54 protein-coding genes and 1 riboswitch (1 of these 55 running past the window's edge) are annotated in these 57,671 nt (G+C 44.7%); of the genes, 26 read left to right on the top strand and 28 right to left on the bottom strand.

Annotated features, from left to right (window positions below):
* Positions 1-1,202, top strand: partial view of a cytosine deaminase gene (locus tag ACVA53_RS17155; RefSeq protein WP_446505748.1) — the 3' portion only. 85 nt of this gene lie to the left of the window's left edge; the window shows 1,202 of its 1,287 coding nt (coding positions 86-1,287); the start codon falls outside the window, past its left edge; it ends in the stop codon at positions 1,200-1,202.
* A 76-nt stretch (positions 1,203-1,278) separates the two neighbouring features.
* Here the strand turns inward: ACVA53_RS17155 and ACVA53_RS17150 are convergent, their stop codons facing one another.
* Together ACVA53_RS17150 and ACVA53_RS17145 are read right to left on the bottom strand one after the other, a co-directional pair.
* A complete protein-coding gene (locus tag ACVA53_RS17150; protein ID WP_255043186.1) occupies positions 1,279-2,490 on the bottom strand; it encodes a S1 family peptidase in 1,212 nt (403 codons plus the stop codon).
* A 213-nt stretch (positions 2,491-2,703) separates the two neighbouring features.
* Entirely contained in the window at positions 2,704-3,192 is a 489-nt protein-coding gene (locus ACVA53_RS17145) for a hypothetical protein (protein ID WP_446505747.1), read from the bottom strand.
* Between the two features lie 252 nt (positions 3,193-3,444).
* On the opposite strand from ACVA53_RS17145, the gene ACVA53_RS17140 reads away from it, so the two are divergent.
* The 6 genes from ACVA53_RS17140 (at position 3,445) to tenA (ending at position 8,528) form a co-directional block, all read left to right on the top strand.
* Positions 3,445-4,017 carry a PhnA domain-containing protein gene (locus tag ACVA53_RS17140; protein WP_255043184.1) on the top strand — a complete coding sequence of 191 codons (573 nt, stop codon included), beginning with the start codon at positions 3,445-3,447 and terminating at the stop codon, positions 4,015-4,017.
* Positions 4,018-4,212: 195 nt separating this feature from the next.
* Positions 4,213-4,311: riboswitch (TPP riboswitch) on the top strand.
* A gap of 60 nt (positions 4,312-4,371) precedes the next feature.
* The gene (gene thiD, locus ACVA53_RS17135; protein ID WP_255043183.1) at positions 4,372-5,199 is read left to right on the top strand and encodes a bifunctional hydroxymethylpyrimidine kinase/phosphomethylpyrimidine kinase; all 828 of its coding nucleotides are present in this window, start codon (positions 4,372-4,374) and stop codon (positions 5,197-5,199) included.
* Positions 5,200-5,255: 56 nt separating this feature from the next.
* Positions 5,256-5,990, top strand: a complete 735-nt coding sequence (locus tag ACVA53_RS17130; protein ID WP_373689565.1) for an ABC transporter ATP-binding protein — start codon at positions 5,256-5,258, stop codon at positions 5,988-5,990.
* Positions 5,983-6,819 carry an ABC transporter permease gene (locus ACVA53_RS17125; protein ID WP_446505746.1) on the top strand — a complete coding sequence of 279 codons (837 nt, stop codon included), beginning with the start codon at positions 5,983-5,985 and terminating at the stop codon, positions 6,817-6,819. The genes ACVA53_RS17130 and ACVA53_RS17125 overlap by 8 nt, the downstream gene beginning before the upstream one ends.
* A 52-nt stretch (positions 6,820-6,871) precedes the next feature.
* A complete protein-coding gene (locus tag ACVA53_RS17120) occupies positions 6,872-7,831 on the top strand; it encodes an ABC transporter substrate-binding protein (RefSeq protein WP_255043180.1) in 960 nt (319 codons plus the stop codon).
* A gap of 31 nt (positions 7,832-7,862) precedes the next feature.
* Positions 7,863-8,528, top strand: a complete 666-nt coding sequence (tenA, locus tag ACVA53_RS17115) for a thiaminase II (protein ID WP_255043179.1) — start codon at positions 7,863-7,865, stop codon at positions 8,526-8,528.
* A gap of 68 nt (positions 8,529-8,596) precedes the next feature.
* Here tenA and ACVA53_RS17110 read toward each other — a convergent pair whose 3' ends face one another.
* From ACVA53_RS17110 to ACVA53_RS17090, 5 genes are all read right to left on the bottom strand, one after another.
* A complete protein-coding gene (locus tag ACVA53_RS17110; RefSeq protein WP_255043178.1) occupies positions 8,597-9,241 on the bottom strand; it encodes a YdcF family protein in 645 nt (214 codons plus the stop codon).
* A 118-nt stretch (positions 9,242-9,359) separates the two neighbouring features.
* On the bottom strand, positions 9,360-9,899 hold the full coding sequence (locus tag ACVA53_RS17105) for a YaeQ family protein (RefSeq protein WP_446505745.1): 540 nt from the start codon (positions 9,897-9,899) through the stop codon (positions 9,360-9,362).
* Between the two features lie 176 nt (positions 9,900-10,075).
* The gene (locus tag ACVA53_RS17100) at positions 10,076-10,408 is read right to left on the bottom strand and encodes a GIY-YIG nuclease family protein (protein ID WP_255043176.1); all 333 of its coding nucleotides are present in this window, start codon (positions 10,406-10,408) and stop codon (positions 10,076-10,078) included.
* Between the two features lie 69 nt (positions 10,409-10,477).
* A complete protein-coding gene (locus tag ACVA53_RS17095) occupies positions 10,478-11,149 on the bottom strand; it encodes a YceH family protein (protein ID WP_255043175.1) in 672 nt (223 codons plus the stop codon).
* A 249-nt stretch (positions 11,150-11,398) separates the two neighbouring features.
* A complete protein-coding gene (locus ACVA53_RS17090; protein WP_255043174.1) occupies positions 11,399-12,346 on the bottom strand; it encodes a GGDEF domain-containing response regulator in 948 nt (315 codons plus the stop codon).
* Positions 12,347-12,683: 337 nt separating this feature from the next.
* Between ACVA53_RS17090 and ACVA53_RS17085 the strand changes: the two genes are divergently transcribed.
* The 4 genes from ACVA53_RS17085 (at position 12,684) to ACVA53_RS17070 (ending at position 18,269) form a co-directional block, all read left to right on the top strand.
* A complete protein-coding gene (locus ACVA53_RS17085; protein WP_255043173.1) occupies positions 12,684-13,136 on the top strand; it encodes a DUF3069 domain-containing protein in 453 nt (150 codons plus the stop codon).
* A gap of 248 nt (positions 13,137-13,384) precedes the next feature.
* Positions 13,385-14,662: a winged helix-turn-helix domain-containing protein gene (locus tag ACVA53_RS17080; protein ID WP_446505744.1), complete on the top strand. Its 1,278-nt coding sequence runs from the start codon at positions 13,385-13,387 to the stop codon at positions 14,660-14,662.
* A 377-nt stretch (positions 14,663-15,039) separates the two neighbouring features.
* Entirely contained in the window at positions 15,040-17,418 is a 2,379-nt protein-coding gene (locus tag ACVA53_RS17075) for a fatty acid cis/trans isomerase (RefSeq protein WP_255043171.1), read from the top strand.
* Positions 17,419-17,585: 167 nt separating this feature from the next.
* Positions 17,586-18,269 (top strand): cytochrome b/b6 domain-containing protein, encoded by a 684-nt coding sequence (locus ACVA53_RS17070; RefSeq protein ID WP_255043170.1) that lies wholly within the window; start codon positions 17,586-17,588, stop codon positions 18,267-18,269.
* A gap of 54 nt (positions 18,270-18,323) precedes the next feature.
* Here the strand turns inward: ACVA53_RS17070 and ACVA53_RS17065 are convergent, their stop codons facing one another.
* Both ACVA53_RS17065 and ACVA53_RS17060 read right to left on the bottom strand, forming a co-directional pair.
* Positions 18,324-18,770: a c-type cytochrome gene (locus ACVA53_RS17065; RefSeq protein ID WP_255043168.1), complete on the bottom strand. Its 447-nt coding sequence runs from the start codon at positions 18,768-18,770 to the stop codon at positions 18,324-18,326.
* 133 nt (positions 18,771-18,903) lie between these two features.
* Positions 18,904-19,407 carry a GNAT family N-acetyltransferase gene (locus ACVA53_RS17060; protein WP_255043167.1) on the bottom strand — a complete coding sequence of 168 codons (504 nt, stop codon included), beginning with the start codon at positions 19,405-19,407 and terminating at the stop codon, positions 18,904-18,906.
* Between the two features lie 81 nt (positions 19,408-19,488).
* On the opposite strand from ACVA53_RS17060, the gene ACVA53_RS17055 reads away from it, so the two are divergent.
* Positions 19,489-20,310, top strand: coding sequence for a DUF2797 domain-containing protein (locus tag ACVA53_RS17055; RefSeq protein ID WP_255043165.1), 822 nt, complete (start codon positions 19,489-19,491; stop codon positions 20,308-20,310).
* A gap of 94 nt (positions 20,311-20,404) precedes the next feature.
* Here ACVA53_RS17055 and ACVA53_RS17050 read toward each other — a convergent pair whose 3' ends face one another.
* The 4 genes from ACVA53_RS17050 to ACVA53_RS17035 form a co-directional block, all read right to left on the bottom strand.
* Positions 20,405-21,040: a putative ATP-dependent zinc protease gene (locus tag ACVA53_RS17050; RefSeq protein ID WP_446505743.1), complete on the bottom strand. Its 636-nt coding sequence runs from the start codon at positions 21,038-21,040 to the stop codon at positions 20,405-20,407.
* Between the two features lie 129 nt (positions 21,041-21,169).
* A complete protein-coding gene (locus ACVA53_RS17045; RefSeq protein WP_446505742.1) occupies positions 21,170-22,078 on the bottom strand; it encodes a phosphotransferase in 909 nt (302 codons plus the stop codon).
* Between the two features lie 271 nt (positions 22,079-22,349).
* Positions 22,350-22,583 carry a DUF3389 family protein gene (locus ACVA53_RS17040; protein WP_255043162.1) on the bottom strand — a complete coding sequence of 78 codons (234 nt, stop codon included), beginning with the start codon at positions 22,581-22,583 and terminating at the stop codon, positions 22,350-22,352.
* The gene (locus ACVA53_RS17035; RefSeq protein ID WP_255043161.1) at positions 22,583-23,017 is read right to left on the bottom strand and encodes a hotdog fold thioesterase; all 435 of its coding nucleotides are present in this window, start codon (positions 23,015-23,017) and stop codon (positions 22,583-22,585) included. Before ACVA53_RS17035 ends, ACVA53_RS17040 begins: the two co-directional genes overlap by 1 nt.
* A gap of 92 nt (positions 23,018-23,109) precedes the next feature.
* On the opposite strand from ACVA53_RS17035, the gene ACVA53_RS17030 reads away from it, so the two are divergent.
* Positions 23,110-23,901: a M48 family metallopeptidase gene (locus ACVA53_RS17030; RefSeq protein ID WP_255043160.1), complete on the top strand. Its 792-nt coding sequence runs from the start codon at positions 23,110-23,112 to the stop codon at positions 23,899-23,901.
* Between the two features lie 190 nt (positions 23,902-24,091).
* On the opposite strand, the gene ACVA53_RS17025 is transcribed toward ACVA53_RS17030, so the two are convergent.
* Positions 24,092-24,283, bottom strand: a complete 192-nt coding sequence (locus ACVA53_RS17025; RefSeq protein WP_255043159.1) for a YtxH domain-containing protein — start codon at positions 24,281-24,283, stop codon at positions 24,092-24,094.
* Positions 24,284-24,396: 113 nt separating this feature from the next.
* Positions 24,397-24,858, bottom strand: a complete 462-nt coding sequence (locus ACVA53_RS17020) for a TetR/AcrR family transcriptional regulator (protein ID WP_446505741.1) — start codon at positions 24,856-24,858, stop codon at positions 24,397-24,399.
* Between the two features lie 665 nt (positions 24,859-25,523).
* Between ACVA53_RS17020 and ACVA53_RS17015 the strand changes: the two genes are divergently transcribed.
* Positions 25,524-27,152, top strand: a complete 1,629-nt coding sequence (locus ACVA53_RS17015) for an AMP-binding protein (protein ID WP_255043193.1) — start codon at positions 25,524-25,526, stop codon at positions 27,150-27,152.
* A gap of 79 nt (positions 27,153-27,231) precedes the next feature.
* Here the strand turns inward: ACVA53_RS17015 and ACVA53_RS17010 are convergent, their stop codons facing one another.
* Positions 27,232-29,118 (bottom strand): methyl-accepting chemotaxis protein, encoded by a 1,887-nt coding sequence (locus ACVA53_RS17010; RefSeq protein ID WP_446505740.1) that lies wholly within the window; start codon positions 29,116-29,118, stop codon positions 27,232-27,234.
* Positions 29,119-29,409: 291 nt separating this feature from the next.
* On the opposite strand from ACVA53_RS17010, the gene ACVA53_RS17005 reads away from it, so the two are divergent.
* The 3 genes from ACVA53_RS17005 to ACVA53_RS16995 are packed head-to-tail and all read left to right on the top strand — an operon-like array spanning position 29,410 to position 31,734.
* Positions 29,410-29,751 (top strand): PepSY domain-containing protein, encoded by a 342-nt coding sequence (locus ACVA53_RS17005; protein WP_255043156.1) that lies wholly within the window; start codon positions 29,410-29,412, stop codon positions 29,749-29,751.
* On the top strand, positions 29,748-30,407 hold the full coding sequence (locus tag ACVA53_RS17000; RefSeq protein WP_255043155.1) for a response regulator transcription factor: 660 nt from the start codon (positions 29,748-29,750) through the stop codon (positions 30,405-30,407). The genes ACVA53_RS17005 and ACVA53_RS17000 overlap by 4 nt, the downstream gene beginning before the upstream one ends.
* On the top strand, positions 30,397-31,734 hold the full coding sequence (locus tag ACVA53_RS16995; protein WP_255043154.1) for an ATP-binding protein: 1,338 nt from the start codon (positions 30,397-30,399) through the stop codon (positions 31,732-31,734). Before ACVA53_RS17000 ends, ACVA53_RS16995 begins: the two co-directional genes overlap by 11 nt.
* Before the next feature lie 57 nt (positions 31,735-31,791).
* Here the strand turns inward: ACVA53_RS16995 and ACVA53_RS16990 are convergent, their stop codons facing one another.
* The gene (locus ACVA53_RS16990; protein ID WP_255043153.1) at positions 31,792-32,031 is read right to left on the bottom strand and encodes a hypothetical protein; all 240 of its coding nucleotides are present in this window, start codon (positions 32,029-32,031) and stop codon (positions 31,792-31,794) included.
* 203 nt (positions 32,032-32,234) lie between these two features.
* Here ACVA53_RS16990 and ACVA53_RS16985 point away from each other — a divergent pair, with 203 nt between their 5' ends.
* Complete coding sequence (locus tag ACVA53_RS16985; RefSeq protein ID WP_255043152.1) at positions 32,235-33,884, top strand: ABC-ATPase domain-containing protein; 1,650 nt, start codon at positions 32,235-32,237, stop codon at positions 33,882-33,884.
* A 74-nt stretch (positions 33,885-33,958) separates the two neighbouring features.
* Here the strand turns inward: ACVA53_RS16985 and ACVA53_RS16980 are convergent, their stop codons facing one another.
* The gene (locus tag ACVA53_RS16980) at positions 33,959-34,894 is read right to left on the bottom strand and encodes a hypothetical protein (RefSeq protein WP_255043151.1); all 936 of its coding nucleotides are present in this window, start codon (positions 34,892-34,894) and stop codon (positions 33,959-33,961) included.
* Between the two features lie 381 nt (positions 34,895-35,275).
* Between ACVA53_RS16980 and ACVA53_RS16975 the strand changes: the two genes are divergently transcribed.
* Both ACVA53_RS16975 and ACVA53_RS16970 read left to right on the top strand, forming a co-directional pair.
* Positions 35,276-36,436 carry a glycosyltransferase gene (locus ACVA53_RS16975; RefSeq protein ID WP_446505739.1) on the top strand — a complete coding sequence of 387 codons (1,161 nt, stop codon included), beginning with the start codon at positions 35,276-35,278 and terminating at the stop codon, positions 36,434-36,436.
* On the top strand, positions 36,436-37,095 hold the full coding sequence (locus ACVA53_RS16970) for an START domain-containing protein (RefSeq protein ID WP_446505738.1): 660 nt from the start codon (positions 36,436-36,438) through the stop codon (positions 37,093-37,095). Before ACVA53_RS16975 ends, ACVA53_RS16970 begins: the two co-directional genes overlap by 1 nt.
* Before the next feature lie 136 nt (positions 37,096-37,231).
* On the opposite strand, the gene glgB is transcribed toward ACVA53_RS16970, so the two are convergent.
* The 3 genes from glgB to ACVA53_RS16955 all read right to left on the bottom strand — a co-directional run bounded on the left by glgB (position 37,232) and on the right by ACVA53_RS16955 (position 44,157).
* Complete coding sequence (gene glgB, locus ACVA53_RS16965; RefSeq protein WP_446505737.1) at positions 37,232-39,412, bottom strand: 1,4-alpha-glucan branching protein GlgB; 2,181 nt, start codon at positions 39,410-39,412, stop codon at positions 37,232-37,234.
* 23 nt (positions 39,413-39,435) lie between these two features.
* A complete protein-coding gene (gene malQ, locus ACVA53_RS16960; RefSeq protein ID WP_446505736.1) occupies positions 39,436-41,613 on the bottom strand; it encodes a 4-alpha-glucanotransferase in 2,178 nt (725 codons plus the stop codon).
* 84 nt (positions 41,614-41,697) lie between these two features.
* Positions 41,698-44,157, bottom strand: coding sequence for a glycogen/starch/alpha-glucan phosphorylase (locus ACVA53_RS16955; protein WP_255043146.1), 2,460 nt, complete (start codon positions 44,155-44,157; stop codon positions 41,698-41,700).
* A gap of 480 nt (positions 44,158-44,637) precedes the next feature.
* Here ACVA53_RS16955 and malT point away from each other — a divergent pair, with 480 nt between their 5' ends.
* From malT to ACVA53_RS16925, 6 genes are all read left to right on the top strand, one after another.
* Positions 44,638-47,346, top strand: coding sequence for an HTH-type transcriptional regulator MalT (gene malT, locus ACVA53_RS16950; RefSeq protein ID WP_446505735.1), 2,709 nt, complete (start codon positions 44,638-44,640; stop codon positions 47,344-47,346).
* A 29-nt stretch (positions 47,347-47,375) separates the two neighbouring features.
* Complete coding sequence (locus ACVA53_RS16945; protein WP_446505734.1) at positions 47,376-48,053, top strand: DUF4336 domain-containing protein; 678 nt, start codon at positions 47,376-47,378, stop codon at positions 48,051-48,053.
* Positions 48,054-48,278: 225 nt separating this feature from the next.
* Entirely contained in the window at positions 48,279-48,560 is a 282-nt protein-coding gene (locus tag ACVA53_RS16940; protein WP_446505733.1) for a D-fructose-6-phosphate amidotransferase, read from the top strand.
* A gap of 288 nt (positions 48,561-48,848) precedes the next feature.
* A complete protein-coding gene (locus tag ACVA53_RS16935; protein ID WP_446505732.1) occupies positions 48,849-49,907 on the top strand; it encodes a DUF2817 domain-containing protein in 1,059 nt (352 codons plus the stop codon).
* Positions 49,908-49,928: 21 nt separating this feature from the next.
* Positions 49,929-50,726 (top strand): alpha/beta fold hydrolase, encoded by a 798-nt coding sequence (locus ACVA53_RS16930; RefSeq protein ID WP_446505731.1) that lies wholly within the window; start codon positions 49,929-49,931, stop codon positions 50,724-50,726.
* Between the two features lie 101 nt (positions 50,727-50,827).
* The gene (locus ACVA53_RS16925; protein WP_446505730.1) at positions 50,828-51,559 is read left to right on the top strand and encodes a glycosyltransferase; all 732 of its coding nucleotides are present in this window, start codon (positions 50,828-50,830) and stop codon (positions 51,557-51,559) included.
* Positions 51,560-51,652: 93 nt separating this feature from the next.
* On the opposite strand, the gene ACVA53_RS16920 is transcribed toward ACVA53_RS16925, so the two are convergent.
* The 7 genes from ACVA53_RS16920 to ACVA53_RS16890 form a co-directional block, all read right to left on the bottom strand.
* Entirely contained in the window at positions 51,653-52,264 is a 612-nt protein-coding gene (locus ACVA53_RS16920) for a CAP domain-containing protein (protein ID WP_255043138.1), read from the bottom strand.
* 496 nt (positions 52,265-52,760) lie between these two features.
* On the bottom strand, positions 52,761-53,846 hold the full coding sequence (gene modC / locus ACVA53_RS16915) for a molybdenum ABC transporter ATP-binding protein ModC (protein WP_446505729.1): 1,086 nt from the start codon (positions 53,844-53,846) through the stop codon (positions 52,761-52,763).
* Complete coding sequence (gene modB, locus ACVA53_RS16910; RefSeq protein WP_255043136.1) at positions 53,843-54,532, bottom strand: molybdate ABC transporter permease subunit; 690 nt, start codon at positions 54,530-54,532, stop codon at positions 53,843-53,845. The genes modC and modB overlap by 4 nt, the downstream gene beginning before the upstream one ends.
* Positions 54,532-55,314: a molybdate ABC transporter substrate-binding protein gene (modA, locus tag ACVA53_RS16905; protein ID WP_255043135.1), complete on the bottom strand. Its 783-nt coding sequence runs from the start codon at positions 55,312-55,314 to the stop codon at positions 54,532-54,534. The genes modB and modA overlap by 1 nt, the downstream gene beginning before the upstream one ends.
* Positions 55,315-55,811: 497 nt before the next feature.
* Complete coding sequence (locus tag ACVA53_RS16900) at positions 55,812-56,219, bottom strand: nuclear transport factor 2 family protein (protein ID WP_446505728.1); 408 nt, start codon at positions 56,217-56,219, stop codon at positions 55,812-55,814.
* Positions 56,219-57,064, bottom strand: a complete 846-nt coding sequence (locus tag ACVA53_RS16895; protein ID WP_446505727.1) for an enoyl-CoA hydratase/isomerase family protein — start codon at positions 57,062-57,064, stop codon at positions 56,219-56,221. Before ACVA53_RS16895 ends, ACVA53_RS16900 begins: the two co-directional genes overlap by 1 nt.
* Before the next feature lie 297 nt (positions 57,065-57,361).
* A complete protein-coding gene (locus ACVA53_RS16890) occupies positions 57,362-57,514 on the bottom strand; it encodes a hypothetical protein (protein ID WP_446505726.1) in 153 nt (50 codons plus the stop codon).
* Positions 57,515-57,671: the final 157 nt, after the last annotated feature.

Below are 57,671 nucleotides of genomic sequence, written 5' to 3'. Positions count from 1 at the left end.
TCCACTCAATCAAGCCAATGGATGAGCAGATTGACTTTACTGGCCCAGTCCTTGACGGTGAAGGTGGTATGGCTATTGCGCCGTTCTGTGAGCCTCATATCCATCTAGATACAACCCAAACAGCGGGTGAACCTAGCTGGAACATCTCAGGTACCTTGTTCGAGGGTATTGAGCGCTGGGCTGAACGTAAGTCTATGCTTTCTATCCAGGATGTAAAAACGCGTGCCAAACAGACACTAAAATGGCAAATTGCCAATGGTGTACAGCATGTACGTACTCATGTTGATGTATCAGATCCAACGCTTATCGCACTTAAAGCCATGTTGGAAGTGCGTGAAGAAATGAAAGAATGGGTTGATATTCAAATCGTAGCTTTTCCACAAGAAGGCATTTTGTCCTACCCAAACGGTAAGGAACTATTGGAAGAAGCGGTCAAACTGGGTGCCGATGTTATCGGCGCAATACCGCACTTCGAATTTACCCGTGAGTACGGCGTAGAGTCGCTACATTATGTGTTTGAGCTGGCACGTAAGTACGACCGTCTGATTGATGTTCACTGTGATGAAATCGATGATGAACAATCACGCTTTGTGGAAACCCTTGCCGCATTGGCCCATAAATTCAAAATGGGTGAGAAGGTAACTGCTAGCCACACCACGGCTATGCACTCTTACAACGGTGCTTATGCGTCACGACTGTTCCGCCTGTTGAAAATGTCAGGTATCAACTTTGTCGCAAACCCACTGGTAAACATTCACTTGCAGGGCCGCTTTGATAACTACCCGAAACGTCGCGGTGTGACCCGAGTAAAAGAAATGCTGGCATCAGATATTAACGTCTGCTTTGGTCATGATGATGTTTTTGACCCATGGTATCCACTGGGTACAGCTAACATGATGCAGGTCCTCCATATGGGGCTACACGTTTGCCAAGTCATGGGTTACGACCAAATAAACCAATCTCTGGATTTGATTAGCGCCAACTCTGCCACAACGCTGAATATCCAAAAACGCTACGGTATCGAATTGGGCAATCCGGGGAACTTACTTATCCTTCCTGCCGAAAATGGCTTTGATGCCGTGCGCCGTCAGGTACCTGTTCGTTACTCAGTCAGAGCAGGTAAAGTGATTGCTGAAACACAGCCAGCTATTACCCATATCGAATTAGCTGAAGGTAAAGAGTCTGTCTCATTCCGTCGCTAAGTTTCTAAGCCGCTAAAAGATTTCAGCCACCCTACTGGGTGGCTGATTTGTTTTAGGGTAAATGACTTGTTTTCACCTACTGATAACGTCGTCTAAAATACACAAGCCCTAGCAAGCAGGCTAACCCCAAAATATGTACCGTTCCCCCACCACCCGACGATTCCAGTGCACAGTTATTGGGGCTGATCCCTTCAACATTCGGATTGCAGTCTTTATTAACCTCGTCGTCTTTGCTAGAGCCGTCGGAGTCGGCATCGCCAATAAAGTCGGGGGTTGATACCGGCGTATCAGGTATGGTACCGACAGTTTGTGCTATCCAATCATAATATGTACCGACCCGCGCATAAAAACCCGGCCTTAGGTATGCCCCGCACAGCGGGCTGCCCAGAGGCCCTCCGCTCACCACACCAATTTGCACCCAACGGCCATCGGCACCTTTTGCCAATAACGGGCCTCCGCTATCTCCTTTACACGCGTCCGGTCCGTAACCTTGGGAATTACCATCTTGGTCAAATACAAGATCAGGCGGCAAAGCACAAACCTTAGTCTGGTTGGCAGGGCTGTCTAAGATATAATGAGTGTCGTTGCCTAGCTCTAATCGGTTAAAGCACTCTGTTGTTGGTAAAAAAGAAAGCTTAGCGGCCATCAACGTCTCAGCAATATCAGTTCCGTCTTTATTAGTCGAGCCCCAACCTGATACCAGTACATTTTCAGGTCTTATCGTATCATCCCATTGCTCATCAAGTAGATTCTGAATTTCGCTGGCCGTATCACTCGTTGCCAGCGTTACCGGTGAAATTGCATCACTTGGAAAACGCCCTTTTATCCGAAGCAATGCGATATCATTATCCAGCGCGAGACTAAGCACTTCTATCGAGGTTGAACCATCGCTTTCGATGGTGACTTTCACCTCTGGATCTGGCGAATATTTCGGGTAGACAACAACATGAGTTACCGGATAAAGATGAGCGAGTTCGGTGACCTCGGTGGTGAGACTGCCGACCATTACGGCCAACTGATTAGGAGGCACGACACCGTATTTGCCACTAGCCTGTGGCTGCACGACACAGTGTGCAGCGGTTAATACCCAATTTTCGTTAACAACGCTGCCACCGCAAAAATGAGAAGTATCCTGGGTCGTATTTCTCACCGAAGCCATCCATGAGTAATCCTCACTTGGCTTAACCGGTTTTCCACCGACAACATAACTTGATATATCAGATGCAAAACATCCCCCTGCGACAAACAAAGGAAGCAAAGCTAGTCCTTTAAACCATTGCTTTTTCATTTCAATCAACTCGTGATGTAATTTTATGCTTCTGATAACGCTAACAAAACTAATTCCACAACGTTGATATCAATCATCTCTTTTGCGATGCGTGTAAAGAAACTAATCCGTAATAATGCAACAGCAACATAATAATTTAACGATGTTAAAATATTAAAAGCGAGACCGGCTCGCTTTTAATATCACCACTAATAACACAGTAACGTATTCGGCCTACAGACCAATGCTTGAGCAATTTACGCGTTCTATATCAAAATCAGCATAAGTATCACCTAACAGCTCAGCTGCTAGTTTTGGATAAAAACCATTGTCATATGCTGCTTTGACTTCAGCTATATCAATGGTATATAGCTTGATCCCTAGCTTACTGACTTCATCAGGCACACAAGCCGTATCACTTCCAGCCCCAAAGCAGACATCACCGCTTGTATCAATGACACCACAACCCGTATCTTCAATATTGATACCAAGTGAACCCAATTTATTGTCCAGATCATCTTCTGAACCCGCCGGAAACTCGTCTGGCAATGTAATCGGGTATTCGTTTTCAATACTATCAATACTGGTGTAACCTTCCGCTCCCCCAACGTCAGCACCTGTAACCGCAAAAACTTCCGCATTTCCCGACACGGTATTGACCACATCGTCGTCATCACACCCAATAAGTGCAAAAGCTGAAAGTAAAAAAAGTACCTTCTTCATATATATTCCTATTTTTTCTCAATAACTGCTTGTTTAGGCACTTTAATATTAGTCACAAGCCAATATCACCTATACATTTTCGTTTCATTTTTTTTACATGAATTTTGAATAAGGCTGTTTTTTGAACGTAAGTAAATGAGAGTATTGTGATCTTGATCTTGATTCCTTTCCTTCTCAGAATTAGATGGCATAATAAACAGAATAGTTACCTGTATGGTAGCTAACACCATTACACTTCCTTGGAATATTCCTATGAGCATTGAATCGATCGTTAAAGAGCGCTCTGGCGCTAAATGTGAACTGTGTAGTTCAGAAGACAACCTGAGCGTTTATGAAGTACCTGCGTCTCCTGATCAAACAGCGGGTAGCTGTGTGATGGTATGTGGCACTTGCCGTACAGAAATCGAAGACGCTGAAACCCTGGACCAAAACCACTGGCGTTGTTTAAACGACAGCATGTGGAGCCAAGAGCCCGCTGTTCAGGTAATGGCTTACCGTTTACTGAAGCGCCTTTCTTCAGAGACTTGGGCACAGGATTTGCTCGATATGCTGTACATGGAAGAAGACATGATCGAATGGGCAGAGAAAGGTATCGCACTTGCTGAGCTTGATGCGATTAAAACTGTTGACGTGAACGGTACCGCTCTACAGGCCGGTGACAATGTAACAATCATCAAAGACCTGCCAGTAAAAGGCTCAAACCTTGTGATCAAGCAAGGTACAGCTGTACGTGGTATCCGCCTGACTGACAACCCTTTACATGTTTCAGGTAAAGCGGCGGGCACCAATATGGTTATTATTGCTGCATATTGTAAAAAAATGTAATTAAACTGGCAGCCACGCTGTGGCTGCCAGTTCATTCCTCTGCTGTATTTTCTTCATCCATCACCTCATTTTATTCCTAACATGTTTGCCCTATAGGAAAAAACATGTTTAGATTAGCCACATATTCAGGCATATAAGCCGAAAAGCAGTTTTTTAAAGGCCAATATTTCTCTTTAGGCCAACAAGTAAAATTTTGTTCGTTAGTCGGGGAGCGCCGAGCGCTGAGACCACGTAGTGGGACCCGTTGAACCTGATCCATTTAATAATGGCGTAGGGAACTAGCTGCACTGCCCCTTTTCGCACCCTTTCAGGTACGATGGCATTAGCTACCTTACGTCTTTGATAGAGGTAACTATGTCAATTCCATCAAATACCCCAATTACTCTTACCATTGCTGGTTCAGATAGCGGCGGCGGTGCTGGCATCCAAGCCGACATTAAAGCTATCTCTGCAACTGGCGGCTATGCCTGTTCGGTAATCACAGCCTTAACGGCACAAAATACCCAAGGTGTCACTGGCATTCTTGGTATTGATCCTAGTTTTGTCGAACAACAACTGGATACTGTATTTTCAGATCTTGACGTTAAAGCCGTTAAAATTGGTATGCTGAGCGATGCCAATATCATCCGCATGGTGGCAAAAAAGCTGCGTCAATACCAACCTAAGTTTTTGGTTATTGACCCAGTAATGGTGGCGACTAGTGGTGACCTGCTGCTTGAGCAAGACGCCATCTCAACACTCAAATCAGAGCTACTTCCCCTTGCAGAAGTGATTACACCAAACCTCCCTGAAGCAGCAGCTCTTATTGGCTCTGCGCTTCCGGAAACCGAGCAGCAAATGTCTGACATGATTTCAGCACTGCGAGCTATCGGTGCCCGCTCAACCCTTCTCAAAGGTGGCCACCTAGAAAAAGATGACTTCAGTACCGATTTACTCATCCTCGAAAATGACGTTATTCGCATGAGCACACCACGAATAGCAACCCGAAATACCCACGGTACTGGGTGTACACTCTCGGCGGCTACGGCTTCCTTCCTTGCCCAAAAATACCCGCTAGAAGACGCAGTTCGACATGCCAAGAGCTATATCACTAAGGCTATCAAGCATGCAGATGAGCTACAAATTGGTTCAGGACACGGACCGGTAAACCATTTCTTTGCAGGCCATTTCAAACCTGAATAAGCATGGAAGCTAAACAAATAATGAATAACACTCTCGCCACTGACAAAGCAGTAGGGATGACAGTCAATGTTGAGCGGCTAACGCTTCGCTATAACGATGCAGAGCACCCACTGTTCAAACAGCTCGATGTTACGCTACCAGCAGGAAAATGGACCTGCCTGCTTGGTAAAAGTGGCTGTGGTAAAACCACCCTGCTTCGCCACCTTGCTGGTTTACTAGAAGATAATGTGACTTGGAATGGCAGTATCACTACCAGCAATACATTGCCACTTGATGGTAATCTTGCCTACATGGCACAGCAAGACCTGCTCTTGCCTTGGCTAAATGTCATCGACAATGTGTGCTTAAGTACACGCTTTGGTTCGTCAAAAAAAACCGATAAACAAAAGGCGGCGACACTACTCGAGGCAGTCGGCCTCGCGGATAAGTTAGATGCTATGCCTAACCAACTGTCCGGGGGTATGCGTCAGCGTGTGGCTCTTGCTCGTACATTGATGCAAGACAAACCCTTGGTGCTAATGGATGAGCCTTTCTCAGCATTAGACGCAGTTACGCGCCATAAATTACAGTCATTATCTGCAACCCTGCTTGCAGATAAGACAGTCTTATTAATCACCCATGATCCCCAAGAGGCGCTTCGTCTTGGTCATCACATTTATATGATGACAGGTATTCCAGCATCAATTAAACCATTACCCGTTCCACTGAATACTCCACCTCGGCAATTCGATGGTGAGCTCGCAGCTCTCCAGCAAGGGATCATCAATGAACTGGAGAGTGATTATGTCTGATCAATCCATCTCGTCCAAGTTGCAGAACCCCTTACTGGAGCAACAAGCCGCGAGTCAAAAAGCGAGTAAAGGCATTCAGTCTCTTGTCGCGCAGCAAATATCACGCTTCATTATTAGCGTTGCGATCATCATGGGGTTATGGCAAACCAGCGTCGTCATTTTTGAGCTTCCCACTTTTATCCTGCCGGGCCCTGTTGCCGTCTTCACCAAGCTCATCGAGCGTGCTGATGTTCTTTGGCACCATACGTTAGTTACAGGGACCGAAGTACTTTTTGGTCTTCTTTTGGGTCTAGCGATGGGATTATTTTTCGCCCTACAAATGCTTGTCTTCGAGCCTTTAAGACGCTGGCTATTACCGATATTGATCACCAGCCAAGCAATACCCGTTTTTGCCATTGCTCCTATTTTGATGCTTTGGCTAGGTTATGGCATAGCATCCAAAATTGTCATGGCCGCCCTGATCATCTTTTTTCCCGTCACCACATGTTGTTATGACGGCCTTCGTCACACACCTAAGGGCTACCTTGACTTGGCTACCACCATGGGGGCAACGCCTTGGCAACAGCTATGGCATGTTCGCCTGCCTGCCGCCTTACCCGCTTTAGCATCGGGAATACGCGTTGCTGTCGTTGTCGCACCTATCGGTGCGGTAATAGGTGAGTGGGTAGGATCTAGTGAAGGACTGGGATATTTGATGCTACAAGCCAATGCTCGAATGTTTGTTGATGAGATGTTCGCGGCTTTGTTTATCTTGGCATTTTTCTCAATCAGCCTGTACTTCATGACCGACCTTTTATTAAAAAAAGCCATTCCATGGCAAAACCAATAGTTAGCACCTACAAAAACGGAATGCTTTCTTCGTTCACCAACAAGGAAATAGAATGAAATCCAATTTGTTTAAAGCGGGTAAACCGCAACTTATTGCTGCTGCAGCGTTAATGATCGCATCTTTTAGCGCTTCTGCTGAAGAGAAAGTGACTCTAATGCTGGACTGGTTCGTTAACCCAAATCATGGCCCGATTATTCTTGCAAAAGAGAAAGGCTGGTTTGCTGAGCAAGGGCTGGAAGTGCAAATTCAAGAGCCCGCGGACCCAAGCGTCCCGGACAAGTTAGTTGCAGCTGGTCGTATCGATCTTGCTGTTTCATACCAAAGTACACTGATTTCCAGTATTGCGGCTGATCTACCTCTCGTCCGTTCAGCAACCTTAATTTCAGGTCCATTGAACTCATTGATTGTTCTAGATAAGTCAGGCATTAAATCAATGGCTGATCTGAAAGGAAAGAATATAGGAGTTGCTATTGGCGGGAATGAAGACGCGACTATCGGTACGATGCTGCGCTCTGAAGGCGTTGATATGAACAGCGTAAAGATTATCAACGTCGGCTGGGCGCTATCTTCTTCGCTGGCCTCTGGAAAAGTGGACGCCATTTGGGGTGGACTACGTAACTTTGAACTTAACCAACTGGCTATCGAAGGCTATGACGCAACAGCTTTCTACCCAGAAGAACATGGCGTGCCTCCTTATGATGAGCTTATTTTTGTTGCCAACAAGCATAATTACAACCCAGAAACCATTAACAAGTTCAACACTGCAATCGAAAAAGCCACGGTCTACCTAATCAACCACCCAGAGCGAGCGTGGGAAGAGTTCGCTGCCTACTCACCAGATACGTTAAATAACGAACTAAACCGCCGAGCTTGGGAAGATACATTAACCCGCTTTGCCCTACGCCCTGGTGCCGTAGAGCTAAAACGCTATGACGAATATGCTGAGTTTATGAAGCAGTATGACATCATTAAAACGCTGCCAAAAGCCCAAGACTACGTGCTGACATTTTAAGCATTACCTATTTAAGCTTTAAGGACACATCATGAACTATCAAGATCTGATCAGCTACTGCCAGCAAGACTGGAATGATTATACCGAGCATGATTTCGTTAACCAATTGGCGATGTCATCGCTAAACAAGCATGCTTATTTGCACTACCTCAAGCAAGATTTTCTGTTCCTAAAACACTATGCCCGCGCTTATGCTTTAGCTATTTTTAAATCTACAACCCTTGAAGAAATGCGCGAGCCCTTGCCAAGCCTTACCGCACTTCTAGAAACTGAGATGTCACACCATGTTGAGTATTGCTCTACATGGGGGTTGACCGAAGCGGATATGGAGGGAGAGCCTGAGGATTTCGGTACTGTCAGCTATACACGCTATGTATTGGATACAGGGATGGCCGGTGACCGTACCGACTTATTCGTTGCACTGGCACCTTGTGCGATAGGTTATGCCGTAATAGGCAAGCGTCTTGCGAACTGGCAACAAACAGTCCTAGAAGGCAACCCATACCGAAGCTGGGTTGAGTTGTATAGTGGTGAGGATTACCAAAACAGCGTTGACGAAACTATTCGTCGGTTAAACAAGATGCTTAAAGAAGTCCCACTTCACAGCCAACGTGGGCAACGTTTGTGTGAAATATTCAAAACGGCTACTCGTATGGAGGTTGCCTTCTGGCAGCAAGGCATGAATGCCGCAAAATAAATAATATAATGATAAGCCCTGCTGTAGGCAGGGCTTGCACACCATTATTCAACGGTTATATTAAAAGCTTAAGCCAACAAATGGTCCTTAAAGCCTAGTTCGATTAACTGTTCAAAGGCTTGCCAGACCTCATCTGGGATTTCCTGCTCTACAGAATATCCATAGCTCGGGTAAACTTTTATCCGCTGTAAATCACCCAACATGACATTAATTATATCGCTGTACGACAATGCCTCGTTTGGGTATTCATCAAAATCAATATTCGGAGAAGATACTGCTACCTTTTTGCCCGGCCAGTTCTGCTGAAAAGTTGCATAGGCGCGTCTTTCCATAAATGGCTTTTGGACAAGAATCAGACTTTCTGGGTTTAAGCCCTTCATTTCAAGCAATTCACGAGTAAACTGAATATTCTCACCGGTATTTGTCGATTGAGGCTCAAGCAAGATCGCTTGCTCTGGTACACCCATATCCAACGCCAATTCAGCAAATGCTTCGGCTTCAGAACCTTTATACATGCCTCGCGTTAACTCACCTTCGCCGCCAGAAAATACGATGTATGGAGCGAAACCATCAAGAAACAATCTTGCCGCATGTTCTGCCACTCGAATATCGTTACTACACAACACAAAGATACAATCACTAGGGACGAGAGTGTGGTTTAAGTGATGATAGTTCCACACTGTTGTTGCTAAAGCATGCACACTTGATGGCATTCCAATACTCCTTATTGCTAAAAGGCGAAAAGCTGCCTGATAAACAAGCAGCAAGTAAGGATATCATGAAGAGGTTGGATGACTATTGAGTGACAATCAACGTTGCGAATCCATTGAGTTAGCGTAGCCACCACTCAGGAGTAAGGGTACAGCTCTTATCACCCAGCATCAGCCATCCTTGATCAGCTTCGATCGTTAATTGAAGGTTCATTGAACGTTCAACCATAGACTCGAGTTCTGCGAGGGTCTCATCATTGAAGAAAACCACTGAGATATTGCCGTATTGGCTAATTTTTGCTTGATGCTGTTTCCACCACACAGGAGCAGCGTTATCACCGTATGCAACAATGATAACTTTATCCGACTTATGAGCGGCTTTCTTCAGTCGCTTCTCGTCGGGCAACCCCAGGTCAATCCAAAGCTCGATATCATCAGTCAGGCTTTTCTTCCATAATGCTGGCTCGTCCGCCTCACAGAGTCCTTTCGTATACTGCAAATCCTCATCAGCATTGAAGCCCCATGCAACCAGGCGAAGCATCAGGCGTTGCAGCGTTTCTGATGGATGGCACGCCAGTGTATGTTGTTTATCGATGTACACATGACGGTCAAGATCCGCAACGTTAAACTGAGCTTTGTAGATAGTGGCTTTAAGTGCCATAAGAATATCCTGGGAAAATATAAAAATAATACAAAATGATATGCGCAGTGTAGATTGAACAAAGAGAAGGTTCAATTTCAATTAACTAGCAAGCGCTAAAAAAACAATTTATAGGTAATTAAAAGATAAAATATAACAATTAATGAACATTTTTACGTTCTTTTAACTGCCTTGGTTCATTTTTCAACCAAATTAAATACACTAAAACAGCCTGCAACAATTTGTTCCTTGGTACGCTTAGGCAACCGTTTGATGCGATATTCAAGCTGCATTGCTAACCGTTTATCACCCACACATTCAGACCAAGATAATTGTAATGGTCCCTTCCCTTTTAAGAATTTGGCCCCCCGCTTGGAAGACTGGTGCTCATTAAACCGCCTTTCGACATCTGTTGTGACACCACAATACAATTGATTTGCTGCCGTCCTAATCAAATAGACCGACCATTTCCCAACTTTATTCGATTCAGTCTCGATCTCTTTTGGCTGATCGTGCTGAGTGCCAGTCATGTTTTTGTTTACCCTTACAAAAAAGCCCAGCGATTGCTGGGCTGAAGTTAAGCCGTTGCTATTGAACACTCATGATGTCAAAGATTCAAGCAGCTCTTTCAATTCTTGTAGTTCTTTTTTAAGCTCTACCACCTCACCTTCCAATGCCGCCAAACGCTCTGAGGTTGGCGAAGAAGGGGCTCCTGAAGCAAATGCCTGGCTTTGCTGCTGCAGAGCTTCGATATCGACCTCACCACTAAGCAAGTGCATATAACGAAAGTCGCGTTTCCCCGGCTCTTTCGGCAACTTCACAACAAATGGCCCTTTAGGGTGTTCTGACAGTTTATCGAGTACTGACTCAACTTCCTTCACATCAGAAAAGCTGCAAAGTCGATTAGTACGTGTACGTAGTTCGCCCGGCGACTGAGCACCGCGCAGCAACATTACACAAATAATCGCTTTTTCTTGTTGGCTAAACTGGAAAGTACTGAACTCTGTGTTACAGAAACGATGCTGGTATTTTGCAACCCGACTCCCCGTTCCTGCGGTAACTTCTTGAATAAATCGCTTGGCTTTTAATGCTTCTATCGTATCTTGCACCGTGGCGTCATCTAGCGACATCACTGGTTCACGGTTACTCTTTTGATTACAAGCTGTCGTCAATGCATTCAGTGTTAATGGGTACTGATCAGGTGTGGTCACCTCTTTTTCAAGCATGCAACCTAACACGCGTGCTTCTGTCTGCGAAAAGCAAATATCCATGATCTTCCCTCACCTTTTTCTTCTTTACAATACAAATTCCATTGAGCATAGACGATATCAAAGCGGTATCTGCACAAAGGATTCACTGCTACCCAAGAGAATATATACTGCTTAACAGCAGATTATCATTGCGGTTAGTTACAGCAAGCAGTGAAAAGGGTATTTGGCTGTAAAACAGCCAAATACCCCATGATAAAGTGCAAAGTGTTAAGTAGCTCAAAGAATAAGGGTGGACGAGGGTATAAAGCCCTAAGTAAATTCAGCAGCAACAAATCGGTTACGTCCTTGCTCCTTGGCTTTGTAAAGCACACGGTCAACTATTTGGTACATGTTCTCCACTGTCTCTAAACCAGTTGGTACCCAAGACACCATCCCTTGGCTGACGGTAACAATTTCAGCCGTAGTCGATTTGGAATGGGGAATTTCAAGTTTCTGTATACACTCTTTAAGTCGCTCGCACTCACGAACCGCACGTGTTTTGTCACAGTTACTTATGGCGATCACGAATTCTTCACCGCCGTAACGGGCCGCAAGTTCGCCGGCTCGACTGAAGTTCTTCTTAAGCTCAGATGAAACAGCTTGCAAGCATCGGTCACCTTCAAGGTGCCCATAATGATCATTAAATAGTTTAAAGTGATCGACATCCAACATGATTAGGGTAAACGGGAAGTTATTACGGCCATGCCAAGAGATAAACTCAGCAAGTTTTGTATCGAGGTAGCGACGGTTCGCCAGTTTTGTCAGGCCATCTTCATTCACCTGTTGTGAGAGCCTTTCATTGGCTTGCTCTAGGCTTTTTGTTGTATCTTTTAGTTGATGACGCATATGAGCAATTCGCTGCATCGCTTTTAGTTTTGCAGCCAGTACAATTTTATTTACCGGTTTCACAATGTAATCATCACCGCCCATGTCAATGGCCTTGGCAATCATCTCCGGCTCGTCGTGACCGCTAAGGAAGATAATCGGCACCCATTCAGGGTGCTGGATTCTTATTTGCTCAGCAACCTCAGTACCACTCATATCCGGCATACTGACATCGAGCAAAAGCAAATCAGGATCAAACAGCGGATATTTTTCGATGGCCTCATGACCGGAGGCGACGGCTTCGACTACGTGCCCCAATCGCTGTAGCCGCATAGCCAGTTGCATTCTTTCTAGATGCACATCATCAACCAGTAATATCCGCATCGCTTCCATTTAAGCATCCTATTGATATTTTGACTATTCCTTAAACTATTTATAGCACAGATTAACTCGCCTTTTCCCTATCTTCGATAACTTTGTACAACATGTTAGACAATCATCAGCGCCCTACAAGTTCAAACAAGCGCATATATCCTTTTATCCCTCAATAAGGCTGTTAGCAATAAACAGCCCAAAAAGGTTTAAACGTGAGCAATCTAACGTGACTACCGCGGTTATTGCGCTATCTTATACCCATGTTACTGCAAGTAGCTTAGGTATATATGTTGACTTTTAGATAGAGGGCTTTAGGATTCCCTCCCTTAAACAATTCATGCTTTAGGAATTAGCTATGTCTGACATCGAGAAAAAAGAAGATCAAACCATTGAAGAAGTGAAGTTCACTCTTGACGATTGCTCTCCAGAACTACGTCAAGTTGTTGAGTTTGAAGAAGTACCAGAAGAGCTTCTTGACATGCTAATTAACGTTTACAAAGCGTCTGAACCAAGTTCACGTGAAGCTTGGGATCAACTACCAGCAAGTGCACAAAATGTACTGGATAATTTCGAGCAGTTCCACGCGTTGGTAGCTCTTAGCCAAAGTTACTCAGGTGTAGACTTCCTTGGTGAAATGCAAGAAACAGAAAAGCCTTCAGATATGACTGAAGAAGAGTACACCGACTATAAAGCTGTAACGCTTGATAGAGTCCTTCACAACTGTGTGAAAGATATGGGTAAGCAACTGAAAAAAGCCCGTCGAAACCCGCCAATGAAGCGTGAGTTTCTGGAAATTTTCAAGAAATAAGTATTATACAATTACGTATTGTTTAATTATCGGGAGGGCCTTAGGCCCTCCCTGTTTTTATTGGGAGCAATCATACCAACCGACATAAATATTTGATCAACGACTTATCCAGATTGGTAGCATTCCCGTACCATTTGTTTTTTTTCATGATAAAATAAATGCCTTGAATTAATCAGGCGTCCCCCGAGTAACCTTAAACGCCAATCAACCACTACAATACCCTATAAGAGATGGTTTCTGAGGTACGAATGCCTGGTCAAAAGCAGTTCAAATTTACCAATGGGCTTAATTTCATTCCTGCGTTAGGAGTAATAAAATCTAATAGTACCAGTCAAAAACTCAACCTCTCTGAACAACACATCTTGCTCTATCTTATTGAGCATGAGACCCATCCGGTGACGAAAGACGATTTGCTCAAGGCTGGCTGGCCTGATCGTGTTGTATCTGAAGCATCGCTATTTCAAGCTATCCGTAGCCTGCGCGTAAAACTCCAGGAAAAGACTAAAGGCGAGATCATCGAAACCCTGCCCCGTGTTGGTTATCAAATTACCCAAGTCAGCACCGAAAAGTATTCGGACTTATCGACTTCAACGGTCATAAAGAAGACAGCCCCTTTTCTCCCCTACCTCTCAATCGGTTTACTTTGCGCTATTTTATTGATGGTTGGGGGTTACCTATGGCAAACAGGATACAAATATCCGGATAAAACCCAGTACATCATCCGTACTACCATGTTGCAAAATGGCACTGTAACATTGGTATCAACCAGTGAAGAAGGTGTTGTTGAGCTGCAAACGAAACTTAATGAAATGCATCAAGATTATCTCCAACTAGAGAACGCTCCGGACTTGAACAACATAAAGTTTTACGCCTATAAAGGCCCTGACTCCTATTCCCTTGCATGGTGTCGCATTGACGAAAACAAACTCTGTTTGCCCCAAACTGATTTTTCATATCAGATCAGCAAAGATGATTGGAAAATATTCTCCCGTGAAATGTTTAAGGAATTACCTCTTTCCCGGCCTTACCCAGTAATTCAAACAGATCTTGCCCGTAAACCGACATCGCAAGTCTACATGAACTATATTGACAGTTCAGGTATCGACTCAAAAGTGATATATCACTACATCACCAGAGATGAAGTAAACACATTTAATTTTTCCTACCTAAACTTTATTTCTGAAGAAAAAACCGGCTATCACCACGCGTTGTCTATCAGCTCAGCGACATTAACCGTGATAGAGAATGAGTCACCGTTTATTTCTACCATAGAGCTCAAGCCGATGATGTATCATTGGGCATACCAAGCAAGTGAATCCCTCACTGAACGCTTGTCGACGGCACTCGCATCTGAGCATAAACTCAAAGAGCACTTTCTCCGTAAAAAAGTTAGCTATAACTATCTAATTTATCATCAGGCTCATCTTGATTTGATTTTAAATGATCAGGTGGGTATTTTTTGGGTCCATAATAGTGAAAAAGATGCCAAAACCTTTAACTACAAACGACAAGCGGCGAGACAATGAGTTCGCCGCTCAAAAATCGACATACAGAAGCTTGTATACTCAAGTAACTTGGGTATACAAGCTAACTTAAAAAACCAATGTTCATTTTCTTTATTTGTGATATTTTCGACATAAGATAAGGCACCCTGTTTGAGCGCAGTATCATTCCAACGTAGGGATAGGTATTAAGGTACAAATATAACTGAAACAGAGCACGCCAATAACGAAATAAATGAAACGAATCTCGCTACCTAGCACTTTAGTTAGCCTAATTAACGGTGAGTGGTAAGATGCCAGTATAGCTTTTCCACGTTCTGCCAGTATTTTGATAGACTTAACTTAAACATTAGCGATAAGCGCACTGCAAATTGCCTGCGTAAATAATAAGATAGAATAATATGATATTTAAAAACAAACACTTTAAGCGAGCATGTTATTTTTTCCTGCTATTTTTCTTCTCCGGTTGCGCCGTCTATGCAGGGCTAAACTTAGATCAACTGTTTGGCAAACCTCAGCCTCAGGAAAGAATTGCCGCAGCATCGTCACCCATCGCAAACCACTATATTGATACCGTCAAACCAATCATCGAAAACCGATGTGTTGTTTGTCATGCTTGTTATGATGCGCCTTGTCAGTTAAAGATGTCATCATCCGAAGGCATCGATCGTGGTGCCAGCAAGGAGAAAGTCTATCAGGGTACTCGCCTGCTCGCGGCCAATACCACGCGTATGTTTATTGATGCCCAGTCAACCAGAGAATGGCGTGACAAAGGCTTCGCCCCCGTATTGAACGAGCGAGTCCAGACTGAAGAAGCCAATACCCAGGCCGGTGTCATGGCGCGCATGCTTAAGCTTAAACAGTCACATCCTCTTCCGGGGCAAGAAGTGCTTAATCCAGATGAATGGGACTTTTCACTGGACCGCGATCAGCAGTGCCCTACCATCGAAGAAATGACCAGCTATGAGCAAAACTACCCTGAGTGGGGGATGCCCTATGGTCTACCGCAAATAAGCGACAAAGAAAATCAGGTACTGATGAACTGGCTCGCCAATGGTGCCTTTATGGCAACCGCACCGCCGCCAAACGCGAAGACCTTGAAAAAGGTCGCTGACTGGGAAGCTTTTCTAAATGGAAGCAGCCTGAAACAGCAACTAACCAGTCGCTATATCTATGAGCACCTGTTTGTTTCTCATCTCTATTTTTCTGATGATTCGCAACCAATTTTTTTCAATCTAGTCCGCTCTCGAACTGCACCAGGGAAACCAATTGACCTTATTGCTACTCGACGTCCTTATGATGACCCCGGCGTTGATCGTGTCTACTATCGCTTCCAACCCGTTAGGGAAACTATTGTCGATAAAACCCATATGCCTTACGCGCTTAGCAGCGCCAAATTGGCTCGCTTCAATACATTGTTTATCCAGCCGAAGTATGAGGTAGCATCACTACCAAGCTATCATCCGGATGTCGCAGCCAACCCTCTGATCTCATTTAAACAGATACCGGTTGATAGCCGCTACCGCTTTATGATCGACAATGCCCAAAACACCATAATGGGCTTCATTAAGGGGCCGGTTTGCCGCGGGCAACTTGCACTTAATGTCATCAACGATCACTTTTGGGTATTCTTTGTCGACCCTGCCATGGCCAATACACCTTCTGTCGATGAGTTTTATGAATCACAGGCAGGGAATCTAAGGTTACCAGCGGAAAATGAAAGTAACACCCTACCGGTGGCCAATTGGATTTCTTATTCCAAACAACAAGGGCGCTTCCTTAAAGCAAAGAATGCGTTTCTTAATACTGCTTTTAAAAATGGCGAGCACCTAACCACTGAATTAATTTGGGATGGTGACAACTACAACGATAATGCCAGTCTCACAGTCTTTCGCCACTTTGACAGTGCGACGGTCACTAAAGGCCTGGTTGGCAGTCAACCGAAAACGGTTTGGGTTATTGATTATTCACTCTTGGAACGTATCCACTACCTGTTAGTCGCTGGCTTTGATGTTTATGGTAATTTTGGCCACCAACTTGTCACACGTATGTACATGGACTTTTTACGTATGGAAGGCGAATCGAATTTCCTCTCTTTACTGCCAACAGATGTACGTCACCAGCAACTCGCTTATTGGTATCAAGGGGCTAATAAACACCTGACAGAATACCTTCAAGGGAATATCAATGAATTTGATCAGCCGACAGGTATCAAATACCACACATCACACCCTAAAAATGAGCTTTTAGGTATGCTGCAGAAGAAGCTAAACGTTGTTTTGCCCGACCGATACGATTTCACTCAATCCAAATTAAACCAAAATGGCTCATTGGCTCTCTATAAATTAAACCGTATTAGTGGAAAGCAAGCTAGCTTGCTACCAGAAATTACTTTTATCATGGTCGAGCCCACTCAACCGGAGCAACAAACAGAGTTATTTACCCTGATCCGTAATAGCGCCCATAAAAATATATCCAGCCTGTTCGATGAGGAATCTAACCGGCTCCATGCGCAAGATAATGTCACTTTGGTTCGAGGTCTGCTAGGAAGCTACCCTCGGGCATTCTGGCATGTGAAAGAAGCGGATTTAGCATCAGCGGCAAATCAAATTAGTACGATTCAAACAGAAGAAGACTATCGCGCTTTCCTTGATAAATATGGCGTTCGCCGGACCGCCCCAGACTTTTGGTCGTTCAGTGATAAATTAAATGAGATAAACCAGCAAATGTTTCCGATTGAAGCAGGGCTGCTTGACTATAACCGGATAGAGAACCGGTAATCTAAAATCGATACTTAAATCGCGTTATAGCAATCTGGGTAAGAAATTGATCAAGTATTTATGTAGGCTGGTATAAATAAATGAAAATAAACAACACACAATGTAGCGAGTATGTATAAACCGGGTAAAATAGGTAAATTTAAATCACGACAAGGAAGGAGCCTGCCATGACCCAACCCCAGCAGTATGCTGTGTGGGATAGTTATATCCGCGGTTATCACTGGTTACAAGCTTTCACTATTGGCGGTTTATGGTACACCGGCACAGAAGGCCTAATGGACTGGCACTTTAGCCTAGCGTACTTATTACTGACTCTGTTAACCACTCGATTGATTTGGGGGGTAATTGGTAGTGAAACGGCGCAGTTCCGCCACTTCATCCGCTCTCCTAAAATAGCGATTCAATATTTAATCGCTACAGTGCGTGGCAACCACAATGATAAAAGCACATCATCACCAGGCCATAACCCAGCAGGTGCTTATATGGTTGTAGCTTTCATGCTTCTGCTTGTTACTCAGCTTTCTACCGGCTTATTTGCCAACGATGATATTATTTCAGAAGGGCCTTTTGCCCATCTGGTCAGTGGTGAAACCAGCAGCTTCCTGACTGATATTCATGCCCTAAACTTCAATGTGATCCTCGGAGCTATCTGTATACATTTAGCGGCGATCACTCTCTACTTTTTGCGTAAAGACAACCTCATTACCCCAATGTTGACCGGAAAGAAAGTTCTGGACGGCGATACCCTCCCGAAAGTGGTCAGTGGTATTTTAGCTTGGGTGATATTCCTTATTATTGGCACTATCGTCTATTTTACCCTCGCGCAAGACGTTGTAGCATATCTATTTTAATCAAAAATGCCAGGCTAACGTCTGGCATTTTTAGCTTTTCGAGTACTTTAAAAGCTAACGATATTTATAGTCACTATGGCAAGACTTACAGTTCTTAGCCGCCTCTCCAAATGCACGTTTGGTTGAACGCTCGTCACCCTCCAGCGATACTTTAGCCAAGTTAGCCATGTCACCTTGAAACTTATCTAACTTAGCACTGAAACCTTCCCAGTCTGACCAAATTTCAGGCTTCGCTTTTGTCTCGCCTTTATCAGTACCGGTTACTTTGAAGGCTTCTTCAGGCATATAAGTCAGCTGTGAAATAAATTGAGCACGCTGGCTGAATGTTTGCTGATCCCAATCTTTGCGGCCTTTTACCATTTCTGCCAAATCACCAAAATTAGTTGCGATCATTGTAAACGCGGCTTGACGATATTCTATTGCATCTTCAGGCTTCTCAAACGGCGACGCTGAAACACCGGCAGCAAACATTATACACCCAGCGATCATTACTTTTTTCATGACTTTCTTTCCCTTTGTTATTATTCCGTTTTTGGTAACACTGGTCATTAACCCCACCGTAAGGTAATGTGCTTAGTGTCATATGGAAATGATACAGAGGGATAAAAACATGTAAATACTTTGATTGTAAATGTTACAAAGATTTACAATCAAAGTATTTGACCATTTCTCCTCTGGTCTCATCTATTGCAAATACAAAATCATGGTGTTTTTGATAAAACTCAATTAGCTGTGGCATTCTATACAATTGGATACTGAGCCCTCTCAATTTTCGGCGTTTTGCCTCTTGTTCCAAGATATGGATCAATTGTGAAGCTAGCCCCATATTACGGTATTTAATTGAGACCCAAAGCGTTCCAAAATACAGCGTTTCAGACTGCTCTGTCGGTTCCCGGTAACAAGCGCCTGCAAGGTATTCATCTTCATTTTTAATAAAAAGATAATGGTTACCCAGATCTGTCAGGCTCTGAATAAATTGCTCATATGAGTCAAATCTAACATAGGGTTTGCCAACAAACGCTTCATATTCAGCGAAAGCATCATTTATTGTTTCCCATATTTGTTTACGCTCACAATCAGATAACGAAACAACATCTGGCTGGATTACCCCTGGCGACATTCTTTGTACATTAGCCATAGCTTCACCTAGCAATACTCAAACAAGCACTTGTAACTAACAAATGTTATCATGGCCGAAAACATAACAAAGAGCAAAGTCATGCTAGGAACACTCAGTAAAATGAAATCTCAACTCGGTGACGTCGTTGAATATCAACTTCCCGTTGGCGATGAGTTACTACCTCTAAACCCACTAATTGGGAAACATCTTAAGCTGACTCACACGGGTAATATTTATTGTGATGCCTGTGGTAAAAAAACCAAAAAAAGCTATTCGCAAGGCCACTGCTTTCCATGTATGAAAAAGCTAGCCCGCTGTGACATGTGCATCATGAAACCGGAAAACTGCCACTATGCAAAAGGTACCTGCCGTGAACCAGAATGGGGTGAGGCCAACTGCATGGTTCCTCATTATGTATACCTTTCTAATACATCAGGACTAAAGGTGGGTATTACCCGCCATACCCAATTACCAACCCGCTGGATTGACCAAGGTGCTACCCAGGCATTGTCAATTCTGAAAGTAAAAACACGCCAAATTTCCGGATTGGCAGAAATCGCACTAGCTGAATTAGTGGCTGATAAAACGAATTGGCGTGCCATGTTAAAAGGCGATAATGTTGATATGCCTCTTCAAGACGAAGCACAGCGCCTGCTGCCTGAGATAGAACAACGTATTAACGAGTTGCTTGAGTTATACGGGGAAGGCGCTGTCGAGAAACTCGAAGAGGATATCGTTACTATCCACTATCCAGTTAATGTACACCCGAAAAAAATCACGTCGCACAACTTTGATAAAGAACCTGTTGTGGAAGGTACGCTAATGGGGATTAAAGGCCAGTATCTGATTTTCGATACCGGTGTGATCAACATTCGAAAGTTCACCAGTTATGAGGTCACGGTAGAAACAGCTGTAGACTAAAAGCTTAATACAATGCATCCAAAACGGCTGTTGTCACCTACATGTAGTGACAACAGCCGTTTATCTGTATGGCTAAATGGCTTGGCTAGAATGTCTATTTTGCTTTAGGTTGAACAAACTTCCTGTTGCTATCTACCACAGCAACATCCCGAATAAAATTCACACCCAATACGATTCCTTGCCCTGCGCCAAGAGCAAATTCGGTCAACTCATTGAGCTCACCTAGTTTTGCTCTAAGCTTAACAACCGCCTGTGGGTTTTCACTTTTTTTCGATTTGAGCCAACGCTCGACCGGTAACTCAACGTCTTTGCCACCAGCATTGAATTTCACCCAGTCTTTACCATCGCGCTCAAAAGCCTGTAAATTACTCACGCCAATAGATGAAAGCGTTTTTCCATCATCAACCTTGGCCCGAATATGCTGCTGAGCTTGGGCTATCCACAACCATTCTTCATTACCTAAAATCAACTTGCCATCGTCAGTTTTGGTCACCACCGGTTGAGGCTTAGGTTCTGGTTTCACTTCCGGTTCAGGTAACGGTTTAACTTCCGGCTCAGGTATAGGTTCTGGAGTAACAGGCGTCCCTGTATCGACAACCGGTGGGGTGACAGGCTGCTCGATGCCCCCTCCCCCAATATCCGGTTCAGGGGTTGTTTCTGTCTGCCGCCCAGATTGCTGAGCACAACCTGCAAGCAACAATAGCGCAACATATGTAACCACTCTTCTCATTAATCTCATCCCTACAACATCAAGGTTCGTAATATGATCAAACATTTTTTTATTTAGTTATATATACCATAGTACGCTCAACTAATGGCATCATCAAAATATCAGCGTCAAGCGTTCCCCAAGATCACATTATAAAACATAGCCATACTCAACACTTAATGTTTGATCGAACTGAGACAGCTTGTTTTGAATCCAAGCCTCATCATACCACCCTATATTCCGACTATGCTTAGCATCGTCCCACAAACTAAAATACCAACGCCGCAACTCAAAACCCGGTGCTAATGGCATCTCTTGCTTATAGCGCTCAGCAAGCTGCATTTCTGGCCTCACATCCAATAAATGGAAGAGATCCATTTCACGGTGTTTAAAACCAACATCGCACGGGTCCAGGATAGCAGTAACTTCAAATGACTTTGGATCAACCAGAATATTACCAACGTGGCAATCATCATGGATCAGCGAAGATTCCGGTAACGCTTCAGATAAAATATGGTCTCTCTTCTGCCATAAAGAGTGATACTTTTGCTTTTGCACTGGCGTGAAAGGAGAAGCAGCACTGGCAACATAGCGATAAACAGGCTCCATCCAGTGAGAGAAAGCCTTGCTTAAGCTTGGATCAAACCTTCCACTCTCCAATTCGAAGCCATTGGGTTCCGAGATACTGTGTAACGTATGTAGTAACTCAAGGTAGCTCTCTGCAAAACGCTGGACCGCATCCTTTTCATTGGGAATTTGATGTGCTGAAATCCCTTCTAACCACTCAAGCATAATAAAATCGTAGCCTTCTTCCCGGCCAAAAAATAATACTTCAGGAACTGGGCATGGTAATGCTTGACGCAAACGTTCCAGACCTTCAATTTCTTTTCTTAACCGCCCTATTTCGTGCGAAAACTTAACAACAACCTTACTATTGCCTGATGCCAAGAAAACAACACAACCATAAAATGTTTCTTGTATTTCAAACACTTGGGGAGTTTCACGAAACATTGTTTTAAAGCTAAGCTCTGCAATCCTTTTTAGTTGCAATCTATTCAATCTGACTTCCTTTTCACTCGTTAACTTTACTCGGTTAAAGCAATGATTTTATATGGATAATTTTAGCTTCACCTTGTAATACCATAACCTGTTAGAAGTCGTTTTGGATTCACCATGGTCAATAATGAGTTCAAGCTCTCACAAATAGTGCTTTTGACTGAAAGAAAACAACAGAAGGTTTACCAAAGTAGCTGTAAACGGTTTGATTTGGCAAGAATTGATGGGCGATAGCAACGCTCTGGCTTGCAGTATTACGACCAGAGCGATCATATTATTGAATGGCAATGCCAAGTACATCAGCTAACTCTTCAAGTTGCTGTGCGGAATCGAGTCGGAAGGACCAATTAACCCCCGACCCCATAGCCGTGATCACATTCGCTCCGTTACCAAGAAGAGTAATGTCATCGGCAGCAGCCTGTAATGATACGCGTGCAGTGCCGTCTAATCGAACGACAACTTCATGTTGGTTGGCAATGATCCGCCCTGCCGAGAAAACAATTGTCATTATTCCACCGTTTTTTTATGTTTCATAACTGCAATTGTTAGGCGGCTGGTACACACCATACGGCCCCGAGGATCTGTAATATCTATTTGCCATACTTGGGTTGTCGCCCCCAGATGTACTGGCGAAGCTTTACCAATAACATGGCCACTTCTCATTGCACGCAAGTGGTTGGCATTGATATCAAGACCGACACAATATTTTCCTTCATCAACACACATATTAGCGGCCAACGACCCCAAGGTTTCTGCCAATACGACAGAAGCACCACCGTGTAGCATCCCCAACGGCTGATGGGTCCTTGGTTCAACGGGCATCACCGCAGACAAGCTGTTGTCATCAAATGTCGAGTACTCAATACCGAGATGCTCAACTAGCGTATTTACCGATGTCTCATTTAAACTATCAAGAGTGAAGGATTTTTTCCAAATACTCATCACGTTATCCGAACAATCTTATTTGGAGAGAATGATACAGCAACTGTATAATTCCGCTATTGCGGTTTATATAAAAATGAAAGGAGTCTTGGATGAATCGCTTTCAACCTCTTGCTATTGCAGGCTTAATCACCGCTGCTCTAGCATTAACAGCTTGCAGCAGCTCGCCGACGGGTAGGCAGCAGGTATTGCTGTATTCTGAACAGGATATGTCCCAGTTAGGGGCACAGTCTTTTGACGCCTTAAAAGAGCAAGAAAAGATCTACACCGATACAAAAACCAATCAGTATGTTCAATGTGTTACGGATGCACTGACGACCCGTTTAGGAGGCCCTCAAACAACAGGGCAATGGGAGGTCGTCGTCTTTGACAGTGATCAGGTCAATGCCTTTGCTCTACCTGGAGGTAAGATCGGCGTCTATACAGGACTACTTAAGGTGGCAACAAATCAAGATCAGTTAGCTACAGTGATCGGTCACGAAATTGGCCATGTGCTTGCCCAGCACAGTAACGAAAGGCTTTCCCGCTCCCAGCTCGCTAACATGGGGATGCAAATTTCCAGTGCAGCCATCGGGGGAGCAGATTACCACGATGCGGCCATGGCGGGCTTGGGGCTTGGCGTCCAATATGGCGTGTTAATGCCTTATGGCCGTGCGCAAGAATCAGAGTCGGATATTATTGGCTTGAGGATGATGGCAGAAGCGGGGTTTGATCCTTTTGAGAGCATCAACCTATGGAAGAATATGGCGGAAGCATCTGGTGGTAGCCAGCCTCCTGAGCTGCTATCGACCCACCCTTCCCACTCAACCCGGATCGATGACTTACGCGCAGAAATCGCCAAGCTGCCGAATTTCAATACACCAAAGCCTCAATGTAAGATATAACTAGGAGCCCTCTTTTAGGGGGCTTTATACACAATCAGATTAGCCACTACAATAATGCAGCGTAAATGAACCTAGATAGTGACTACTCATCGGGCGATGGTTACGCCGATTTTGCTAAATGGCTCGAAGTGCAACTAGAAGACCAGTTTTTACGCTGGTATTTTTTATGTCAAAGGAAGCTTAAGAGTTGTTATTTTTTTAGCTCTTCGAACTTATCGCTTAGGTCACTAGCGGTATCCGATGCTTTACTAGACACATCTTCAAAAACATCCTGCACATCTTCAAATGAGCGAGAATCGGTAAGATCTTCAATTTGATCTTTGTAGGTCACACCGATGTAAATTCCAAAACCAACTAAAGCCAGTACGATATATTTCAACATCTCAACCTTCTCTTTTCAAACTGAGCATATGAGGCACTTCCCGCCTCTTTAAAAATAGTCTCTTTTATAACGAAAAACAGCTTCCGAAGAAGCTGTTTCAATCCTGAGCTTAATTAGCGAACCAGGCTAATTAGGGACTTACCCAGCAACCATTCAAGCTCTTTCTGGCTTTCTTCGCCAAAACGCTCAAGGCATAGAGTATAAAGTCTATCAATACCGCGCTTGGCAAACTCGCTAGTCGTTTCTGAGGAGGCGATATGATGAAATAACAAACGTAACGTAGCCTTAAACTCCTCATCATCCAATGCCGCAACCCAACTACTCGTAAACCCAGCCAGGCCATTATCGAGATCAAGTTTTTCAACAAATATCCGGAAAATACGACCATCCAGAGCAGTAGCGAAATCGTGCTTCTTGGGGAAGTGATGACTAATACCCGTACGAGAGATCCCTGTCTGCTTGCTCAAGGTGGTATACGACATCTTGTCGTATCCCAACGTCAAAATTTGATCCACTACGGCATCCATAATCGTTTGGATGGTAATTTCAGTATCTTCTTTACTACGCTTCGGCATAATACTTTGACTCTATGATTCTATTTGATCACCCAAAGACCCGCCTAATTCCCAAACGGGTTACGTAACCATATAAGCAAATGTGTTGAAATCCGATTGATGCCACTTTGTCATACTAATAACGAGTCGCACAATACAGGATGTCATTCCGTTAATTGATAATATTACCGTTTAACCGTCAGTTTCAAGTCAAAAAATGTCATGAAATGAAAATTTAATTCAGTGTTCACTTACAGTAACCAACTGACGGGTGAAACCACCACGCTAAGCTCCATATATGGCTTATTTATACTTAAAGCTCAATTCTTGCAGTGCTTTGAACTAGCCGTAACTGATTTATCATCATGAACATCTTTATTCACTCCACGAAATTGGCACTATTGTAATAGAAACAGGAATTTATGAATAGGCCAGCAACATTAAAAAAATTGTACACCTGTTTGAATTTTGTTCTATTTTAATCTTTGAAAACTAATTATTTTTTATTGTTTTATGCGAGTAAGACGCTTTTAAATAATCTGAAGATAGTAAATAACTGCTTGACCAAACAGTGAAAATAGCATTAATTTAACAAAACAATAACACGGAAGGATCGAAGTATGACTCTACCTCTGCAATCGGATCGCTTAAGGGATACTCTGATGACTCAACCACTGCCAACTGAAATGATTCTAAAATGGGCAGAAGAACGCGCAGATGATGTGTACCTTCGCCAGATCATCAACCGACAATTTGTCGATTTCACCTATGCAGAGGTAGCTGACAAAGCGCTCAGGCTTGTCAGCGCCCTTCGTGCCCAAGGTTTCAAGCCTGGTGATCGTATAGCGTTGATGTCAAAGAACTGTGCCGAATGGTTCATCACCGACCTCGCGCTAATGCTGGGTAGCTATATCAGTGTCCCTGTTTTCCCAACGGCGGGTTTTGAAACTATTGAACACTGCTTAACACACAGTGAATCGAAAGCTGTCCTCATCGGTAAGTTGGACGACAGCAAAGCAGCACTTGCTGTAATGGAAAAATACCCAGATATTCTTTCTATTGCTTTTGATTATCCGTCTGCACCAAAATGCGATCACGACTTTAATACCTTACTTTCCCAATATGAGCCATCACAGGAACGTCCAAACCACCAGCAAGATGATTTGATGTCGATTGTCTATACCTCTGGTACATCCGGTCTCCCTAAAGGTGCGATGCTAAGCTATGGTTCATTTGCATGGTCTGCGCAACGTCTTGTGGATCATATTGGAATGCAAGAAGGTGAACGTCTGTTCTCCTACCTACCTCTAGCGCACATTACCGAGCGAGTCTATATCTTTGGCTCTTCAGTGATGTCTGGAATGCAAGTTGCTTTTCCTGAGTCTCTGGATACGTTTATCGACGATGTAAAAATGCATCGTCCAACGTTGTTTATTTCGGTTCCTCGACTATGGACTCTTTTCCAACAACGAATCTTGGAAAAACTTCCGCAAGGTAAGCTCAACTTATTACTGAAAATTCCATTCATTTCTGGTGTCATCAAGCGCAAACTTGCCGATGGCCTTGGTCTAAATAAAGCACGAGTACTCGGGTGCGGCTCTGCCCCTGTCTCACCAGCCCTACTTCGCTGGTACGAGAATATTGGTTTGAACATTACCGAAGCTTGGGGGATGACCGAAAGCTTTGCCTACAGTACCCTTAACCACCCATTCCGCAGTGACAAAATTGGTACAGTCGGTAACTCTGGCCCAGGGGTTGAAATCAAAGTTTCAGCCGATGAAGAAATCTTGGTACGCGGCATGGGGTTGTTTTCTGGTTACTACAAAAATGAAGATGCGACCAAAGAGATGTTCGACGAAGATGGTTGGCTCCATACCGGTGATATTGGTTTCATGGATGAAGAAGGTTACTTAACGATTCAAGGCCGCAAGAACGACACCTTCAAAACGGCCAAAGGGAAGTTTGTGTCACCAGTCCCTATTGAAAAACGTATCTTTGAAATTGCCAATATTGAAATGATGTGTGTGATTGGTTCTGGTATGCCAGCACCAATTTTGCTAGCCGTTCCGCATGACTTCCCTAACTTCGACCGTGAACGCTATGCCCGCACAGCCCAGCGTGTTATTGATACCATCAACCAAGAGCTAGAATCTCATGCCAAGATCAGAGGTGTGCTGATGATTAAAGACCCTTGGAGTGTAGAAAACAATATCTTGACGCCAACACTTAAGATAAAGCGTCACCTGCTTGAGAAGAAATACCATGATGTCGGTGCTAACTGGCCAAAAGATCAATTAGTGCAGTGGGAAGAATAACTCAGTCCTCTCCCCCCTTATACAACAAGCCCTCGCATTTGCGAGGGCTTTTATTTTCGCCTATATTTCAGAGCTTAAATCATAGCTTATAGCGCTGTACTTCCGTCTCGAGTTGTCCGGCTAGTTCCTTCAAAGAGCCCGCTTGACGGGCCGCTTCCATAGCTTCTTGAGCCATTTGGTTTGCCACTTCCTGAACACCTTCGGTATTACGACTAATTTCCGCCGTTACACTCGACTGTTCCTCGGCCGCCGACGCTATCTGAGTCGCCATATCACTGATCACATGTATCTCGCTCGCGATACTATTGATACTCTCACCCGCAGCATCGACATCTTGAACGCTGGTATCAGCTAGCTGGTGGCTATCATTCATCACAGTCACTGCATTATGAGTCGTCGACTGAAGTGTCTCGATCATATTTTGAATTTCTTCTGTCGAAGTATGTGTACGCTGAGAAAGCACCCTTACTTCATCGGCAACGACCGCAAAGCCACGGCCTTGCTCTCCTGCACGCGCTGCTTCAATGGCCGCATTGAGTGCCAATAAATTAGTTTGCTCGGCAATCTCTCGGATAGTTGAAAGAATGGAACTAATTTTCAAGGCATGCTCATTAAGATCTTCAATAATGGCTGCGGCATTGGTGACTTCACTGGCTAGGTTGCCAATTGATTGCTGACTTTGGCCGACTTGGCGATGACCATCACCGGCCAACGATACCGCCTGCTCTGCCGTCTTCGCTGTGTTCTCAGCATTACCGGCGATTTCCTGCGTCGCACTCGCCATTTCGGTCACAGCGGTTGCTACCATGGTAATTTCATCTTGCTGCTGGCGAATACTGTGGCTGCGCTGAGTTGAAGCCGTAGCAGAGTCGGCAGCATTGCGATTTAGCTCGATGGCAATATCACGCAGCTTAGTCGCCATTACATGTTGATGTGACACAAACTGGTTGAAATTTTCGGCTAACTGACCAACTTCATCCTGGCTGTTGACGGGAATACGAGCGGTTAAGTCTCCTTCACCATGGGCAATATCAGCTAAGGCTGCAGATACTTTTTTCAATTCACTCAGTTGCTTTGTCAATAACAAGCTGCTCAAACCGCAAACCACGACAAGGATCACAAGCCCGATAAGCAACTCATCAAATAGCATATCCCGAATCGGCGCTTCAAGTACCGACTTATCCATCACCATCACTAGCGCCCAACCAGAATTTGGCACATCGTGAATAGCAACCGCTCGCTCACGCCCGTCAAAGTCACTCAGAAAAAAGCCGCTGCCATTCATCTCGTTGCGAAGAGAATGTACATTTAAACCCAACTCTGAAATCGGCTTCAGCTGCATATCCGAATTCGGGTGAGCAACAACGACCTGATTTCCCATATCCAGCAACATAGCATAACCGTCACCCAGCACCGGAATATTCAGTACATCACGCATCAGATCGCCAAGAGCTAGATCTGCTCCAGCAACGCCCAGTAGCTGCCCACTTTGCATCACCGGCTCGGCTAAAGTCACCACCAATGTTTGCATGGTGTGGCTCATGTACGGTGCTGTTACAACCGGCATCCTCGCGGCAGCAGCTTCTTGGTACCACCCTCTTTCACGAGGATCATAACCGGCGCGGTTTAACGATGGATCCTGACGGTGCATGTCCCCTTGCTGGTTACCGTAAAAGCTCAGACCGAAATCACCCGATACATGCATCTGCTTAAGGTGCTCAACAATATCAGGCGCATCATTTGTTGCCATGGTTTTAACCACGGCATTTACTGCTGCTTGCTTACTTTCAAGCCAGTCACCAATACCCTTGGTCACCGCAACAGATGTATTTCGGCTTGCGCTTTCAATAGACTGCCACGCTTGATTTTTCATTGACAGGTAGGAAAAACCGCCAAGGACTATAGCGGTAATAGAAACGGCAACAAAACTCGATAACAACAGCTTTGCTTTTAAGGATAACTGCATAACTTCCCTTTATCTCGAAACAAAATGGGGGGGATTATAATGTGTGGCACGAATAAAATTCATGATCTATCGCCAAAAAAATCATTTTCATACCAATATAATCAACGACATATGCACTAAAACCCTTAAGGGGAATTTATGTTTATTAAACAATTTACATCGTCCGTTATTCACCTAGCACTTATCATTCTGCTGATAACTCTTGATATGGTGTAAAATCAATTAGCTATAAATTCAAGTGACTGGATATATTCATTTTCGGTTCACGTACAATCGTTTACAATTTAATGTATGAATAGAAAAAACAAATACATCCTGTCGCTGCTCTTTTTAACCTCTTCTGCACTGGCAAGCGTTGAATTGGAGATTGATGAAGACCATGACGATGTCATGCGAGCTGTTCAACAAGGACTGGTACAGCCGTTCTCATCTTTACAATCTAAGGTAAACGAACAACTCCATGGCCGCATTATTCGCGTCGAGTTGGAAGAAGATGACGACATTTGGATCTATGAGTTAAAACTTATCGGCCCCAACAATAATATTGTCAGGGTGGAATATGACGCTCAAACCCTGACAATTCTTGAAATAAAAGGCAGGGGTCTTGAAAACATAATCAAGGTAGACCAATGAAAATACTTGTCGTTGAAGATGAACAGGCCTTGGGTGAACAGATTGTTGAAGGTTTAGAGCAAAGTGGTTGGGTAGCCGAACTCGCCTCTGATGGTATTGATGCCTTGTACCGTGCCACTTCAGAACCTTGGGACGGAATTATCCTCGATTTGGGCTTACCCAAATTGGATGGCCTGACCGTGCTAAGAGGTATCCGAGATGAAAACGTCACTTGTCCGGTAATTATCCTTAGTGCTCGTAATGAACTCACACAGCGTGTTGACGGCCTCAATGCTGGCGCTGACGACTACCTAACAAAGCCATTCCAGATGATTGAGCTTGTTGCCCGTTTGCGAGCACAAGTACGCCGCTCAACTGGTAATGCCTCGCCGATCATTCAAATTGGAGGGCTAAGTCTCGATACCCGTACCTCTAAAGTCATGCACAACAGTGAGAGTATCGACCTTACCGCTCTCGAATTTAAAGTGCTTTCCTACATGATGCACAATGCCGATAAAGTCATTTCACGCACAGAGCTTGTTGAACACATATATAAGCAAGATTTTGACCGCGACTCTAACACCATAGAAGTGTTCATTGGTCGCATTCGCCGAAAAATCGGCGGTGATGTGATAAAAACGGTCAGAGGGCTTGGATATCGTATCAATGCCGATTAGAGCCCCACAAACACCTCTACCCAGCCTTCGCAGCCGCTTACTCATTGCCGCGGCTGTTTGGCTATTGGCTATAACCCTTGCGGCGGGTTATTTGATGCCATCATTCATCAAGACCTATTTGGTCGACCAGGAGAAACATCAACTATATATCTACCTGGATGAACTAACGGCCCAAATTGATGTAGACAATAATGGCAATTTACTTCCTCCCAACACATTATCCAACCCACGATTCCAGCAGCCATATAGCGGGTTATATTGGAGTGTTAATATTGATAACAAAGAGCTGCGTTCTCGTTCTTTATGGGATACTCGAATTTCAGGCAATAGAGAGTCAGGATATGTCGGCCCAGATAAGCAATCGCTACTGGTACTCAACCGGAATATCCTATTGCCCGAACTTGATGATCCTGTCACGCTCACTGTGGCGATCAACCAAGAGCGGTTACTGAAAACGCTGACCCAACTTACCAACGGTCTGTGGTTAATATTACTGATTATGGCTGGTGGTATCCTCTTTTTAATCTGGCTACAGGTTAGCTGGTCACTCTGGCCGCTACGCCACTTACAACAAAATTTAAAAGATGTACGTGAAGGGCAAACATCAGAACTTAGCGGGGTCTATCCCGCCGAAATCCGCCCTGTTGTTGACGACCTCAATGCCCTGCTGTTCCACTATCAGGAGCTCCTTGACCGGGCACGTAACCATGCCGGTAACCTATCGCACGCTCTCAAGACGCCGATTGCCGTACTCAATAATGAAATCGCCCACCTCAATGAACAGGAACAATCGCGGCTACAGCCCTCTTTGCAACAACTTCAACAGCATATTGACTATCACTTAGGACGAGCGAGAATGGCTGGTACGAGCAATATCTTGTCAGCCAAAACGGCTCCCTCCACTCGAGTTGATGCGATATCCATGGCGATGGACAAAGTCTATGCTGACCGTGGTGTTGTGCTTGTGAACGAATTAGACAGTGATTTGTTGGTGGCGATTGAAAAGCGGGATCTCGATGAAATCTTAGGGAATGTAATAGAGAACAGCTACAAATGGGCAAATAGCTTAATACGTGTCCACCAACCGGAACAAACAACTGAGAATGTTTTACTGGTAATAGAGGATGATGGGCCCGGTATTGACGATGATGCCTACCAGAATGCTGTAAAGCGAGGCGTTAGGCTTGATGAGACAACACCTGGCACAGGTCTCGGATTAAACATTGTCAGCGAGTTGGCTCATAGCTATCGCGGTGAATTGATACTAAGCCGAAGCCCGTTGGGAGGATTAAGGGCTTCAATTACCCTGCCTAAACCTAGAAAATGATATCAACCAGCCACAGCACTTATATAGCGGGCGTTTGTTCGCCAGTTTCCAACAACCCTAGGCTGGCCAAAGCGTGAGATTTACGATCCTAACAATCACGCCAAGTACCAAGGAAGCAACACCCAATCGGTACCATTTGAATTCTTCGACTGACAAACCAATACGGCTGTAAAACATCTTCAAGACCCCGGTCCAATCACTTGTTCGGCGTCCATATATAAAAATTCCGTTTGCGACCATGGCTAACCCTGCCAAAATTAGTAGATATTCGGCAACTGTCATTGATAACTGCAGCATGGTGTACTCCCTTTTTCATCATCTACACTCTGATTAAATGCCATTAACACAAATTGCTCAATTAGACCAAGGTAGAGGATCGCGTTTTCACCGGAAGGGTTATTTAAGAAAAAATCCCGTTAACAGTAAAGATTGTATGCTTATTCAAGGCGTTTAGTGTAGAATCCTGCCCCCTGAAATTCTAACGAAGTTATCGAGGCGACATGCAATTACTCGAAGCAAAATTACATAAAATTGACCGTCATAACTACCGCAGCTACTCTAGCTTACGCGGTGAATACCATTTCGTTGACTTCGATTTCTTCATTGATATCACTCAATCGGACCCATTTGCGCCAGCCTCTCGCGTACGTGCGCGCCGCAAATGGTCACTGACTGACCTTGAGTGGTTAAAAGAACAGTCTCCTGACTACCAACGCGCTGCACGTGATTTCATCGCTCGACAATTTGCCGAGCTGGCACAGCAAATTAATGATATTCAAATTGACCGTCCGGGACAAACGGTTCTAGACCGTACCGCCGTTGTCTTTGATGACGATGCACTGGAGTTGCGCTTTCGCGTCAACCTGCCTTCAGACGGCCGCACAATTATTGCTAAAAAAGCAGCTAACCTGCTGACGTTCACCATGCCAAAGATCATTCGCCGTGCCACGATTGCACGTGAGTTACCGATGGATGAGTTAAAGCGTCACTGTGAAACGGTAGAAGATCAGGTCGCTCTGCGTAAACAACTAGCAGATAAAGGCTTGATGGCCTTTGTTGCCGATGACAGCGTACTTCCTCGTTTGGCGGGTAACAGCGACTCACCGTTAGCCGATGCCATTCCGTTCGTTAGCCCAGAAAACCTTGCGATTGAGCTTGAAGCACCACATCGCGGAAAAATTCGCGGCATGGGTGTTCCGAAGGGCATCACCATGATTGTAGGTGGTGGTTTCCACGGTAAGTCTACCCTACTAAACGCAATCGAAAGCTCAGTTTACGATCACGTTCCGGGTGATGGTCGTGAATATATCGTTACTGAAGAATCGGCGTCCAAAATCCGCGCCGAAGACGGTCGCTGTGTACATAACGTCGATCTTACTCCATACATCAGCAACCTGCCGATGGGTAAAGACACCAGCATGTTCTCAACCCAGAATGCATCTGGTTCAACATCACAAGCGTCATGGTTGCAAGAATCCATTGAGTCTGGCTCTAATGCCCTGCTAATCGATGAAGATACCTCGGCATCAAACTTCATGATCCGCGATGAGCGCATGCAAGCCTTGATCGCTAAAAATGATGAGCCTATCACGCCGTTGGTTGACCGTATTTCACTGCTACGTGATCAACTGGATGTATCTGTGTTGCTTGTTATGGGTGGCTCTGGTGACTATTTGGACGTTGCAGACACAGTGATCCAAATGCACAACTACCAAGCGATCGATGTAACAGAAAAAGCGAAAGAAGTAGTTACCTCTCACCCGACTCGCCGTCAGCTTGAAGGTAGCACCGAAATCACCCGCCCGCGCACACGGAAACTAAACCGTGCGGGCCTAAAAGCACAATTAGAAGACGGTAAATTCCGTATTCAAGTCAAAGATAAAACGTCTATGCGTTTTGGCCGAGAGCAGATTGATCTTCAAGCACTTGAACAAGTTGCCGACTCAAGCCAGTTGCATGCAATCGGCTGGCTGTGGTTCCAAATAGCTCAGGGTAAAGGTTGGGAGAAAGCACCGAGCAAGGCTTTCGCTCAAATGCTTGCCAGTGACGAGTGGTTCCGCACCATGCCAAACTACGGTGATATCGCCAAACCTCGAGTTATCGAGGTAATGGCTGTACTGAACCGTATGCGTAAATCTGAATTCCAGTAGTCGTAAAATACGCTGAATAAAAAACGATGAGGCTTACCTCATCGTTTTTTTTGCCTAAAGCCCATGACTATTAATTAAAATCGGCGGCTTACTGCAAAGAACAGGGTTTCTCTGGGTCCGAACCCTGCTTCCATGAGCACTTCCCAGTCACGATTAAATGCATATTGAAAACCAGCAACACCATTCCATTTATCATCAGTACTTTGGCTAACTTCGAATTTACCATCTGGGGCAAGTTGGTCGATAATACTATCTAATGCCGGAGGTAAACCAAGACTCTTTAGGTCACCAGACAAATATTGCTGAACATCTTGATACATAGCACCAACAAATACCCGGAGCTCACGACCACCATCGTACTCCCAACGGTGGCCGACACGAGGTGCTGCAACAAATGTTTTAATATTGCCATCAATCGCTGAAATACTTGTATAAGTGTAATTCATATCAACCAAAGCAAACCAGCTTCCCACGCCACCCGCTATCGTGGTACCAACACCATAGGTTCCACCGTCCATATCCAGCTCAAACATTGCGTTGTCAGGCAAATCACCACCAGCAGCATCCAACAAACGACATAGTGCCTTATTTCCAAAGCCAGGAACCGAGGCATGATCACAGCTCACTGAGTTTATTTTCGCCTTACTAGTACCTTGGGTATAACCTAGAATCCCGTAAACATTCAGAAATGGAAAAACCCACACATCACCACGTAAAGTGATATTTGAGCCTTTAAAATCAGCATGATTGGCATCAACATCAAGTGCATCCAAGACTGGGTGCCCTGTTAAATTAATGCTATTAACCGTAATAGGATTGCTCATATCCATGTAAGACAAAGATAAGCCATACGGTTTTGGCAGTGTATAGCCTCGCTTCTCTGCTTCATCACCCCATATAGGGAAAAAGGAATCCTGACCAAAGGTCTGCGGTGCAACAAAAAGGCTCAATAGCAGTAAAGCTTGTGTTTTCAAATTTATATCTCTGTTAACAATAACAATACCTTCCATGGTCATTTCTTCGCGCGTTATGATGACATTTCAATACTTAACCAGCACTTAATTGAACGAAATTCAATTACATTTGTTTTATCCATTACCGCATTAGATTAAGTCCTGTGAAGTGCTACCTTACTTTTTTCTTGTTTGTTCGGGTAAAAAAAACGATTGCATGCACAATTAAACATGCACAGATTACTTACGAGAAATAACATTTCATTTTCAGTAACATATGACATATAAGTAAAAATATTTCTAATGCATGAGTTTCCCAATGCACAAATAAGTTGGCATTTATTTAAGATTAATTAAACACTAGTCAATTGAAGTTCAGCATTAACAATATATTATAAACCGTTGGTCATAACTACATTGCAAAAACAGGTTTCATTTATGGTTTTACTCGCTTTAACTATCCTCTCAATAATAGGGGTTTTGGTTTTTCTAATAAAATTAGGCATTTTGGCCCAGCATCGGGTGCACATAAAGCGAGGACAGTATTCACGCGATGATTGGCCGAGCGTAACCATCGTGATCCCTGCGCGTAATGAAGAGCATAACCTTAAAATATCACTCGGCAGCATCCTCGAACAAGATTATCCAGTAGACAAGCTTGAAGTCATTGTTGTCGATGATTTCTCTGAAGATCAAACTCGCCAAGTTGCTCAGCAGATGATGTCGCAAAGCCAGTTTAATGCGCAATGCATCAGTGGTCGCCCACTGCCAAAAGGGTGGATAGGTAAAAGCAATGCCTGCATGGCTGGTGCTCTGCAAGCCAATGGCGAGTATATATTCTTTATTGATGCTGATACTCAGTCAGATAAAAAGATGCTGAAAAGCATTATCGACTTTACGCTCAGCAAAGAGATCGATCTGCTCTCGTTTAACCCTCGCCAACTCATGTTATCGGCATCAGAGAAAACCCTTTTACCGGGTCTATTTTTATCGATCGCCTCTTTTATGAAATTTCATGAGTCAAATGATCCTGATAAAGAAGAAGCGATTGCCAATGGGCAAGCAATGCTGTTTAAAACCAGTGCATATAAAGCCGTAGAAGGGCACACAGTAGTAGCTTCCGAGATTTCAGAAGACCTTGCCTTTGCCAAAGCAATGAAAGAACGTAAATTTAATATCTTCTGGGCATTTGCAGATGATCTTATGAGTACGCGAATGTACACCAGTGCAGCAGAGATCTGGCACGGTTTTTCCAAAAATATGAATAGAATTGTTGAAGTCAATAATTTCGCAAGTGCTATTACCCTATTGAGTAAATCCTTTTTTATAGCCTGGTCTACCCCGTTGTTATTGCTTTTATCATGGCTATCTTATAATAGTGAACCGACTCAAATAGCGTTGTTCGTTGTTGGAATCAACTTACTTATGCAGTTGGTTCTATTGATGACTTACGGCGTGCTTGCAACCCAGCTCTTTGTTCCTATCATTTATGCCATCTTCGTACCCTTCGGCATTACTTTGCAGGGCTTGCTTGTTATTAACTCTTACCGGCTATCAAAACAGAAATCGATCTCTTGGAAAGGGCGAGTGGTAGAATAATGAAAAAAATATTGATGTCATTGGTTACCCTCATGTGTTTTCAAGGGGTATCAAGTCAAGCCTTCGCTCAGGAACCATGGAAAAATGTTCGGGACCGCAAGGATATACAAGTGTATAACCGGGCAATAGAAGGCAGCGACTTCAAAGAGTTTATGGCACAAACGACAATCAATGCCAACCTCAGTACCATCATTGCCGTATTTAACGATACCAATGCCGGTATTGAGTGGGTTGAAAATGTCGATGAAATGCACACCGAGAAAGTAATCAGTGATTCAGAAACAATCACCGTGACTTATAGCAAAGCCCCCTGGCCCGTTGCCGATCGTGATGCCATCGTATTAAATAAAACCACTCAAGATCCAGATACTTTAGTTGTGACTATCCAGCAAGAAGGCACCCCCGACTACTTACCACTAAAAGACGGAGTCGTCAGAGTAAAAAGCCTAACAAGCCGCTGGATATTTACACCGGTAAGTGACTCAGTAACGCATGTACACTATCAAGTTCTGACAAACCCTGGGGGTAACCTGCCTGCGTGGTTAATCAACATGGTGTCAGTCTCTCAGCCTTACAACTCCTTACTTGGCTTGAAAAAAATGGTAAAACGAGAGAAATACCACAATCAACACCATCCACATATTGTTGATTTTCAATAGCGACTTACAGGATCCAAAGAATACTTGATCAACTACTTATCCAGATTGGTATAAAACAGATAGGGCTTAGTGGTAATTTGCCAAACAAAAAAAACCCGCAACAAATTGCGGGTTTTTAATCTAAATAGCTTGTCTATTACTTGAAGCGATAGAACACTGTTGCCAGAGGCGGCAAATCAATAGCAATCGATTGCTCTAGTCCGTGGCTAGCCACTTGCTGTGTCACGATAGATGCTTTCACTGGCGCGTTGCCACCCCAGTATTTTTCATCATCGGTATTGAGTAACAGCTCATATTCACCGGCAGCAGGTACACCCAGCAGATATCCTTCTCGAGGTACCGGGGTAAAGTTACTGACAATAAGAACTTTGTCGCCATTAAGCGCAAAACGCTCATGAGCCAAAATGCTGTTACCAGCATCATCCTGAACACGCCACTCAAAACCAGCAGGGTCGCAGTCTTGCTCGTACATTGCAGGCTCAGAGGTATACAGTGCGTTCAAGTCTTTAACGACTGCCTGCATGCCGCTATGACGCGGATACTGCAACCAGTGCCATTCTAGTTGACCATCGTGACACCACTCTGCACTCTGGGCAATTTCTGCCCCCATGAAGTTCAGCTTCTTACCCGGCTGGCCATACATGTACCCCATGAATGCGCGCAAGTTGGCCGTTTTCTGCCATTCGTCACCTGGCATTTTGTCAAGTAGCGAGCCTTTGCCGTAAACAACTTCATCATGTGATAGAGACAATACGTAGTTTTCACTGAATGCATACACCATTGGGAAAGTAATGGTGTTGTGATGGTAACTACGATGTATAGGCTCTTCCTGCATATAGGAAAGGCTATCGTGCATCCACCCCATGTTCCATTTGAAGCCGAACCCTAGACCGCCCATGTCAGTCGGTTTAGTTACACCTGGGTAGGCCGTTGATTCTTCAGCAATGGTCATGGCATTCGGATAATGGCGGTAAACTTCCTCGTTGACCCAACGCAGCAAAGTCACCGCATCGAAGTTAACATTGCCACCTTCATGGTTAGGGATCCACTGGTCATGCTCACGGGAATAATCCAGGTACAGCATTGATGCAACGGCATCTACACGCAATCCATCAATATGATAATGCTCGAACCAGAACAAGGCATTGGAGACTAGGAATCGGCGGACATGATCACGGCCGTAATCGTAGATGTAACTCTTCCAATCTTGGTGCCAGCCGCGACGAGGATCCGGATCGTTAAACAATGCGGTGCCATCGAAGTTCGCTAGGCCGTGGTCATCTGATGGGAAGTGGGCAGGAACCCAATCCAATACCACGCCGATGTTAGCCTGGTGGCACTGATCAACGAAGTATTTGAAGTCATCAGGTGAGCCAAAGCGACTCGTTGGTGCAAACAAACCAATCGGCTGATAGCCCCATGAGCCATAGAAAGGGTGCTCGGAAACAGGCATCAGTTCTATATGGGTGTAACCCATATCACTCAGGTAAGGGATCAGCTCTGCAGCAAGTTCGCGATAGTTAAGGAACTCGCCTTGATCGTTTTTACGCCATGAACCAGCATGCAATTCATAGAACGACAACGCTTGTTGATGCTTGGCAGTTACCGGACGGTTTTGCCATGTGTCATCTTGCCACTCGTAGTTGGCTTGGTCATAAACTTTGGACGCAAATGATGGATATTGCTCTGATTGATATCCCCATGGGTCCGCTTTGTGAGGTAGCCCCTCACCCGCACTGTCTTTCAACTCAAACTTATAAAGGGTGCCTTCCTCTAGTTCAGGAATAAACAGCCCCCATAAACCATCATCCAGACGCTGCATTGGATGACGACGGCCATCCCATGCATTGAAGTGGCCAACGACACTTACGGCTGAGGCATTCGGTGCAAAGACAAGAAAACGTACACCAGAGACAGATGAATTGCCTCGATTCAGTGTGACAAGCTGCGCCCCCATTTCACTGTGCATCAGTGATGGGTCTGTCAGCGCTTCGCCTGACTGAATCAAATTATGGAATTGGTAAGGGTCGTAAATCGTTTGTTCGCCTTGCGGCCATTTAACGACAAGTTTATATAGTGCAGTGGTAAAATCGAAATCACCCTCAAGCACAAAACCGCTATCAGCTTCGCGTACGAGGGTAAAACGTTCACCGTTTTCAGTTATTGCTTCAACAGAGTCAGCGCCTGGCACGTACACGCGAAGTGCGGTGTCATTCGACTGATATTGAGGGCCTAAAAATGAAAATGGATCTGAAAATGCAGCTCTCTCGAGCTGCAAATATTCCTTATCACTGCGGGTCACTGTAATTGTGTCCAACGCATTACTCCTGATATTACTTATTATTTCGATGCTTCTGCTCGTGTTTCGGTTAAACGACGAGTCAGGTCAACAATATTCTGGCGAGTGAAGATGTCGTCCAACGTTGTCGAAAGCTTTCGACGCCAGTTCGGATACTCATCAACGGTGCCCGGAATATTGACCGGCTTGTCCATTTCTAGCCAATCTTCCAGCTGTAGGCTCAACAGTGCACTAGAGCCGGCAGCTAGGTGGAGTTGCATGGCTTCGCTTAATTGCTGATCCATAGGCACATATGCAGCGTTATGCCCAACCCCTTCAGGAAGATAACCATGCCAAGCCAAACTATCAAGGATTTTTTGTTTGCTTTCAGCACGACTATCAAATAAACCAGCTAATTGTTCTTGGTTCGGGTATAAACCAAGCTCTTCACCCATCTTCAGGTCATCACAGTGCCAGAAGCCACGAAGTGTTGGCATATCATGCGTACAGAGCGCTGACATCGATTGGTCGGCATAGTGCTTCGGTGAGTAAAAACCACCGTCTTCTGCGGTTTCGAAAAAGAAAACTTTATATGAATGGATACCAGCCGTCGCCAATTTATCCACGATCTCGTCTGGCACAGTACCAAGGTCTTCACCAATCACCGTACACTGGTAGCGATGGCTTTCTAATGCCAGAATAGACATCATGTCTTCAACCGGGTAGTACATATATGCACCATCTTGTGCAGACTCCCCCTTAGGTATCCACCAAAGGCGCAGCAAACCAAGTACGTGGTCAATACGAAGTGCACCACAACTACGCATGTTGGCACGCAATAGTTGAATGAACGGTTCATAAGCACGTTCTTTTAGTACTTCTGGGTTCAGCGGTGGTAAACCCCAGTTCTGGCCTAGAGGACCAAGAATATCTGGCGGTGCGCCCACGCTAACATCCTGACAAAGTGCACCGTGATCTGCCCAAGTTTCAGAACCAGAGTCACACACCCCTACCGCTAAATCACGGTACAGGCCAATGACCATACCTTTTTCTTCCGCGAGTTCATTGACTTCAGCCAATTGGGCATCAGCCAACCACTGTAGGTACATAAACAGCTGTACTTGCTCATAGTTTTTCTTGATAAACGTTTGAACAGCGGCGTTATCAAAGTGACGGTATTGTTCAGGGAAGACCGGCCAACCCCAAGCACTATCATCTTCTTTTTTCAATTCAGCGTGCAACGCATCGAAAGCGGCTTGGTGAAGTAGGCTTTCCCCCCCATCTTCAACGAACTGAAGGAACTGCTGGGCACGTGCGGTGCTCTTTTCAAGATGGCGTTCACTGAATGTCTTAAACAGCAATGGTAAAACAGCCATTTTCAAGCATGACACTTCGCTGTAGTTTACCCAGTTGGTATTGCGCGCTTCATTGAGACGCTGTTGGAACTCAGGGCTGCCAACAAGCTGCTGTGCTTCATCGCACTGTGCAAACTCGGTGACAGAGCTGACATCAATATACATCAGGTTCAGCCAACGGCGGGAAGATGGGCTGTATGGACTCGCACCTTCAGGGTTAGCTGGAAATAAGGAGTGAATGGGGTTCAAGCCCACAAAGTCACCGCCGCGGGCAGCCACGTCAGCAACCAATTGTTTCAGGTCACCAAAGTCACCAATCCCCCAGTTGTGATTAGTACGAATTGAGTACAGTTGAACGCTGGTACCCCAAAGTTTCTTATTACTATTCAGGTCATCCTGCTTGTAACAAGACTCCGGAGCAACGATCAAAGTCATTTCAAATGGAGATTTACGACGCTTACGGAATACCTCTAGCTTGTGGTACCCCCATACCAAATCGTCAGGCAGAGCAAACACCAAGGTGCCACCTTCTGCACGCTCGTCTGACACAAGCTGAGACTGCAACCAACCTTCCAGTACTTCACCCTGTTCAGTTTCCAGGCGCCAGCTAAAATCGCTGATACGTGCGCTTTGACCCAAGTGCATTTCAATATGCATTGGTTCACCGCGGCGTACCACCTTAACCGGTGCTAACACATCTGGGCGTAGTTTCTTGTTTGCTGATTCGAGCAAAGCCTCATCGCTTTTGGTGTCGTAACCTAGCGCTGCCAACAGGCGACGGATTGTATCGCTGTCAACTTGCGCTTCATCCCCCCAAGCACTGACATAGTTATCGGCAATGCCTACCATGTCAGCAACTTGCTTTAATACTTGATCGTTTTTCATCGTTCTCTCCGTTAGCGGCCTCTCGGCCGCTACGATGTTAAAGTTTTGCTGATATCAATTCATACTTGTTACAGCCTAAAGCAGTTACAGTGAAACTGGCTCTAGTTTCCAGATGTTGTTAGCGTAGTCTCGAATACTACGATCTGAACTGAACTTGCTCATTAGTGCCGTGTTCAGAATGGCCTTGCGGGCCCATGTCTTCTGGTCACGGTATTCCGCATCGATTTTCTCTTGCGTCTTCACGTAATCGGCAAAGTCAGCCAGTACCAGGTATGGGTCACCACCTTCCAGCAAATTGTGGCGAATTGCCGCTAGCTGGCCTGGGTTACCTGGTGTGAATTCATCAGTTTCTAACAAATCCATTGCTGCGCGTAGAAGGCTATCAGCATGGTAGTAACGATAAGGGTCGTAACCCTCTTGTTTTAGTTTTTGTACTTCATCAACCAATAAGCCGAAGATGAAGATATTTTCGTCGCCCACTTCTTCGCGCATTTCTACGTTAGCACCGTCCATCGTACCGATAGTCAATGCACCGTTCATCGCGAACTTCATGTTACCCGTACCTGATGCTTCTTTACCTGCCGTTGAGATTTGCTCAGAAACATCAGCCGCTGGGAACAAGATTTCAGCCAAACTTACGCGGTAATCAGGAATGAATACCACTTTCAGCTTGCCGCCAAGGCGTGGGTCGTTGTTCACTTTCTCAGCCACTTTATTGATGGCAAAGATAATGTCTTTAGCCAGTGCGTAACCTGGTGCTGCTTTCGCGCCGAAGAAGAATACACGTGGGTGCATGTCGAACGTTGGATCGTTCAGCAAGCGGTGGTACAAGGCCAGAATATTGAGCAAGTTCAAATGCTGACGCTTGTATTCGTGCAGACGCTTAATTTGGATATCAAAGATGGCATCAGTATCTAGCTCGATACCCATGTTTTCTTCAACCCAGTTAGCCAAACGCTGCTTGTTTTCTTTCTTCACTGCCATGTAGCGCTTCTGGAAGGCTGCATCGTCAGCGAATTTTTCTAAACCAGCTATTTTTTCTAGGTTTGCCGGCCAGTCATTACCCACTTTCTCGCTGATCAGCGCAGAAAGACCAGGGTTACAGTATTTGATCCAACGACGCGGTGTCACACCGTTAGTCACGTTGGTCAAACGACCTGGGAACAGTTCGTTGAACTCAGGGAACAGGTCACGCTTAACCAGCTCAGAGTGCAGTGCCGCAACACCGTTCACTGCGTAAGTGCTGACAACACACAGGTTAGCCATGCGAACCATACGCTGTGGGCCTTCCTGAATGATTGAAAGCTTGCGCTTCACTTCGTTGTTGCCCGGCCAAGTTTGCTCAACCTGCTTCATGAAGCGGTGGTTGATTTCAAAAATGATTTCCATGTGACGAGGCAGCATTTGCTGGATCAGTGCTTCACTCCATGTTTCCAGTGCTTCTGGAAGTAATGTGTGGTTAGTGTAAGCAAATGTCTTTGAAGAAATTTCCCACGCACTCTCCCAGCCTAGCTTGTACTCATCCATAAGGATGCGCATTAGTTCTGGAATGGCGATAGTTGGGTGAGTGTCATTGAGCTGAATGGTTTCAAGCTCAGAAAGCGACTCAATAGAGTTACCTGCTGCTTCGTGGCGACGAAGGATATCTGCAACCGAACATGCACAATGGAAGTACTGCTGCATCAGGCGAAGTGCTTTACCCTGATCGTGGTTATCGTTCGGGTATAGCACTTTAGTCACGTTACCCGCTTCTAGCGCAGAGTACTGTGCACCAACGTAGTCACCATCATTAAAACGCGCTAGGCTAAATGGTGCGTTAGAGCGACATTCCCAAAGACGTAATGGGTAAACACTCTTGTTGTCGTAACCAACGATTGGTAGATCCCAAGCCACGCCTTCAACAGACATAGCCGGAACCCAACGACGGCACTCGACACCATTTTCATCAGTGTAGCCTTCAACGTGACCGTATAAGCTAACTTCTTGGCTTAGCTCAGGACGAAGAACTTCCCACGGGTAACCTTCGATACCACGCCATGCATCAGGAGCCTCTACCTGACGGCCATCAACGAATGACTGGCGGAATAGACCGTATTCGTAGTGTAGGCCGTAACCGACTGCTGGGTATTCCTGGGCTGCTAGTGAATCCATGAAACATGCAGCTAGACGACCAAGGCCACCGTTACCCAATGCAGGGTCACGCTCTTCTTCCAATAGGTCGGTTAGGTTCTGGCCCATCTCTTCCATTGCTTCAGCAACGTTTTCGTATAAGCCCATGCTGATTAGGTTGTTGCCTGTTAGGCGGCCGATCAGAAATTCCAGTGAAAGATAGTTCACACTGCGAGCTTTCTGCTCAGCAAGATTCTTTTCAGTGGCCAATAGGTTGCCAGTGCTGATTTCAGCCAGTGCTTTACCCATTGCCAAATACCAACTGCGAGCCGTCGCAGTTTCATCTGTTGATGCGTAAGTTGTTGTTAGGTGTTTTTCTACTGCCGCTTGGAAAGCTGCTTTATTAAATTGTTGTGTCTGACCATTCTTAGGCATGGTTCAATCTCGCTCTAGGATTATTTCCAACTGCTGACAATATTGCCTGTATTTATCAGCGCCAACATCCTCCCGAGTTGGGGAGGAGTAGGGATGAGTGGGAGGGGCGTAGTTATGAATCTCCCCCACTTTCTGTGACAAGATGCAACATTCTGGGGTGTAGAAAGACTAAAACGCCCTTCCATATGCATTTTAAGTCACAGATACAGACTACATTCCCATGTGCAATTGAATAGATATAAGTTGGTGGGAAATTAAAGATATGTGAACTGTGTCATAAATATAGGGATGAGTTGACAACTTTTGCTGAATTCAACTTAATGCGCTGTCAAAGTTATCAGCTAGATCAAGTGCCATACTGAAATTATTTGCAACTATTACCTAGATTACATGGCATAACAGCTCAGATAACATGATTAATTCAGAGCAACGCTCCTGAGCGACAATGGAACTGAAACCTTACAATAAGATAGCAAGACTATGTGGATACCATCTAAATTAACTCGTCCGGCACGCCTTCATAATGCGATACTGCGTCCCCGTTTGCTGGAAACGCTAGAGCAGGCCCCTTTTTACCGTCTTGTGCTGTTTCGATCACCAGCGGGCTATGGTAAAACCACCATGGCAGCCCAATGGTTGAACGAGCACCCGCATACCGGTTGGTTTAATATCGACGAAAATGACAACGATACCTTCCGTTTTGTGAACTATTTACTACAAAACATCAACAAAGCGACTAACAACGCTTGCTTGAAGACTCAAGCGATGGCTGAACGCCGCCAGTTTGCATGTTTATCGACTCTATTCAGCGAGCTGTTTGGCGAACTGGCTGAGTACCATGAACAAACTTACATCGTGCTTGATGATTATCACCTCATCAATAATGACGATATTCATGACGGCTTACGATTCTTTCTCAAGCATATGCCAGACAACCTTACCTTAGTGGTTACGAGCCGCACTCTGCCGCCGCTAGGCACGGCAAACCTGCGCATTCGCGATCTGCTGATTGAGGTAGATAACGATCTGCTTGCCTTCGATGAAGAAGAAACAACCCGCTTTTTCGACAAACGTATCGGCGAAAACATCGAAGCCAATGTTTTAAAGTCACTCCACCAGCAAGTGGAAGGCTGGCCTTCCGCACTCCAACTAATCGCACTACACGCCCAGCAAAAACCTCACAACCTGGTTGAATCTGCCGAATCAATGGCGAGCTTTAACCGTGGCCACCTGTGGGATTACCTTGCGGAAGAAGTGTTTGATCTGTTAGACGATGAAACCCAGCAATTTTTGTTGCAATGTTCTGTACTTGATATGTTCAATGCGCAACTTGTGACCGATCTGACTGGGCGTAGTGACGCCTTGGCTGTTCTTGAGTCACTCAACCGGTTTGGCTTATTCCTCAACACACTTGAGGGTGATAACAACTGGTACCGCTTCCATAACCTATTTGCTGAGTTTCTCCGCCATCAGCGCTATTCCCAAATCCCTCAGCAAAGGGCTGAATTGCATGCGCTGGCGGCCAAGGCTTGGTTGAAGCAAAATTCACCACAGCAAGCACTGCTTCATGCACAAAAATGTGAAGATTCAGCGCTTGTTATCCATATTCTGTGTGATTTTGGCTGGGAGATGTTCCACCATGGTGAAATGAAGCTCCTTCAAGATGCCTTGGGAAATATCGACACCGAAGAACTCTACGCCCAGCCTCGCCTAAATCTACTTCATATGTGGCTGCTGCAAAGCCAGCACCTATACAATGATGTGGGCGATATGATCCAGGAAACGGAAAAAGAATTCGCTAAACGTGATATTGAGCTTGATGACGCCCTGCAAGGTGAATTTAATGCACTACGCGCTCAAGTTGCGATCAACCAAAGTAAGCCCGATGATGCCCTGATCCTTTCAGAGCAAGCACTAGGCCAATTGCCTTCGACAACCTATCGTAGCAGAATCGTTGCAACCTCGGTTGTCGGTGAAGTACACCATTGTTTGGGTAATCTAAGCCGCGCGTTGCCAATGATGCAGCAAACCGAAAAGATGGCTCGCCAATACCATGTCTATCATCAGGCGCTATGGGCTCTACTCCAACAGGCTGAAATCCTACTGGCTCAAGGTTATGTTCAGAATGCCTATGAATTGCTAGAGCAGGCCTTCAAACTGGTCAAAGAGCAACACCTACAACAAGTACCGTTGCACGAGTTCCTATTGCGCCTGCGCGCCCAAATTCTATGGTGTTGGAATCGCCTTGATGAAGCAGAAGAAGCTGCACTGAAAAGCCTTGAAGTACTTGCCCCGTATGACGAGACCAAGTCGTTGCACGCCTATTCCATGCTCGCTCGAATCGCCATAACTCGTGGTGAGCAAGATAAAGCAAGTCGCTATCTTGATCTTTGCAACAGCCTAATGAGCCGCTCTGTCTATCACATCGACTGGCGTGCGAATACTGACTTAGCCAATTTGCTGTTTTGGCAAAATACGGGGGACATAGACAGCATACAACAATGGCTCGTTCATGCAGAGCAACCGGAAGCAGCATGTAATCACTTTCAACAGCTGCAATGGCGTAATATTGGTCGTGCTTGTGTCAATACCGGCGAATTTGAGCGTGCTGAAATCATCTTCAGCATGTTAGATGACAGCTGCAATAAACATAATCTGATCACAGACAAAAACCGTAACCTTGTGGTACAAGCAGTACTAAGTAAACGTCAAGAAAATAGAGAACTCGCCCTAACTCAAATTAAGCAAGCTCTTGAGTTAACGAACAGTACTGGCATGGTAGGCATTTTTCTTTGTGACGGAAGCGAGATCTGCGATCTGATCCAAGAATTGGTTGATACTAAAGCACTTAATGAGCTAGAACTACACCGTGCCCGTCAACTGCTTCGTGAGATGACGAGCAAAGAGCGTAACCGCTCTGTGCACTTTGACGAAAACTTCGTTGAAAAGCTGCTCAACTTACCTAATGTTCCAGAACTTATACGAACCAGCCCGCTAACTCAACGTGAATGGCAAGTACTGGGATTGATCTATACGGGCTACAGTAATGAGCAAATTGCTTCTGAGCTTGATGTCGCCTCTACGACAATCAAAACACACATACGGAACCTGTACCAAAAACTCAATATTGCTAACCGTCAACAAGCTATTGAAACGGCAGAAAATTTACTCAAATTAATGGGCTTCTAGCCACACCATCTGCTGGTTAAGGATAACCAATGAAAGAATGGAGTAAGGATCGACTCTGGTATCAAGATATGCCATTCAAATTGAATGGCATACCTGTTGGTGCAAGGATGACGGTAATACGGCTTGAAAATGATAAGCTACTTATTCACTCCCCCATCCAACTAACGACATCGCTACAGCTTGAGTTAAGCCAACTGGGCGCAATTCAGGCCATCGTGACCCCAAATATGAACCATCATTTATTCCTGTCAGAATGGTGGCTCGCCTATCCCGAAGCTTATTTCTTTGCTCCCCCGGGCCTGCAAAATAAACGAACCGACCTTGTCTTTGATGATGCCCTCAGTGCCAAAAGTCCTAAAATATGGCAGCACCAACTGTATCAAACTCTGTTAAGAGGGAGTGATCGGATGGAAGAAGTGATCTTCTGCGATCCCCTCTCAAACACATTAATCGTTGGTGATACTCTGGCTTGGTTTCGCCCAACCTCGAATCTGTTTACTATGGCTTTGGCACTGGCCAATGGCTGTTATCAGCATCCCGGCATGCCGCTTTACTGGCGTTGGACTTTTCAGAATAAAACCCGGTTAAGGCAGTCACTGCAGGAAATCCTAACCTGGCCATTTGACCGAATTATTCTCTCTCATGGCCACAACATCGAAACTAATGGCAAAGCGAGCTTTTATCGTGCTTTTAAGTGGGCATTGTAGATAAAAGAAATGCCGTCTTTTACCCATGATAATAAGGGGTACAATCAAAACGAATACTGCTCAATAAAATATTGAACACCGTTTTTATTATGGCAATAACTGAATTTGCCATAAATCAATCTATTCTCAACTTTCATTCAGCCTTGCCTTATACGTGATCAACATCACAACCAAGAGCAATAAGAAGCGTATATTTTTACCCATCATTTGTATGAGGAAATGGATATGGATGCGTATAAATTATACTTAAGGGACTTACTAGGCATCGGCTTAGTTATCTCCGCTGTTCTGGTTGTGCTTGGCTTCATCTTTTGCCTGCTGGCTGCGTTGAACTTTTTCACTCATGAAGAGGTACTCGCCAATACGTATTTACATGAAGCATTACCGTTGTTTGTTTTTTTACTGCCATCGCTTGCTATCGCTCGGTTTATTAACCGCCCTAGATGGATTCATGATGTTGAAGAATATCAATTAGAATCAGCAAAGAAATTCAGCCAATCGCATTGATGCTTTCTCTCCACACCTCCAAGCTGGTGATAATACCAATCTGGATAAGTCGTTGATCAAGTATTTGCACTGGAAAAATCGTTGTTATCAAGGCAGATATTGCAGTAACTAGTGGCTCTAATTACAAAATATTTAACGCAGAGAACAGCGGTTTTAACCAGCAAGACTGATCAAATATTTATGTAGGTTGGTATAATGATCAATATGCTCTAGTTCGTTTCCTATAATGACATCTAGGTGTAAAACAGTGGGCGTAAAGTAATACCAAAGGCCAAGGAGTGCATAGCATTGAGCAAAGAAGGTATATACTGGCGATTACCCGAGCTCAGGCGGCTCGAAAACATCATTGATCATTCTATTCCAGCGTTAAAGCACATTGGTAACTCAACGGAAGTGACGAACTATGCGGAACTTGATAATTTCCCGCTGCCCATCTATAAAATCAGCCTTGGTGCTATTGAAAGCTACTCACCGTGTCTATTTTTCGTTGGCGGCGTACACGGCCTCGAGCGTATCGGTAGCCAAGTCGTTATATCTCTACTAGAAAGCCTATGCCATCGCCTTCATTGGGACGAAGCTTTACAACAGAAATTACGCCGTATTAAGCTCATTTTTATTCCTCTGTTAAACCCTGTCGGTATGGCAAAGCGTTATCGCTCTAACGGTAATCATGTCGATTTAATGAGGAACGCACCGGTGGACAGTAAAGAGTCTACTGCGTGGCTTGTTGGCGGTCACCGGATATCAAAATTCATCCCTTGGTATCGTGGTAAAGCGGCTGACGGTATGGAAGTAGAATCCCAAACACTGATTAATGAGGTGCTTCTCGCGACCCAAACCAGCCCGTTGACCCTCGCTCTCGATTGCCATTCAGGATTTGGAACAAGAGATCGCCTATGGTTCCCCTATGCCAAAAGCAAACTTACGCCCATTGCTCAAATTGGGGCGCTGTACCACTTAAGGGCGCTATTTTTAAATGCCTTTCCCTACCAGAATTATGTGTTTGAGCCCCAAACTAAGCATTACACTTGCCATGGCGACTTATGGGATTACTTGTATGACATCACCGAGAGTCGTCAGCAGCACCTACTCCCGATTACACTTGAGATGGGATCTTGGCGATGGGTTCGAAAAAACCCACTGCAGCTCCTCGACCGTATTGGACCTTTTCACCCAGTAAAACCACACAGGATCCAGCGTGTGATGCGAACTCACTTAACGTTAAACGAGTTTCTAATGAATGCGACCTATTCATACCAGCATTGGTACTTGAGCGAGCAAAATGATGCATTTTCCCAGCAAGCAAAATCGCTCTGGTATCCACACGATCTAACCAAGACAACCTAATCCAATAGCCAAGACGTTACTATGAGCCCATTTCCCAAAAATACTAACCGACCAATTTTGTTAATCAGGGGTCTATTACGAGAAACTCGTCATTGGGGAATATTTACTGAGAAATTAAAAGCTGCTTTTCCTCAGCGAGAGATCATCGCCTTTGATATTGCGGGAAACGGCTCCCGACATAACGAGCAATCGGCCACTCACATCTCTGACATGGTAGACGACCTTCATACCCAATTGACTAACTACCAAGCTCAATCAGCACAAACAACTCGAGCTCAAATGGAAAAGGGAGACATTGATATCATTGCGATATCAATGGGAGGAATGATTGCGCTGGAATGGATACAAAAGTTCCCGCAAAGTATCCATTCCGCCATACTAATAAACGCCAGTCTCAGTAACTACTCCCCTTTCACCAATAGGCTTAAATGGCAACAGTACAGCAATATACTGCGGTATTTTTTTCTGTCGGAAGCGAAACGCGAAGCACTGATCTTTAATATGACCACCCACCTATCATCCACCGAGATCATAGACAGTTGGGTAGACTGGCGTCACACCAACCCAGTCTCAGCGTCCAATGCGCTACGCCAACTCTATGCAGCCAGCCGCTATCAGTATCACGGCAATCCCGCCTCGCAAACCCTGCTTATTGGCAGCCAGAATGATGCCCTCGTCGATATCTCATGCAGTAAGGTGTTAACTAAAACCTGGCACATACCATTGTTGCTCCACCCAACTGCCGGTCATGATCTACCAACCGATGACCCGGATTGGTTAATCGATAAAGTACGACTGTTTTATCAACGCCACTCCTAGCGATAACCTGAATATGAATACGCTATGAATATCGCCCTCAGAATTAATTCAACCAAAAGCTTGCAAACTATCTTCAGTTAATACGAATACCGGAGATAGTTATGACCCCTTTAAGTATTGTGATCATCACACTGAATGAAGAAAAACGCATTGGCCGCCTACTGGAAGACTTAAGCAAACAAAGCCACCAGCAGTACGAGGTTATCGTGGTCGATTCCAACAGCGACGATAACACTTGTGAAGTCGCCAGGGGGTTCGAACAGGCTTTACCCAGCTTGGCTGTTCATAAAATGAATCAACGAGGGACCAGCCTTGGCCGTAATACCGGTGCTCAACTCGCCAAATATGAAAGGCTATTATTCCTTGATGCCGATGTTCGGCTAAGCCCGACTTTCTTAACCAATGCACTGTATGAATTGGAAAGCCGAAAACTCGAAGTGGCCGGATCCTACATGGAAGCCAAAGATTTGTCGTTCAGTTACAAGGTGGGCTATGCGCTATTCAATGCAGGGCTGTTTAGCACTTCGTTTTTCTTCCCTACCGCTGTTGGTGCCTGCATGTTTTCGACCAAACGCGTTCACAACGAGATTGGCGGCTTTGACCCAAGCATCGCGCTTTGCGAAGACTGTGATTATGCCAACCGCGCGGCTAAAACATGGCGTTACCGAATGATCCCTGTTCGTTTCTGGTTTGACCCTCGTCGCCTTGAGCAAGACGGCTTCATTAAAATGGGGCTGACTTATATGAAAGCCAATGTTCGACGTTTTTTTATGGGCGAGATGCGTAACAAAAGAATGGATTGCAACTGTGACCATTACACGGATGCGAATTAAATCATGGATTAGTAGGACATATTTCTATCATCCGTTCAATATAGAAAGCCGCCATAATTGGCGGCTAAGTATATTGCTTATTCAACCATGACGTTAGCGCGGCTTAGCAAACACTTGAGTCCAGTAAATACCGTATGATGCGTCAGAGTTTTCAACAAAAGAGGCTCCCATTTCGGTTACACTGCCATTCATAATGTTTTTACAGTGACCCGAACTGTTCATCCAAGAAGTCATTACTGCATCAATATCTTTTTGTCCTGCAGCAACGTTTTCAGCCCATGTTGACCATGAATAACCGGTTGCATTGATACGATCTTCAGGTGAGCTATTGTCAGAACCCGTATGGCTCATAAAGTTATTGTTGGCCATATCACTGGAATGACGGTATGCCGCATCTTGCAAGTCAAGATCCCACTCCAACGCGTCTACCGCTGGCATAATTTCACCACCACAGTTCTGAGATTCTGAACGTACTTGGTTCACCGCATACAGCATCTGCTCTGCAAAAGTATCTCCAGGGCCTGGATCAGGATCAGTATTGCCTTCATCACCACCGGTATTGTTATCATCACCAGGGTTAGTGCCTGTATCACCACTATCCTCAGGCAGCTGGACTGTATTTTCAGTGTTATCGGTGCCTGATGAGGAACCACCACAACCAGACAATAACAATGCTGACAACGCTAATATGGGTACAACTTTCATAACACACCTTATTTGACATTTGGTGTATTTTATTAGGCTCAATAATATAATAGATGTAGTACTAATTTAGCCTAATAAAACACAATAAATAAATTTGCTTCACGCTTTTTACGAAGCACACTATACTTACTCCCCGCTTAATCATTCAATATGCAACGCTGATATTCTCAAGAACCTGACAAACAATTAACAAAGAAAAACTGCTCAATGAACGTCAATATCCAACTTAAGCCAATGAAATATAAGAACCATCCGCTAATAGAATAAGTAAACAATAATGCATGCATATGCTAACTCACATGTACAATTAAAGGTTCAACTTTGACACATCAAATAAATTATATTTTTCAAAATAAGCATCAACAACAAAAATATAAAAATAATTGAAATAAAAAATTATACTTATCAATTTTTTATGATTGACTAAGATCAATTAGAAACAAAAAAGTACCAACAATAGCTGGTACTTTCAAACGTTAATCCTAACTGAATATAGTTACATGGTTGCTAGATCTTCTTGAGTAACACTGACACCTTTGATTTGGGCAAAAACTTTATCACCAATAGACAAATCAAGTTCGTCGGCCGCCCACTTCGTGATATTGGCCCACAGTTGAGCTTCACCTACCTTTAAACGAACTTCAATCCGCTCTTGCTCATCTACCGAGTGAATTTTATCAACCTTAGCTGCCAGTATATTTCGGATACTCGTTTGCTCTGATTTCACCTTGGTCAGTGAAACATCGTTAGAGTGAACACGTACCCGAACCCACTCACCTCGCATACTCTGCAAGCGATTTACCCACAAATATGCATCGTGGGTGAGCATTATCTGTGTTAACGCATAGTGAGGGTGGTGATGATTGACACGAGCGCTAAGTAACGAGCTTTGTTCCTTAGCCGGTAGCCAAGGCCGCATCTCAGGCGATCCCCAAACACTGTTAATATGGCCCGAAGCCACCACCTTTCCTTGATGGATCATCGCCATATGATCCGCTAGGCGTAAAATTTCATCCAGACTGTGGGTAACGTAAACAATCGGGATTTTGACCTCTTTGGCAAGGCGTTCCAAGTACGGCATCAACTCTTGCTTGCGCGGTAGATCGAGTGACGCCAATGGCTCATCCATTAACAACATCGACGGGTTGGACAGTAATGCGCGACCTATTGCCACCCGCTGCTTTTCTCCGCCAGATAACGAAGCCGGATAACGGTTCAGCAGTCGCTCTACCCCCAACAGTTGAGTGACAGAATGAAATTGTTCCAAATTTTCACCCTTGCAGCCATACCGTAGATTACCCGCTACCGTATAGTGAGGAAACAACCTTGCATCCTGAAACACATAACCAATACGGCGTTTTTCTGGAGGTAGGTTTATGCCTAATTGCTGGTTATACAACACATGTTGACCCAGTGAAATAGCGCCAGAATCTGGCATCGTCAAACCACTAAGAACATTGATGAGCGATGTCTTACCCGCACCTGAGCGACCAAAAATAGCCGTAATTCCCTGCAGAGGTAATTCAAGCTGAACATCCAAATCAAGATCACCAAGTTTCTGCTGTACATCGATAGAAATCATCTGGCCTCCAATCGCTGCCGAGCGGCCCGAGAAAACCACTCAGAAGCAAGTATCGATACCAAAGCAATCACGATAGCAATTACGCATAACCGAGCAGCTTGATCTTCGGCACCTGGGGTTTCAATGAATGAATACATTGCCAAGGGTATAGTTTGAGTTTCTCCCGGGATGTTCGACACAAACGTAATGGTTGCACCAAACTCTCCCAGTGCACGGGCAAAGGCCAAAATAGCCCCAGTCAAAACCCCCGGTAATGTCAGTGGCAAGGTAATGGTAAAAAACACCTTTATCGGGCTGGCCCCGAGCGTTCGGGCTGCCTGTTCAAGTTTGTAATCAACACTTTCAAGCGCCAAACGGATTGAACGCACCATTAGCGGAAAGGAAACCACTGCAACAGCTAACACAGCACCGCGCCAGCTGAAACTGAATGTCAGGCCGAACCATTCATATAGCGCTTTACCAATAATGCCCTGACGCCCCATCACCACCAGTAACAAGTAACCGATAACAACGGGTGGGAGTACCAAAGGCAAATGCACCAGGCCATCAAGTAATGACTTCCCTACAAATTGACAGCGCGCCAGTAACCACGCACACAGAATACCGAAGGGTAAACTAACAACCACCGCAACACTGGCAATTTTTAAGCTAAGCAGTAACGCTTGAACCTCATATTCGGTTAACACTAATTGATACCCCTGATACGAATGTCGCCGAAGCCATACGCATTGAATATGGCAGCCGCCTGTTCCGAATTAAGGAAATCATAAAAACCTTTTGCACTTTGACTCTGACGCCCTTTCACCATGGCAACAGGGTATGTGATCGCGGTATGGCTCGCGGGTGGAAGCTCAGCAACAATCTTCACTTTTTTGGAAATCAGTGCATCCGTTTTATATACCACGCCGAGCAATGCTTCTTGTCTTTCTACCAGCAACAGTGCGCCACGTACATTGTTCGCTCTTGCCAATAGACGTTCTGCCTGTTGCCATAAACCGATATGCTCTAACGCTTCTTTCGTGTATATCCCTGCCGGCACATGGTTTGGATCACCAACGGCAAGGCGAGTTCCATCCAATGCTTTTGCCATATCCCATGAAGCATTCAACGCAATATTTTGTTGTGGGTAATCATTTGGTGCAACCATCACCAAGCTGTTATGCAGCAAAGGCTTCCTTGTGGAGGGGTCAATGACACCTTGTTCCGAGAGATAGTCCATCCACTTTTCATTGGCAGAAAGGTAAATATCAGCCGGAGCCCCTTGGGCTATTTGACGCGCAAGCGCTGAAGAGGATGCATAAGAAACCGTCGGTTTATCGCCCGTTTTTCGCTCGTAGGCTATCACAACCTCGTTCATCGCGTTGGTCAACGAAGACGCAGCAAATACGGTTACCTTCTCAACTGCAACACTTGAGAAAGACAACACTGACATAGCAACAGCGACTACTCGCCTCTTCCAGCACTTCATCTCAATACCCTCAAAGCAAAAATACCGTTATATACTAAAGTATATAACGGTAAAGCTAAATACCTCTATTGTGATAGATGTTGTTGGGAAAGAAGGTAATAAACCGGAAATGCCCAAAGAAAGCCGGAAGGACTTCCAGATGGCCACGCCACTTGCAAATGAAATAGTTTAATTATAATCAGCAACTTATAAACGAAAAAAAATAGCAACTCATCAATATTCCAAAAAGCCTTTTCCAAAATCCGTCAATTTATACCGTGTTGATAACATTTGTTAAAAATGAGAGATATGGCATTGTTACGCGGTCACTAAGGGATGTGGCTTACATAACGAAAGAACAGGCTCAGGGTCTGATAGTTGTCGCTAACTCAGTTTTGGACAGAAATGAGCTAGAACATTTGTTCTAGCTCAGATAATTTGGATTACACAAAAGTATGGAAAACATTCATCAACTACACGAAAAAGCTCCTGTTTATATTTTACAGGAGCCTATATCTCTAAATGTCATCAATAAAGACAGACTTAGCATGAAGTGTATCCATATACTCCTTTAGCCCAATGATTTTGTTATCAGAAAATGTGACCAAGAAATGGTAAGGATTGTTGTAGATAGTCCCATTACTTTTTACACCATAAGAGTCCATTTCAACCGCTACTCGGTCACCTTCAGCTGTCCAGCCCACATATGTGAACGCTAAGCCATCAGGAAACATCTCAGAGACAACCTGTATAAGCTCTCCGATCCCGTCTTTGTCCATTAGCGTAGACATTGGAGGACCACCCTCTGTTCCCATCGCTTGCCAAGTTACATCATCGGCTAGTAATCCAAGGGCTTGTGGAGTATTTGCCAAAGAAAAGTAATCAAAAAATGCTTTGACCGTATCTTTGTTGGCTTGACTACCCATTAGTTGATGTCCTGAACGTTCATTACCAGTTGTTCCCAGTTACGTTGGTTCTCCATATCGTGCTCTAAGCCTTGGTCATCTGCGATTTGGAAACGCTTAACCGCTGCGGTTTTGCTTGTTGCTTGGTATAGCCAGTAGGCTTCTGCTTTCAGCGCTTCATCAATAGGCTTGTCGATTGATTCGTAAACCATCTGCTTACATACATTGATAGATTCAGCAGGGAATTTAGAGATACGCTGCGCAAGTGCATCTACATAAGGGCCAATCTCATCAGGCTCTAGTGCTTTGTTAATAGTGCCGTATGCCTCTGCTTCATCTGCGTCAAAATCGCGAGCACTCAAGACAATTTCTAGGGCGCGGCCAAGGCCAACCTGGCGAGCCATGCGCGATGCACCACCACCACATGGCAGGATACCCATACCCACTTCCATCTGCATAAACTTGAATTTACCTCGTGCAGCGAAACGCATATCAAGTGCCAGTGCTAGTTCATGGCCGCCCCCACGAGCAAAGCCCTCTAGTTTAGCAATGGTTGCCTGTGGCACTTTACTGATTCGTTCACATACCGCTTGCAGATCTAGAAGTTGTACTTCCTCACGCGATACTGCCTCAGTAGACATATCTTTAAGTAGTTCTGTGTCGTAGTGACATACCCACACTTCCGGGTTTGCAGATTGGAAGACAACAACTTTGGTTTCACGATCACGCTCAAGTCTCATTGCCAGACTGTTCAAATCTGCGAGCATTTCTTGCCCCTGAACATTTACAGTACCAAAATCAAAAGTAACGGTAAGAATTCCGTCTTTCTGCTCTGTGGTAAATGTCTGAAAACCTGCATATTTCATTATATCTCTCCATTAATAGAGTGAGTTGCATAGACGACCGAATGACCGTAATACTCATCTAGTATATGTTGCCGACTCTGGAGTGGTAATTAACAACAATCATAAACAGAGTTAACAAATACTAAGTTGTGTATTTCTAAATTTTTACTAAGTAAGAAAAAAGCTGCTACTCCATTCACCATAGAGTAGCAGCCTATCCAATTGTATTTAAAAGACTTAATGGTCATTACCAAGCATAAGTTTCAATGACATTCTTTTTAGCCATCGGGTTATGATTAATGTGTTTATTAATGTTCTCTAAAAACGGCTTACGTGCTTCAGGCCAAGCGCCACGCATGGCTGCAATGTTATTGCCGTGATCGCCCCAATAGAAACGTATGCGCCTCGTGGGATCATGGGGCGCATACGGAATACGCACCTTACTTCTAAATCAATTGCAGGCCTTGACATGCTGTCTCCTTAAATAGGTCAAATTAATAGGCGACAACTATGCTGACACAGGGGGGGAATAGGTGTCCGGTTTGCTCCGGTGCGTATTCCGCTGATTCCGGACACCCATTCCGCGTTTAACCGGACGCCCTTTTCCCCAAGCTTTTCTCTACCCCTA

The sequence above is a fragment of the Photobacterium sp. DNB23_23_1 genome, from assembly GCF_052873815.1.
The sequence above is the reverse complement of the archived record's forward strand: the minus strand, read 5'-3'. Positions and strand labels throughout refer to the sequence as shown.

Coding starts and splice junctions, on each gene's coding strand:
- ACVA53_RS17150 (WP_255043186.1), bottom strand. CDS start 2,490: ATGAAAAAGCAATGGTTTAAAGGACTAGCTTTGCTTCCTTTGTTTGTC.
- ACVA53_RS17145 (WP_446505747.1), bottom strand. CDS start 3,192: ATGAAGAAGGTACTTTTTTTACTTTCAGCTTTTGCACTTATTGGGTGT.
- ACVA53_RS17140 (WP_255043184.1), top strand. CDS start 3,445: ATGAGCATTGAATCGATCGTTAAAGAGCGCTCTGGCGCTAAATGTGAA.
- thiD (WP_255043183.1), top strand. CDS start 4,372: ATGTCAATTCCATCAAATACCCCAATTACTCTTACCATTGCTGGTTCA.
- ACVA53_RS17130 (WP_373689565.1), top strand. CDS start 5,256: ATGACAGTCAATGTTGAGCGGCTAACGCTTCGCTATAACGATGCAGAG.
- ACVA53_RS17125 (WP_446505746.1), top strand. CDS start 5,983: ATGTCTGATCAATCCATCTCGTCCAAGTTGCAGAACCCCTTACTGGAG.
- ACVA53_RS17120 (WP_255043180.1), top strand. CDS start 6,872: ATGAAATCCAATTTGTTTAAAGCGGGTAAACCGCAACTTATTGCTGCT.
- tenA (WP_255043179.1), top strand. CDS start 7,863: ATGAACTATCAAGATCTGATCAGCTACTGCCAGCAAGACTGGAATGAT.
- ACVA53_RS17110 (WP_255043178.1), bottom strand. CDS start 9,241: ATGCCATCAAGTGTGCATGCTTTAGCAACAACAGTGTGGAACTATCAT.
- ACVA53_RS17105 (WP_446505745.1), bottom strand. CDS start 9,899: ATGGCACTTAAAGCCACTATCTACAAAGCTCAGTTTAACGTTGCGGAT.
- ACVA53_RS17100 (WP_255043176.1), bottom strand. CDS start 10,408: ATGACTGGCACTCAGCACGATCAGCCAAAAGAGATCGAGACTGAATCG.
- ACVA53_RS17095 (WP_255043175.1), bottom strand. CDS start 11,149: ATGGATATTTGCTTTTCGCAGACAGAAGCACGCGTGTTAGGTTGCATG.
- ACVA53_RS17090 (WP_255043174.1), bottom strand. CDS start 12,346: ATGGAAGCGATGCGGATATTACTGGTTGATGATGTGCATCTAGAAAGA.
- ACVA53_RS17085 (WP_255043173.1), top strand. CDS start 12,684: ATGTCTGACATCGAGAAAAAAGAAGATCAAACCATTGAAGAAGTGAAG.
- ACVA53_RS17080 (WP_446505744.1), top strand. CDS start 13,385: ATGCCTGGTCAAAAGCAGTTCAAATTTACCAATGGGCTTAATTTCATT.
- ACVA53_RS17075 (WP_255043171.1), top strand. CDS start 15,040: ATGATATTTAAAAACAAACACTTTAAGCGAGCATGTTATTTTTTCCTG.
- ACVA53_RS17070 (WP_255043170.1), top strand. CDS start 17,586: ATGACCCAACCCCAGCAGTATGCTGTGTGGGATAGTTATATCCGCGGT.
- ACVA53_RS17065 (WP_255043168.1), bottom strand. CDS start 18,770: ATGAAAAAAGTAATGATCGCTGGGTGTATAATGTTTGCTGCCGGTGTT.
- ACVA53_RS17060 (WP_255043167.1), bottom strand. CDS start 19,407: ATGGCTAATGTACAAAGAATGTCGCCAGGGGTAATCCAGCCAGATGTT.
- ACVA53_RS17055 (WP_255043165.1), top strand. CDS start 19,489: ATGCTAGGAACACTCAGTAAAATGAAATCTCAACTCGGTGACGTCGTT.
- ACVA53_RS17050 (WP_446505743.1), bottom strand. CDS start 21,040: ATGAGAAGAGTGGTTACATATGTTGCGCTATTGTTGCTTGCAGGTTGT.
- ACVA53_RS17040 (WP_255043162.1), bottom strand. CDS start 22,583: ATGACAATTGTTTTCTCGGCAGGGCGGATCATTGCCAACCAACATGAA.
- ACVA53_RS17035 (WP_255043161.1), bottom strand. CDS start 23,017: ATGAGTATTTGGAAAAAATCCTTCACTCTTGATAGTTTAAATGAGACA.
- ACVA53_RS17030 (WP_255043160.1), top strand. CDS start 23,110: ATGAATCGCTTTCAACCTCTTGCTATTGCAGGCTTAATCACCGCTGCT.
- ACVA53_RS17025 (WP_255043159.1), bottom strand. CDS start 24,283: ATGTTGAAATATATCGTACTGGCTTTAGTTGGTTTTGGAATTTACATC.
- ACVA53_RS17020 (WP_446505741.1), bottom strand. CDS start 24,858: ATGCCGAAGCGTAGTAAAGAAGATACTGAAATTACCATCCAAACGATT.
- ACVA53_RS17015 (WP_255043193.1), top strand. CDS start 25,524: ATGATTCTAAAATGGGCAGAAGAACGCGCAGATGATGTGTACCTTCGC.
- ACVA53_RS17010 (WP_446505740.1), bottom strand. CDS start 29,118: ATGCAGTTATCCTTAAAAGCAAAGCTGTTGTTATCGAGTTTTGTTGCC.
- ACVA53_RS17005 (WP_255043156.1), top strand. CDS start 29,410: ATGAATAGAAAAAACAAATACATCCTGTCGCTGCTCTTTTTAACCTCT.
- ACVA53_RS17000 (WP_255043155.1), top strand. CDS start 29,748: ATGAAAATACTTGTCGTTGAAGATGAACAGGCCTTGGGTGAACAGATT.
- ACVA53_RS16995 (WP_255043154.1), top strand. CDS start 30,397: ATGCCGATTAGAGCCCCACAAACACCTCTACCCAGCCTTCGCAGCCGC.
- ACVA53_RS16990 (WP_255043153.1), bottom strand. CDS start 32,031: ATGCTGCAGTTATCAATGACAGTTGCCGAATATCTACTAATTTTGGCA.
- ACVA53_RS16985 (WP_255043152.1), top strand. CDS start 32,235: ATGCAATTACTCGAAGCAAAATTACATAAAATTGACCGTCATAACTAC.
- ACVA53_RS16980 (WP_255043151.1), bottom strand. CDS start 34,894: ATGGAAGGTATTGTTATTGTTAACAGAGATATAAATTTGAAAACACAA.
- ACVA53_RS16975 (WP_446505739.1), top strand. CDS start 35,276: ATGGTTTTACTCGCTTTAACTATCCTCTCAATAATAGGGGTTTTGGTT.
- ACVA53_RS16970 (WP_446505738.1), top strand. CDS start 36,436: ATGAAAAAAATATTGATGTCATTGGTTACCCTCATGTGTTTTCAAGGG.
- malQ (WP_446505736.1), bottom strand. CDS start 41,613: ATGAAAAACGATCAAGTATTAAAGCAAGTTGCTGACATGGTAGGCATT.
- ACVA53_RS16955 (WP_255043146.1), bottom strand. CDS start 44,157: ATGCCTAAGAATGGTCAGACACAACAATTTAATAAAGCAGCTTTCCAA.
- malT (WP_446505735.1), top strand. CDS start 44,638: ATGTGGATACCATCTAAATTAACTCGTCCGGCACGCCTTCATAATGCG.
- ACVA53_RS16945 (WP_446505734.1), top strand. CDS start 47,376: ATGAAAGAATGGAGTAAGGATCGACTCTGGTATCAAGATATGCCATTC.
- ACVA53_RS16940 (WP_446505733.1), top strand. CDS start 48,279: ATGGATGCGTATAAATTATACTTAAGGGACTTACTAGGCATCGGCTTA.
- ACVA53_RS16930 (WP_446505731.1), top strand. CDS start 49,929: ATGAGCCCATTTCCCAAAAATACTAACCGACCAATTTTGTTAATCAGG.
- ACVA53_RS16925 (WP_446505730.1), top strand. CDS start 50,828: ATGACCCCTTTAAGTATTGTGATCATCACACTGAATGAAGAAAAACGC.
- ACVA53_RS16920 (WP_255043138.1), bottom strand. CDS start 52,264: ATGAAAGTTGTACCCATATTAGCGTTGTCAGCATTGTTATTGTCTGGT.
- modC (WP_446505729.1), bottom strand. CDS start 53,846: ATGATTTCTATCGATGTACAGCAGAAACTTGGTGATCTTGATTTGGAT.
- modA (WP_255043135.1), bottom strand. CDS start 55,314: ATGAAGTGCTGGAAGAGGCGAGTAGTCGCTGTTGCTATGTCAGTGTTG.
- ACVA53_RS16900 (WP_446505728.1), bottom strand. CDS start 56,219: ATGGGTAGTCAAGCCAACAAAGATACGGTCAAAGCATTTTTTGATTAC.
- ACVA53_RS16895 (WP_446505727.1), bottom strand. CDS start 57,064: ATGAAATATGCAGGTTTTCAGACATTTACCACAGAGCAGAAAGACGGA.
- ACVA53_RS16890 (WP_446505726.1), bottom strand. CDS start 57,514: ATGTCAAGGCCTGCAATTGATTTAGAAGTAAGGTGCGTATTCCGTATG.